The organism is Sporosarcina cascadiensis (assembly GCF_009650995.1).
Taxonomy (GTDB): domain Bacteria; phylum Bacillota; class Bacilli; order Bacillales_A; family Planococcaceae; genus Sporosarcina; species Sporosarcina cascadiensis.
Genome location: NZ_WHVV01000002.1, coordinates 150,208 through 207,878 on the forward strand (window position 1 = coordinate 150,208; position 57,671 = coordinate 207,878).

At 47.5% G+C, this 57,671-nt stretch carries 53 protein-coding genes (1 of these 53 running past the window's edge); 48 read left to right on the plus strand and 5 right to left on the minus strand.

The annotated features are described in order from the left end of the window. Positions 1–418 precede the first annotated feature (418 nt). Positions 419–565: a hypothetical protein gene (locus tag GDZ68_RS03060; RefSeq protein WP_153720817.1), complete on the minus strand. Its 147-nt coding sequence runs from the start codon at positions 563–565 to the stop codon at positions 419–421. 176 nt (positions 566–741) lie between these two features. After that, positions 742–1,941 (minus strand): iron-containing alcohol dehydrogenase, encoded by a 1,200-nt coding sequence (locus GDZ68_RS03065; RefSeq protein ID WP_153720818.1) that lies wholly within the window; start codon positions 1,939–1,941, stop codon positions 742–744. A 355-nt stretch (positions 1,942–2,296) separates the two neighbouring features. Here GDZ68_RS03065 and GDZ68_RS03070 point away from each other — a divergent pair, with 355 nt between their 5' ends. The 9 genes from GDZ68_RS03070 to GDZ68_RS03110 all read left to right on the plus strand — a co-directional run bounded on the left by GDZ68_RS03070 (position 2,297) and on the right by GDZ68_RS03110 (position 16,826). Then, the gene (locus GDZ68_RS03070) at positions 2,297–4,738 is read left to right on the plus strand and encodes a (Fe-S)-binding protein (RefSeq protein WP_228550986.1); all 2,442 of its coding nucleotides are present in this window, start codon (positions 2,297–2,299) and stop codon (positions 4,736–4,738) included. A gap of 152 nt (positions 4,739–4,890) precedes the next feature. Further along, a complete protein-coding gene (locus tag GDZ68_RS03075) occupies positions 4,891–6,084 on the plus strand; it encodes an acetyl-CoA C-acetyltransferase (protein ID WP_153720819.1) in 1,194 nt (397 codons plus the stop codon). A 20-nt stretch (positions 6,085–6,104) separates the two neighbouring features. Further along, complete coding sequence (locus GDZ68_RS03080) at positions 6,105–6,953, plus strand: 3-hydroxybutyryl-CoA dehydrogenase (protein ID WP_153720820.1); 849 nt, start codon at positions 6,105–6,107, stop codon at positions 6,951–6,953. A gap of 35 nt (positions 6,954–6,988) precedes the next feature. Then, positions 6,989–8,125, plus strand: a complete 1,137-nt coding sequence (locus GDZ68_RS03085; protein WP_153720821.1) for an acyl-CoA dehydrogenase — start codon at positions 6,989–6,991, stop codon at positions 8,123–8,125. Positions 8,126–8,720: 595 nt separating this feature from the next. Next, entirely contained in the window at positions 8,721–9,860 is a 1,140-nt protein-coding gene (locus GDZ68_RS03090; RefSeq protein WP_153720822.1) for an acyl-CoA dehydrogenase, read from the plus strand. 17 nt (positions 9,861–9,877) lie between these two features. Further along, positions 9,878–10,495, plus strand: a complete 618-nt coding sequence (locus GDZ68_RS03095) for a TetR/AcrR family transcriptional regulator (RefSeq protein ID WP_153720823.1) — start codon at positions 9,878–9,880, stop codon at positions 10,493–10,495. Positions 10,496–10,561: 66 nt separating this feature from the next. Then, the gene (gene icmF, locus GDZ68_RS03100) at positions 10,562–13,819 is read left to right on the plus strand and encodes a fused isobutyryl-CoA mutase/GTPase IcmF (protein WP_153720824.1); all 3,258 of its coding nucleotides are present in this window, start codon (positions 10,562–10,564) and stop codon (positions 13,817–13,819) included. Positions 13,820–14,350: 531 nt separating this feature from the next. After that, a complete protein-coding gene (gene rpoE, locus GDZ68_RS03105; protein ID WP_194841036.1) occupies positions 14,351–14,923 on the plus strand; it encodes a DNA-directed RNA polymerase subunit delta in 573 nt (190 codons plus the stop codon). Positions 14,924–15,224: 301 nt separating this feature from the next. Next, positions 15,225–16,826, plus strand: a complete 1,602-nt coding sequence (locus GDZ68_RS03110) for a CTP synthase (protein WP_153720825.1) — start codon at positions 15,225–15,227, stop codon at positions 16,824–16,826. A gap of 45 nt (positions 16,827–16,871) precedes the next feature. Here the strand turns inward: GDZ68_RS03110 and GDZ68_RS03115 are convergent, their stop codons facing one another. Next, positions 16,872–17,399, minus strand: a complete 528-nt coding sequence (locus tag GDZ68_RS03115; protein ID WP_153720826.1) for a DUF2529 family protein — start codon at positions 17,397–17,399, stop codon at positions 16,872–16,874. A gap of 885 nt (positions 17,400–18,284) precedes the next feature. Here GDZ68_RS03115 and GDZ68_RS03120 point away from each other — a divergent pair. From GDZ68_RS03120 to rpmE, 7 genes are all read left to right on the plus strand, one after another. Next, positions 18,285–18,653, plus strand: coding sequence for a response regulator (locus GDZ68_RS03120; RefSeq protein WP_153720827.1), 369 nt, complete (start codon positions 18,285–18,287; stop codon positions 18,651–18,653). A 90-nt stretch (positions 18,654–18,743) separates the two neighbouring features. Then, complete coding sequence (locus GDZ68_RS03125) at positions 18,744–19,601, plus strand: class II fructose-bisphosphate aldolase (RefSeq protein ID WP_153720966.1); 858 nt, start codon at positions 18,744–18,746, stop codon at positions 19,599–19,601. A 730-nt stretch (positions 19,602–20,331) separates the two neighbouring features. Next, a complete protein-coding gene (gene fsa / locus GDZ68_RS03130; RefSeq protein WP_153720828.1) occupies positions 20,332–20,979 on the plus strand; it encodes a fructose-6-phosphate aldolase in 648 nt (215 codons plus the stop codon). 58 nt (positions 20,980–21,037) lie between these two features. Next, positions 21,038–22,315 (plus strand): UDP-N-acetylglucosamine 1-carboxyvinyltransferase, encoded by a 1,278-nt coding sequence (locus GDZ68_RS03135; protein ID WP_153720829.1) that lies wholly within the window; start codon positions 21,038–21,040, stop codon positions 22,313–22,315. 134 nt (positions 22,316–22,449) lie between these two features. After that, positions 22,450–23,415 (plus strand): class II fructose-bisphosphatase, encoded by a 966-nt coding sequence (gene glpX, locus GDZ68_RS03140; protein ID WP_153720830.1) that lies wholly within the window; start codon positions 22,450–22,452, stop codon positions 23,413–23,415. Between the two features lie 159 nt (positions 23,416–23,574). Then, complete coding sequence (gene rho / locus GDZ68_RS03145) at positions 23,575–24,858, plus strand: transcription termination factor Rho (RefSeq protein WP_153720831.1); 1,284 nt, start codon at positions 23,575–23,577, stop codon at positions 24,856–24,858. Positions 24,859–25,646: 788 nt separating this feature from the next. Continuing rightward, entirely contained in the window at positions 25,647–25,865 is a 219-nt protein-coding gene (gene rpmE, locus GDZ68_RS03150) for a 50S ribosomal protein L31 (RefSeq protein ID WP_153720832.1), read from the plus strand. A gap of 18 nt (positions 25,866–25,883) precedes the next feature. Here rpmE and GDZ68_RS03155 read toward each other — a convergent pair whose 3' ends face one another. Next, a complete protein-coding gene (locus GDZ68_RS03155; RefSeq protein WP_153720833.1) occupies positions 25,884–26,108 on the minus strand; it encodes a hypothetical protein in 225 nt (74 codons plus the stop codon). A 61-nt stretch (positions 26,109–26,169) separates the two neighbouring features. Here GDZ68_RS03155 and GDZ68_RS03160 point away from each other — a divergent pair, with 61 nt between their 5' ends. The 11 genes from GDZ68_RS03160 to glyA all read left to right on the plus strand — a co-directional run bounded on the left by GDZ68_RS03160 (position 26,170) and on the right by glyA (position 36,069). Beyond that, positions 26,170–26,769: a thymidine kinase gene (locus GDZ68_RS03160; RefSeq protein WP_153720834.1), complete on the plus strand. Its 600-nt coding sequence runs from the start codon at positions 26,170–26,172 to the stop codon at positions 26,767–26,769. A 90-nt stretch (positions 26,770–26,859) separates the two neighbouring features. Continuing rightward, the gene (gene prfA, locus GDZ68_RS03165; protein WP_153720835.1) at positions 26,860–27,936 is read left to right on the plus strand and encodes a peptide chain release factor 1; all 1,077 of its coding nucleotides are present in this window, start codon (positions 26,860–26,862) and stop codon (positions 27,934–27,936) included. Beyond that, entirely contained in the window at positions 27,929–28,780 is an 852-nt protein-coding gene (prmC, locus tag GDZ68_RS03170) for a peptide chain release factor N(5)-glutamine methyltransferase (RefSeq protein WP_153720836.1), read from the plus strand. The genes prfA and prmC overlap by 8 nt, the downstream gene beginning before the upstream one ends. A 47-nt stretch (positions 28,781–28,827) precedes the next feature. Continuing rightward, a complete protein-coding gene (locus GDZ68_RS03175; protein WP_153720837.1) occupies positions 28,828–29,394 on the plus strand; it encodes a stage II sporulation protein R in 567 nt (188 codons plus the stop codon). A gap of 60 nt (positions 29,395–29,454) precedes the next feature. Next, positions 29,455–30,486, plus strand: a complete 1,032-nt coding sequence (locus tag GDZ68_RS03180; RefSeq protein WP_153720838.1) for an L-threonylcarbamoyladenylate synthase — start codon at positions 29,455–29,457, stop codon at positions 30,484–30,486. A 64-nt stretch (positions 30,487–30,550) separates the two neighbouring features. Continuing rightward, positions 30,551–31,054 (plus strand): manganese efflux pump, encoded by a 504-nt coding sequence (locus GDZ68_RS03185; RefSeq protein ID WP_194841037.1) that lies wholly within the window; start codon positions 30,551–30,553, stop codon positions 31,052–31,054. A 56-nt stretch (positions 31,055–31,110) separates the two neighbouring features. After that, a complete protein-coding gene (locus GDZ68_RS03190) occupies positions 31,111–31,557 on the plus strand; it encodes a low molecular weight protein arginine phosphatase (protein ID WP_153720840.1) in 447 nt (148 codons plus the stop codon). Further along, the gene (locus tag GDZ68_RS03195; protein ID WP_153720841.1) at positions 31,554–32,852 is read left to right on the plus strand and encodes a methyl-accepting chemotaxis protein; all 1,299 of its coding nucleotides are present in this window, start codon (positions 31,554–31,556) and stop codon (positions 32,850–32,852) included. The genes GDZ68_RS03190 and GDZ68_RS03195 overlap by 4 nt, the downstream gene beginning before the upstream one ends. Before the next feature lie 904 nt (positions 32,853–33,756). Continuing rightward, a complete protein-coding gene (gene rpiB / locus GDZ68_RS03200; RefSeq protein WP_153720842.1) occupies positions 33,757–34,197 on the plus strand; it encodes a ribose 5-phosphate isomerase B in 441 nt (146 codons plus the stop codon). Between the two features lie 18 nt (positions 34,198–34,215). Next, positions 34,216–34,761: a TIGR01440 family protein gene (locus GDZ68_RS03205; protein WP_194841038.1), complete on the plus strand. Its 546-nt coding sequence runs from the start codon at positions 34,216–34,218 to the stop codon at positions 34,759–34,761. A gap of 54 nt (positions 34,762–34,815) precedes the next feature. Continuing rightward, positions 34,816–36,069 (plus strand): serine hydroxymethyltransferase, encoded by a 1,254-nt coding sequence (glyA, locus tag GDZ68_RS03210; protein WP_153720844.1) that lies wholly within the window; start codon positions 34,816–34,818, stop codon positions 36,067–36,069. Here the strand turns inward: glyA and GDZ68_RS03215 are convergent. Beyond that, on the minus strand, positions 36,060–36,272 hold the full coding sequence (locus GDZ68_RS03215; RefSeq protein ID WP_153720845.1) for a hypothetical protein: 213 nt from the start codon (positions 36,270–36,272) through the stop codon (positions 36,060–36,062). The two genes, glyA and GDZ68_RS03215, sit on opposite strands and share 10 nt — an antisense overlap. A gap of 104 nt (positions 36,273–36,376) precedes the next feature. On the opposite strand from GDZ68_RS03215, the gene upp reads away from it, so the two are divergent. The 21 genes from upp to GDZ68_RS03320 all read left to right on the plus strand — a co-directional run. Continuing rightward, the gene (gene upp / locus GDZ68_RS03220; RefSeq protein WP_153720846.1) at positions 36,377–37,006 is read left to right on the plus strand and encodes a uracil phosphoribosyltransferase; all 630 of its coding nucleotides are present in this window, start codon (positions 36,377–36,379) and stop codon (positions 37,004–37,006) included. Between the two features lie 15 nt (positions 37,007–37,021). Further along, on the plus strand, positions 37,022–38,140 hold the full coding sequence (wecB, locus tag GDZ68_RS03225) for a non-hydrolyzing UDP-N-acetylglucosamine 2-epimerase (protein WP_153720847.1): 1,119 nt from the start codon (positions 37,022–37,024) through the stop codon (positions 38,138–38,140). Between the two features lie 1,194 nt (positions 38,141–39,334). Beyond that, entirely contained in the window at positions 39,335–39,703 is a 369-nt protein-coding gene (locus tag GDZ68_RS03230; protein ID WP_153720967.1) for an ATP synthase subunit I, read from the plus strand. 32 nt (positions 39,704–39,735) lie between these two features. After that, on the plus strand, positions 39,736–40,446 hold the full coding sequence (atpB, locus tag GDZ68_RS03235) for a F0F1 ATP synthase subunit A (protein ID WP_153720848.1): 711 nt from the start codon (positions 39,736–39,738) through the stop codon (positions 40,444–40,446). A 61-nt stretch (positions 40,447–40,507) separates the two neighbouring features. Next, positions 40,508–40,720 (plus strand): F0F1 ATP synthase subunit C, encoded by a 213-nt coding sequence (gene atpE, locus GDZ68_RS03240; protein WP_009766206.1) that lies wholly within the window; start codon positions 40,508–40,510, stop codon positions 40,718–40,720. 422 nt (positions 40,721–41,142) lie between these two features. Continuing rightward, positions 41,143–41,634 (plus strand): F0F1 ATP synthase subunit B, encoded by a 492-nt coding sequence (gene atpF, locus GDZ68_RS03245; protein ID WP_153720849.1) that lies wholly within the window; start codon positions 41,143–41,145, stop codon positions 41,632–41,634. Further along, the gene (locus GDZ68_RS03250; protein ID WP_153720850.1) at positions 41,631–42,167 is read left to right on the plus strand and encodes a F0F1 ATP synthase subunit delta; all 537 of its coding nucleotides are present in this window, start codon (positions 41,631–41,633) and stop codon (positions 42,165–42,167) included. The genes atpF and GDZ68_RS03250 overlap by 4 nt, the downstream gene beginning before the upstream one ends. Before the next feature lie 24 nt (positions 42,168–42,191). After that, on the plus strand, positions 42,192–43,703 hold the full coding sequence (atpA, locus tag GDZ68_RS03255) for a F0F1 ATP synthase subunit alpha (RefSeq protein ID WP_153720851.1): 1,512 nt from the start codon (positions 42,192–42,194) through the stop codon (positions 43,701–43,703). Positions 43,704–43,907: 204 nt separating this feature from the next. Further along, positions 43,908–44,765, plus strand: coding sequence for an ATP synthase F1 subunit gamma (gene atpG, locus GDZ68_RS03260; protein ID WP_153720852.1), 858 nt, complete (start codon positions 43,908–43,910; stop codon positions 44,763–44,765). A gap of 36 nt (positions 44,766–44,801) precedes the next feature. Beyond that, positions 44,802–46,217 (plus strand): F0F1 ATP synthase subunit beta, encoded by a 1,416-nt coding sequence (gene atpD, locus GDZ68_RS03265; protein WP_153720853.1) that lies wholly within the window; start codon positions 44,802–44,804, stop codon positions 46,215–46,217. A gap of 24 nt (positions 46,218–46,241) precedes the next feature. Further along, positions 46,242–46,646: a F0F1 ATP synthase subunit epsilon gene (locus GDZ68_RS03270; protein ID WP_153720854.1), complete on the plus strand. Its 405-nt coding sequence runs from the start codon at positions 46,242–46,244 to the stop codon at positions 46,644–46,646. A gap of 263 nt (positions 46,647–46,909) precedes the next feature. Further along, complete coding sequence (locus tag GDZ68_RS03275; protein WP_153720855.1) at positions 46,910–47,140, plus strand: DUF1146 family protein; 231 nt, start codon at positions 46,910–46,912, stop codon at positions 47,138–47,140. A gap of 943 nt (positions 47,141–48,083) precedes the next feature. Then, a complete protein-coding gene (gene murA, locus GDZ68_RS03280) occupies positions 48,084–49,382 on the plus strand; it encodes a UDP-N-acetylglucosamine 1-carboxyvinyltransferase (protein ID WP_153720856.1) in 1,299 nt (432 codons plus the stop codon). 257 nt (positions 49,383–49,639) lie between these two features. Next, complete coding sequence (gene spoIID / locus GDZ68_RS03285) at positions 49,640–50,587, plus strand: stage II sporulation protein D (protein ID WP_153720857.1); 948 nt, start codon at positions 49,640–49,642, stop codon at positions 50,585–50,587. Between the two features lie 30 nt (positions 50,588–50,617). Beyond that, a complete protein-coding gene (locus GDZ68_RS03290) occupies positions 50,618–51,277 on the plus strand; it encodes a M23 family metallopeptidase (protein ID WP_309296373.1) in 660 nt (219 codons plus the stop codon). A 117-nt stretch (positions 51,278–51,394) separates the two neighbouring features. After that, entirely contained in the window at positions 51,395–51,670 is a 276-nt protein-coding gene (locus GDZ68_RS03295; RefSeq protein ID WP_153720858.1) for a sporulation transcriptional regulator SpoIIID, read from the plus strand. Positions 51,671–51,933: 263 nt separating this feature from the next. Beyond that, positions 51,934–53,577 carry a glycerol-3-phosphate dehydrogenase/oxidase gene (locus GDZ68_RS03300; RefSeq protein WP_153720859.1) on the plus strand — a complete coding sequence of 548 codons (1,644 nt, stop codon included), beginning with the start codon at positions 51,934–51,936 and terminating at the stop codon, positions 53,575–53,577. A 38-nt stretch (positions 53,578–53,615) separates the two neighbouring features. Beyond that, the gene (locus GDZ68_RS03305) at positions 53,616–54,191 is read left to right on the plus strand and encodes a glycerol-3-phosphate responsive antiterminator (RefSeq protein ID WP_153720860.1); all 576 of its coding nucleotides are present in this window, start codon (positions 53,616–53,618) and stop codon (positions 54,189–54,191) included. A 25-nt stretch (positions 54,192–54,216) separates the two neighbouring features. Continuing rightward, entirely contained in the window at positions 54,217–55,710 is a 1,494-nt protein-coding gene (glpK, locus tag GDZ68_RS03310) for a glycerol kinase GlpK (protein WP_153720861.1), read from the plus strand. A gap of 679 nt (positions 55,711–56,389) precedes the next feature. Next, a complete protein-coding gene (gene mreB, locus GDZ68_RS03315) occupies positions 56,390–57,394 on the plus strand; it encodes a rod shape-determining protein MreB (RefSeq protein WP_153720969.1) in 1,005 nt (334 codons plus the stop codon). 94 nt (positions 57,395–57,488) lie between these two features. After that, on the plus strand, positions 57,489–57,671 hold the start of the coding sequence (locus GDZ68_RS03320) for a flagellar hook-basal body protein (protein WP_153720862.1). The gene runs 642 nt beyond the window's last position; 183 of the gene's 825 nt are visible here — the first part of the coding sequence; it begins with the start codon at positions 57,489–57,491; its stop codon lies off the right edge, out of view.

Here is a 57,671-nt window from a genome sequence, read left to right on the forward strand (position 1 = left end):
GCCGTTGCTATGAGACAACTGGCGTGGTCTTTGCCAGCTGGCTCATGGCGTAAGGCAATCCCCCAGCGCCGAAGCGGATTTAAACTGTAAACACACACTTCATTCCAATCTCCTGCAAAGTCGTGCAACGAAACTACGCCAACTAAATTTGCACTTAGTAAAAAAGCAGCATGACATACATTCTCCAACAATAGCGAAGGCGCAACTGCGGGGTCGGCCGTTGCTATGAGACAACTGGCGTGGTCTTTGCCAGCTGGCTCATGGCGTAAGGCAATCCCCCAGCGCCGAAGCGGGTTTAAACTGAAAACACACACTTCATTCAAACTTCCTGCAAAGTCGTACACCGGAATCTTACTACTAAATCCACAACATACCAAAAGCTACATGTCCTGCATTCCACATACCCGCGAAGACGCAACTACGGAGCGGCTATGAGCGCGAAACCTGGTTCAATGATCATGACGGGATGCGGTATGATCATGCGGCCGAGTTGAATGATCACGTGGCCGATGTGTATGAGCGACTGAGGCTGGGCTATGAGCGCTTGAGCGGATACTATGATCATTCGCAAAGCTTCTTCTGGCAGGCAGCCGCGCTTTTCGCCGGCTGGCTCATGGCGTAAGGCAATCCCCCAGCGCCAAAGCGGGTTTAAACTGCAAACCCCCACACTTCATTCAAAATTCCTGCATAGTCGAGCGACGGAACGGACATCAACTAAATCCGAATACACGCTTAGAAACCTCACTCCTGAATCAACTCATAAAGCTCAGTAAACTGCTTCTTGTTTAAGATCTGGGGCACCGGGTACAGCGGGTTCGCTTCTGCATCCGCCCGCCCGACCATCAGCGGGATATCCTCCGGTTTAATCCTGCTCACCTTCTCGGGAATACCCATCGCACGATTCAAAGCGCGGATCTCCTCAATGAACTTCTCCGCTTTCATCTGCTTCGTATCGCCAGGCGCGGCAATCCCGATTACATCTGCAAGCTCAGACAGCGGCTCGTACACATGCTTGCCGTAATACGCCAGTACATGCGGCATAATAATGGCATTCGCGAGGCCGTGCGGCACATTGTAGAATCCGCCGAGGGTGTGCGCGATGGCATGCACATTGCCGACAAATGCCCGAGTGAACGCCTTGCCGCCCAAATAAGCGGCCTGCAGCATATTGGTCCGTGCTGCCAGGTTCTCCCCGTTGGAGTATGCTTCGTATACATTGCCGAAAACCAGCCTGACAACTTCCCGGCTCCACTGCTTCGTCTCTTTCGTATTGCTTCTGCCGATGTACGCTTCCACAGCATGCGTCAACGCATCCAACCCCGTTGCTGCCGTAATAGAAGGCGGCAGTTTCATCGTCAGCAGAGGATCCAGAACAGCGTATTGCGGAAGCAATGCCGGATCCATAATGGCGTACTTTTCATTCGTATCGGGATTCGTCACGACGGCCGCAAGTGTCGCCTCGCTGCCCGTGCCTGAAGTGGTGGGCACTGCGAATAAAGGCGGAATTGCCTTGCGCACGCGTAACGAGCCTTTCAGCTGTGCGATGCTTTTTGAGGGTCTCGCAATTCTGGCGCCGACCGCTTTTGCGCAGTCGATAGGCGAGCCGCCGCCGAACGCGATGAGCGCCTCGCAGCGATTCGCCGCATACAGTGCGCGGGCTTCTTCGATATTCGCGATTGTCGGATTCGGCACGGTGCGGTCGAAAACTAAGTATTTAATTCCCAATAAATCAAGTCCAGTGAGCAGACCATCCATCAAATGAAGCTTTGCAATGTCCTGGTCCGTGACGATCAGCACACTGCTGATTCCGAGCTTCTTTATTTTCTCCGGCAGCTGCTCTAGACTTCCCGGTCCCTGCAGCAGTTCAGGTTCACGCCATGGCAGGAAACCGAGTGCGGTCTTGAAAACTTGTTGATAAGTGCGCGCGTAGATTGGATTCATTCTGATCAGCTCCTATTCTGTGTCTAACTATTTCTTCTTATAGTATCAGAATATTTGCTATACTGTTATTATATAAATGTGCACAAATAATTTTAAAGTATAGAAAAGTATACTTATTAGTATCAAAAGCTATTGATTATCGCCTGATAACCACGCAGAATTACAGGTAATAAATGATTCCAATCTTTCGGCAGGGGTAAATATCCCCTGCTCGCATTTTATATTTGCTTAAATAAATTTTCAAAAATAGTTGACTGAATGCTCATTCATAATTTACACTGTACATATGTTAAACTACTCGTAAGCGCTTTATCGTGATTATACTGGCGTGAAAACAGAGGAAGGGGAGAATAAGATGAATGTGTTACTCATCGCAAACTGGATATTATTTCTGGCGGTTACCGTTTACGGATTCGGACTGTTTCTATATCTGCTGAAAACGCGCTATCAATTTATCCGCCTGGGGAGAAAAGAAGAGTTCGATAATAATGTCAAAGAACGTCTTCGAAAGATTTGGGTGTATGTATTTGGACAGAAGAAACTGTTAAAAGATAAAAAGAGCGGGGCAATCCACGTACTATTTTTCTACGGATTCCTGCTCGTTCAATTTGGGGCAATTGATTTAATATGGAAAGGGTTAAAACCTGGATCACATTTACCGTTAGGACCGTTGTATCCAGCGTTTACATTCTTCCAGGAAATTGTTGTATTTCTCATTCTAGTAGCAGTCGTGTGGGCATTCTACCGTCGCTACGTTGAAAAACTTGTCCGTTTGAAGCGCGGCTGGAAATCAGGATTAGTCCTTATTTTCATCGGTACGCTTATGGTATCGACACTTGTTGCAAACGGCGCAAATATGATTTGGCATAAAGAAGGAACGACTTGGACAGAACCGATGGCCTCGCTCATCGCGATGGTATTCAGCGGAGTTCCTCAAGGCGTTGCGGCTGCCATATTCTTCATTGGCTGGTGGGTGCACTTGCTGACTTTGCTGACTTTCCTGGTCTATGTACCGCAGTCCAAGCACGCGCACTTGATCGCCGGACCTGTCAATACGTATTTCCACCGACTTGATCATGCAGGCCGTTTGAAGCCTATCGATTTTGAGGCGCTTGAAGAAGTGGAAGATGAAGAAGATATGCCGCCTCTGGGTGTAGGGAAGATTACGGATTTCACGCAAGCACAAATGATCGACTTCTACGCATGTGTGGAATGCGGACGCTGTACAAATATGTGTCCGGCAACTGGCACAGGGAAAATGTTGTCACCGATGGATTTGATTACAAAATTGCGTGATCATCTGACAAATACAGGTGCCGTCATGACAAAGCAAAAGCCTTGGGTGCCTCAGCTGATGTTCAACAATACGCAGGGCAATCAGCTGGCATTTGCTGCCGGAGCGGAAGGCGTTTCGATTGATGAGCTGTATAATCCTTCATTGATTGGCGATGTCATCACAGAAGAAGAAATCTGGGCATGTACGACTTGCCGTAACTGTGAAGATCAGTGTCCGGTAATGAATGAGCACGTGGATAAGATTATTGACCTTCGCCGTTACTTAGTCATGACAGAAGGTAAAATGGATGCAGATGCTCAGCGCGCGATGACAAATATTGAACGTCAGGGTAATCCATGGGGCTTGAATCGTAAAGAGAAAGAAAACTGGAGAGATGCACGTCCAGACTTGCACATCCCGACAGTCAAAGAAGCGAAGAAAGCAAAAGAAGACTTCGAATACTTGCTGTGGGTCGGTTCGATGGGTGCATTCGACAACCGTTCGCAGAAGATCGCCCTTTCATTTGCACATCTATTGAATGAAGCCGGCGTAAGCTTCGCGATTCTCGGTAATAAAGAGAAGAACTCCGGAGATACACCGCGACGTCTAGGCAATGAATTCTTATTCCAGGAACTGGCTACTGCGAATATTGCAGAGTTTGAAAAAGCGGACGTTTCGAAAATTGTCACGATCGATCCGCACGCATATAATATTTTCAAGAATGAATATCCGGACTTTGGCTTTAAAGCGATTGTGAAACACCATACAGAATTGCTGTATGACTTGGTAATGGCAGGCAAGCTGGTACCTAAGCACGCAATCAATGAAACTATTACCTTCCATGATTCCTGTTACTTGGGCCGCTATAACGATGTCTACGATCAGCCGCGTGAAATCCTGAAAGCAATACCAGGCGTAGAGCTAGTCGAAATGAAACGTAACCGCCAGGACGGCATGTGCTGTGGAGCGGGCGGCGGTATGATGTGGATGGAGGAAGATACTGGCCAGCGCGTCAACGTAGCACGTACAGAACAGGCAATGGAAGTCAGCCCCGGAATTATTTCATCCGGCTGTCCGTACTGCTTAACGATGCTGTCTGACGGAACAAAGGCGATTGAAGTCGAAGAGCAGGTCGGCACATACGATATCGCGGAATTGCTCGAGCGTTCGATCTTCGGCGAGGAACAGCTTGCTCCGCAGCCTGAAGAAGAAATTGTTGAAGAAGCTGCAGAAATTGCAGTGGAAAAAGCTCCTGTTGAGGCTGTCATAGAAGAAGCAGTTGTAGAAGAGACTCCGGTTGAAGTGTCGGTTGTGGAAGAATCTGCAGAAGTAGTAGTTGAAGAACCGCTGGTCGAATCCTTGGAAGTGAAAATCGAGGAACCGGCAGATGAGCCGACTGAAACCTCGGCTGAGGGATCTGCCGAAACTCCGACGAAAGAACCGGTTGCCGAATCTGAATTGGCTGCAACCGAGGAAAACGCGGATGAAACACCGAATAACACGGATGGAAAGCAGAATTAAATTATTGCGAATTGTATGGTGGTAACGTACAATTAGAGTATCTAAAACGCTAACAATATGTTAAGTGGATAAATTAGAGGGTCTTTGTGCCCTCTAGTTTATTACTCATCAGTCGAGCGAGCGTTCAGTCAGTAAAAATAGGAGGGAATGGAATGACAAGAACAGTTATTTTACAAGGGGCAAGAACACCATTTGGTAAATTAGGGGGCGCATTATCCTCGCAGAAAGCCAGTGACCTGGGGGGCACGGCGATCAAGGCGGCACTCGAGCGTTCAGGCGTTCAAGGAGAGCAAGTAGATGAAGTAATCATGGGTACCGTTTTACAGGCGGGACAGGGGCAAATCCCATCAAGACAGGCAGCAACAAAAGGCGGCATCCCTTATAGTGTGAAAACAGAAACCGTCAATAAAGTATGCGCTTCCGGCATGCGCAGTATCACACTTGGCGATCAGCTGATCCGATTAGGTGAAGAGAACATCATCGTAGCAGGTGGTATGGAATCAATGTCCAATGCACCTTATTATTTACCGGGCGCACGCTCAGGATTAAAGATGGGCGACACGACACTTATCGACGGCATGATTTACGACGGCCTGACCTGTGCGTTTTCACCAAATCATGTTCACATGGGCACATATGGCAACAGCACAGCCAATGAGTTTTCATTGAGCCGTGAAACGCAGGATGAATGGGCATTACGAAGCCATGACCGTGCTCTTGCAGCAATGGATAGCGGTTTATTCGCGGAAGAAATCGTTTCTGTCAGCATTCCGCAGCGTAAAGGCGAGGCACTGGTCGTTTCTGAAGACGAAGCACCAAGACGCGGCAGTTCTTTGGAATCGCTTTCAAAATTACGTCCGGCTTTTGATAAAGACGGCACGATCACTGCCGGCAACGCGCCGGGTGTCAATGACGGAGCTTGCGCGGTTGTACTGATGAACGAAGGCGAAGCGAAGAAGCAGGGCAAAGAACCGCTTGCTGTCATCCTGGGTCACGCAGAAGTTGCGATTGAACCGGAAAGATTTCCGGAGACACCGGGACACGTCATCAAAGCATTACTTGAGAAGACAGGTAAATCACTGGATGAAATCGATTTATTTGAAATCAATGAAGCATTCGCAGTCGTGGCACTCGCCAGCTCGCAAATCGCCGGTCTTGACGAAGAAAAAGTGAACGTCAACGGCGGGGCAGTCGCACTCGGACATCCGATTGGCGCAAGCGGGGCGCGTGTAGTCCTGACACTTGCCAATGAACTGAAACGGCGCGGCGGCGGAATCGGCATCGCGGCCATTTGTTCAGGCGGCGGGCAGGGTGACGCCATTATGATTGAAGTACCTAAAAACTAATGAACGGGGAGGCAGACCAGATGGCAATTGAGCATGTATTTATCATAGGCGCAGGACAGATGGGCGGCGGGATCGCTCAAGTCTGCGCTCAGGCAGGCTACCAAGTAACGCTCCACGAAATAAAAGAAGAAGCATATAACCGCGGCTTTGCTGTCATTACGAAAAACCTGTCACGCAATGTGGAGAAGGGGCGGATGACGGAAGAAGAAAAGCAGGAAGTTCTCGGCCGGTTTACACAGTCACTCGATCTGCAAAATGCCAAACACGCGGATCTCGTCATTGAAGCGGCTGTTGAAAATATGGAAGTGAAAACATCTATTTTCGCACAGCTCGATGAAATCACACCGGAGCATACAATTTTGGCGACGAATACGTCATCACTGCCGATCACAGAAATCGGCGCCGCGACAAAACGGCCTGAAAAAGTCATCGGCATGCATTTCATGAATCCCGTTCCTGTCATGCAGCTGGTGGAAATCATCCGCGGACTTGCGACAGACGACACAGTCTATGAAGCAGTCGAAGAAATGACACGCAGGCTCGGCAAAACACCGGTCGAAGTGAATGACTATCCGGGATTTGTCGCGAACCGTGTTTTAATGCCGATGATCAATGAAGCGATTTTTACGCTGTATGAAGGCGTGGCAACAAAAGAAGCGATCGACGATGTGATGAAGATGGGGATGAATCACCCGATGGGGCCGCTGCAATTGGCTGATTTCATTGGGCTCGATACATGCCTTTATATTATGGAGACACTATATGAAGGATTCGGGGATTCAAAATACCGTCCTTGTCCGCTGCTGCGCAAGTATGTCAAAGCAGGATGGCTCGGCAAAAAGACGGACAGAGGTTTCTATACGTACTGAATAATTGAATAAGCCGAAAGCGTGAGGTGAAGAAGATGGATTACAACTTATCAGAAGAACAACAAATGATGCGCCAGATGGTCCGTGATTTCGCGAACAAGGAAATTGAACCGTGGATACCGCGGATGGAAGCAGGAGAGTTTCCGCGTGAACTGCTTGGAAGAATGGGGGAACTCGGTCTGATGGGTATCACGGCTCCTGAACAATATGGGGGCTCCGAAATGGATTTCCTGTCATATATTATCGCCATTCACGAATTATCTAAAGTAAGCGCGGTCATGGGCGTTGTGCTGTCAGTCCATACTTCAGTGGGAATGAATCCCATCCTTTACTTCGGCAGTGAAGAACAGAAAAACCGCTACTTGCCAAAAATGGCTTCCGGGGAATTTTTAGGAGCTTTCTGTCTGACGGAAGCTTCATCAGGTTCGGACGCAGGCTCATTGAAAACCCGGGCTAAGCGGGTAGATGATCATTATGTGATTAACGGCTCTAAAATATTTATCACAAACGGCGGAGAAGCCGATGTCTATATCGTGTTCGCGAATACGGCACCTGAAAAAGGCACATACGGCATCACCGCTTTCATCGTCGACCGGGATACCCCGGGTCTTTCAATCGGCAAGGATGAAAGAAAAATGGGTTTGCACGGTTCACGGACTGTAGCGCTCAGCTTCGACAACATGAAAGTGCCCGTCGAAAACCGCTTAGGCGAAGAAGGCGGCGGCTTCAAAATTGCCATGGCAAATCTCGATGTCGGCAGGATCGGCATCGCAGCCCAGGCGCTCGGAATTGCCGAAGCCTCACTCGAAGCGGCAACTGCCTATGCACAACAGCGCGAACAATTCGGCAAACCAATTGCTGCCAATCAAGGCGTGGGATTCAAACTGGCAGACATGGCAACCGCCACAGAAGCCGCACGACTGCTCGTCTATAGAGCAGCCTGGCTGAGAGCGCAAGACAAACCATGCGGCAAAGAAGCCTCCATGGCCAAACTATTCGCCTCCCAGGCAGCTGTCGACAACTCCATCGAAGCAGTCCAGATTTTCGGAGGCTATGGTTACACCGAAGACTACCCCGTAGAACGCTACTTCCGGGATGCCAAAGTATGCCAAATCTACGAAGGCACCAGTGAAATCCAGCGCGTCGTCATCGCTAAGCACCTCACCAGCTGACTTTGGATCGGCCGATTGGTTCGCTGGCAGCGTAGATTGGTTCACTGAAACACTGTTTTGGCGCGCGGTCGGCACTTATTGGTGCGGCACCACAACCGTTTGGCTCGGTTAAGAGCGAGATTGGTTCGCCCGGCCGGCCGATTGGTTCGTAACCACAAGAGATACGCACGTTCTGGGGTGAACAGCGTACTTTTGCTCACTAACTGATTACAACATAACTTTCAACAGCAATGTATCACACATACTTGTAGGGAATTGATGCGGAAGACGGGCGACTCCGGGAGGATCAGCCCGATAGGATGAGACAACTAAAGGGAGCGAAGCGAGAGAAGAATGGCAGAAGGAACCCTGTATTGCCTTAATTTCTGCAAAGAGCGCAGAAATACGGCAAAGCGAACCCTTCGCTGTTCGCTTGGCTCACCGAGGGCCCTCCGGAAAGCGTCCCGTCTGCAGCGAGAGCCGTAACGTAGAACGGCTTTTGCGAGTAAAAGCGAAGCGTTAGGAGCACATCTTTGCTCTAATTCCCAAACTGCAAGCCTATATCGGCAATACTAGATAAAAAAATTTAAACAACCACAAAGGACGGGAGAAAACTATGGACTTTAAACTATCAGAAGAGCATGAAATGATCAGAAAAATGGTACGGGACTTTGCAGAAAAGGAAGTCGCACCATCAGCAGCGCAGCGCGACGAAGATGAAACATTCGACATGAACATCTTCAACAAAATGGCGGAACTCGGCCTCACAGGCATTCCGTGGCCTGAAGAATACGGCGGCATCGGCAGCGATTACCTGGCCTACGTCATCGCAGTAGAAGAACTCTCCAGAGTCTGTGCATCTACAGGCGTCGTACTTTCCGCGCACACATCACTCGCGGGATGGCCTTTATTCAAATACGGCAACGAAGAACAAAAACAAAAATACCTGCGCCCACTTGCAGAAGGCAAGAAAGTTGGCGCATACTGTTTAACAGAAGCAAGTTCAGGATCTGACGCAGGCGGAATGAAAACTTCAGCGAAAAAAGACGGCGACGACTATGTGCTGAACGGCTCGAAAATTTTCATTACCAACGGCGGAATTGCTGATACATACATCGTATTTGCGGTAACCGATCCTGAATCAAAACACAAAGGAACGAGCGCATTCATCGTAGAAAGCACATTTGACGGTTTCTCTGTAGGGAAGAAAGAGAAGAAAATGGGGATCCGTTCTTCACCTACCACAGAAGTCGTTTTGGATAACTGCCGTGTTCCGAAAGAAAATTTGCTCGGCGAAGAGGGCGAGGGCTTCATCATCGCGATGAAGACACTGGACGGCGGACGCAATGGAATCGCAGCGCAGGCAGTCGGCATCGCACAGGGCGCTTTGGACGCAGCTGTTAATTACTCGAAAGAACGCGTGCAATTCGGCAAGCCGATCGTTGCCAATCAAGGCATCAGCTTCAAACTGGCGGATATGGCGACGTCAATCGAAGCATCCCGCCTGCTGACCTATCAGGCAGCCTGGCTCGAATCAAACGACCTGCCGTACGGTAAAGCGTCTGCCATGGCGAAACTGATGGCCGGCGATACCGCAATGAAAGTAACTACAGAAGCGGTTCAGGTATTCGGCGGCTACGGTTATACAAAAGATTATCCGGTGGAACGCTATATGCGTGACGCAAAAATTACGCAAATTTACGAAGGAACACAAGAAGTACAGCGCCTCGTTATCTCTCGTATGCTCACAAAATAACAGAGGGAGGGAACTCTATGCCAAAACATGAAGTGAAATCTACCGTGAAAGACGAAGACTTGATCCAGAAACGGCGTGAACAAATCAGCCGCGGGGCCGTGAAGCTGTTTATCGCGAAAGGGTTCCATCGGACGACAACGCGTGAAATTGCCAAGGAGGCAGGTTTCAGCATCGGCACGCTTTACGAGTATATCCGTACGAAAGAAGATGTTCTTTATCTTGTCTGCGATCATATTTATCATGAGGTAAAAGTTCGTCTTTCTGAACTGGACACCAATGATAACACGGTGGAAGGACTGCGTGTGGCGATTGCAAAGTACTACGAGGTGATTGATCATATGTCTGATGAGTTCCTGGTCATGTACCAGGAATCCAAATCGCTGCCCGGTGAAGCGCTGCGCTATGTGCTGACAAAAGAGCTGGAAATGGTCGAGCTGTTTGAAACGATCGTACGGCGCTGCATGGAAGCGGGCAATCTGCGGATCCGTCCCAATGAAGTGGCGCTTGCGGCGCATCATATTCTAGTACAGGGACAGATGTGGTCGTTCCGCAGATGGGCGTTGCGCAAAAGTTATTCATTGGAGCAGTACATTCAGATACAGACGGATCAGATTATTCAAGGTCTGGCAAAATAAACAAGTGACTTCGCCGGGGCAGTTTGCTGCGGCGTGTGTCTCTTTGTATGGAAAGGCGGAATTTAAATGGCAACTGAGGAAATTTACAAGCCGAAGCACCATATCCGTTTCGTGACGGCTTCCAGCTTATTCGACGGGCATGACGCTTCGATCAATATTATGCGCAGAATCTTACAGTCAACAGGGGCAGAGGTCATTCATCTCGGGCATAACCGCTCTGTTGAGGAAGTTGTAAACGCTGCCATTCAGGAAGACGTCCAGGGCATCGCGATCTCGTCCTATCAAGGCGGTCATGTAGAATATTTCAAATACATGTATGATCTGCTGAAAGAAAGAGGCGCTTCACATATTAAAATCTTCGGCGGTGGCGGAGGTGTCATTATCCCGAAGGAAATCAAAGAGCTGCATGAATACGGCATTCAATGGATTTTCTCTCCGGAAGACGGACGGAAAATGGGCCTGCAGGGAATGATCAACCGCATCATGGAGCTGTCCGACTTCTCCACTGCTGTCGAAAATGAAGAGGCCAATCTTGAACAGCTGACGGCCGAAACGCCGGGCGTACTGGCTAATTTGATTACCTATGTGGAAGAAAAGCATCTGAAAAAAGATCAGGCAGCTGAAGAATTGCTGGAGCACGCACGAAAACTTTCCAAGAAGACCCCGGTACTCGGCATCACGGGTACAGGCGGCGCGGGGAAAAGTTCTCTGACGGATGAATTAATTCGTCGTTTTCTGCAGGAGTTTCCTGACAAGCGCGTTGCCATCTTGTCCATCGATCCGACGAAACAAAAAACTGGCGGAGCATTGCTCGGTGACAGAATCCGGATGAATGCCATCTTCAATAACCGTGTCTATATGCGCAGTCTGGCTACACGCGGCTCCCGTTCTGAGCTGACGACTGCCATTCATGACGTCCTCGACGTTACGAAAGCCGCAGGATACGACTTGATTATTGTCGAGACGAGCGGAATCGGGCAGGGCGACGCGCAGATCACCGATATATCCGACGTTTCAATGTATGTCATGACGAGTGAATTCGGTGCGCCTACACAGCTCGAAAAAATTGATATGATCGATTTCGCAGATTTAATTGTCATCAATAAATTTGAACGCAAAGGTTCGGAAGATGCGCTCAATCAGGTCCGCAAACAGTATCAGCGCAGTCACATGCGTTTCGAAGATGAACTCGACCAGATGCCGGTTTACGGAACTATCGCCAGCCAGTTCAATGATAAAGGAACGAATACGCTGTTCGCTGCATTGATCGATCAGCTGAATACTTCATGCGGATTGGACTGGTCGACGGATTATGCTGATTCTGTTACGAAACAGGTGCAGACCGTCATCATTCCGCCTGACCGCAGTCATTATCTGCGTGAAATTGCCTCGACTGTCCGCAGCTACCACGCGAAATCGAAGCAGCAGGAAGAATTGGCGCGGCGTCTTTTCCAGCTCGAAGGAGCGATAGAAGCCGTTCGGGAAGCGGATTCTAATGAAGCATTACTAGATTCATTAACGAGTTTGAAAGAGGGCGTGGAAGAACAGTTGTCAGGTGAATCAAAACGCACACTGGAAAACTGGGAGACTTTGAAAGAATCGTATAAGCAAGATGAATATGTGGTGAAAATCCGCGACAAAGAAATCCGTACGGCACTTAACACGGTGAGTCTGTCAGGATTGAAGGTCCCGAAAGTCGTCTTGCCGCAATATAAAGATTACGGAGAAATTCTGCGCTGGGTGTACAGCGAGAATGTTCCCGGCTCATTCCCGTACACAGGCGGCGTCTTTCCGTTTAAACGTGAAGGGGAAGATCCGAAGCGCCAGTTCGCAGGAGAGGGAACGCCGGAACGCACAAACCGCAGATTCCACTATGTATCAAAAGACGACGATGCGAAACGTCTGTCCACCGCTTTCGATTCGGTCACGTTATATGGAGAAGATCCTGACGAGAGACCGGATATTTACGGTAAAGTCGGCGAGTCGGGGGTCAGCATCTGTACGCTTGAAGATATGAAAAAACTATATGCAGGCTTTGATCTTTGTGCACCGTCCACATCTGTTTCGATGACAATCAACGGCCCCGCGCCGATCATTCTGGCGATGTTCATGAATGCCGCCGTTGATCAGCAAGTCCGCAAAAAAGAAGAGGAGCTTGGCCGCACGCTTTCGGTTGAAGAGTTTACGGAAGTGCGCGAGCTGACATTCCAGACGGTCCGCGGAACGGTACAGGCAGACATTCTGAAGGAAGATCAGGGACAGAACACCTGCATTTTCTCGACAGAATTTGCGCTGCGTCTGATGGGCGATATTCAGCAGTATTTCATTGATAAAAAAGTGCGCAATTATTACTCCGTATCGATTTCAGGCTATCACATTGCGGAAGCGGGATCGAATCCGATTTCACAGCTTGCTTTCACATTGGCGAACGGCTTCACATATGTCGAGTATTACTTGAGCCGCGGAATGAATATTGACGATTTCGCACCGAATCTGTCATTCTTCTTCTCGAACGGTCTGGATCCCGAGTATACGGTGATCGGCCGTGTCGCGCGCAGAATCTGGGCGGTTGCGATGCGTGATAAATACGGCGCCAATGAACGCAGCCAGAAACTGAAGTATCATATCCAGACATCAGGCCGCAGCCTGCATGCGCAGGAAATTGACTTCAACGATATCCGCACGACACTGCAGGCACTGATGGCGCTGCAGGATAACTGTAACTCCCTGCACACGAACGCTTATGACGAAGCGATCACGACACCGACGGAAGAATCCGTGCGCCGCGCAATGGCGATCCAGATGATCATCACGAAGGAACATGGTCTGTCGAAAAATGAAAATCCGATGCAGGGGGCTTTCATTGTTGAAGAAATGACCAGCCTTGTGGAAGAGGCCGTGTTGCAGGAATTCGACCGGCTGAATGACCGCGGCGGAGTTCTCGGCTCAATGGAAACGCAGTATCAGCGCGGTAAAATTCAGGAAGAATCGATGTATTACGAAATGAAAAAGCACTCGGGCGAACTGCCGATCATCGGCGTCAATACGTATTTGAACCCGAATCCGCCGTCTGAAGAAGATATCGATAATATGGAAATTGCGCGGGCGACGAAAGAAGAGAAAGAAGTGCAAATACGGAACTTGCGCGCTTTCCAATCAAAATATGCCGATGAAGCGGAACAGGCATTGCAGAATCTTCAGCAAACAGCTGTATCAGGAGGCAATGTCTTTGCAGAACTAATGAAAACGGTACAGGTTGCGAGCCTTGGCCAGATTACAAATGCATTGTATGAAGTAGGCGGCCAGTATCGAAGAAATATGTAAAGCACTCTCAAAAGCTGCGTGAATTTGCGCAGCTTTTTTAAGATTTCATTTGCGGATGATCATGGGAGAGCGGCTGGTGATCATCGTCTGCGTTCAGGTGATCATGCGCAATGTTCAGGTGATCATAGTGCCCGCGCGGATGCTCATAGCGGCCGGCTGCGTGATCATGCGGCTTTCATTCGCGCTCATAGCACTCTGCAGGATTTTACATATGAAAAACAACAACTGCTCCATAGTGGATAAATTGCTAACTTTATCCGTATAATGTAAGGAACGAAGAGAAAGGGATGTGTTGAAGGTGAGATGGTATTATCATGCGGTTATAATTGTACTTCTGTTTCTTCTCACATTCATCTTTTACAGCAGCGGACTGGGGGTCATTCCCTTTGCCTTTGCGTCTATCTATCTGGGATGTCTGACAATTAATGAGTATAGAAACGTAAAGAGAAGCAAAAGAATGTAGCATATTGGAACCGAAACTGTATATAATGTAAACTATGCTTATGTGTTGAAGAAAGGACGTGCCATAAATTGAATATCCATGAAATGACGAAAGAACAGCTCGCAGAAGAGTCGTTCATTAATATTACCTACCAAATCCTTACAGAACGACGCGAGTCCCTGACTTTGCAGCAGTTGATGGACGAAATCCAGAAACTTACAGGCGTTTCTGATAAGGTAATGAAAGATAAACTTGTTCAATTCTACACAGACATGAACATCGATGGCCGTTTCCTTGCGATCCAAGACAATCGCTGGGGGCTGCGTGAGTGGTATCCGGTTGATCAAATCGAAGAAGAAACGGCTCCGGTCGTAAAAGTCCGCAAGAAGAAAAAGAAGAAAAAAGATTATGATGATGAAGACGAAGAAGTGGAAGACGACGACGAGGATGAAGAGATCTTCGACGAAGAATATGTCGAACTCGGCGAAGAAGATGATGATGATGCTGAAGAAGACGACGACGAGGAAGAAGTCGTTGAAATCGAAGAAGATCTGATTGATCCTGATGACGATTTAGAAGTGATTCCTGATGAAGAACTCGACCTTGATGAAGAGGATGAGGAAGAAGAAGAGGAAGACGAAGAGTACGAGGAAGAAAAATAACAAGACTTGACTTTTAGCGCCTGAAAATATAAGATTTGTATGGGCTCCTGAAAAGGACACATGAATTCGTGTATACGCGCTCCTTATTGTAGTTCACTACAACTGGGGCGCTTTTTTTATTTTTCATCTGAATCCAGCGGTGTAACATTGCTGGATTCAGATGTGGCCTCCGGCGGATGTCAGGTATTTTGAGGGGAGCTAATTTCGCAAAGCTTATCCAAAATCCCGACCAATCACGCCGAGGCGAGATTGATTTCATCAGCCTTCGAGCATGTAAATAGAACAAATGGAGGAACTACACATGACTAAATATATTTTTATCACCGGCGGCGTTGTATCGTCTTTAGGTAAGGGGATTAACGCAGCATCACTTGGCAGACTGCTCAAGAACCGCGGTTTAAAAGTAACGAATCAAAAATTTGATCCATACATTAATATTGATCCGCGCATGATGAGTCCTTACCAGCACGGCGAAGTTTTCGTGACGGAAGACGGAGCTGAAACGGATCTTGATATCGGTCACTACGAACGTTTCATTGACATTCAATGTAACCAATACTCTAACGTGACGATGGGGAAAGTGTATGATCTCGTACTCCGCAAAGAGCGCAGCGGTGAATATAAAGGAGCGACTGTTCAGGTCATTCCGCATATCACGAATGAAATCAAAGAGCTGATCAAACGTGCAGGCGAAACATTGGATGCCGACGTCGTAATTACTGAAATCGGCGGAAGTGTCGGCGATATCGAATCATTGCCGTACCTTGAAGCAATCCGCCAATTGAAGACGGATCTTGGCAAAAATGACGTGATGTACATTCACAACACCTTGATCCCTTATCTTCATGCAGCAGGCGAAATGAAGACAAAACCGACTCAGCACAGCGTAAAGGAATTAAGAAGTCTCGGAATCCAGCCGAATATGATTGTCGTGCGCAGTGAGTACCCGGTTCCTCAGGAAATGAAGGATAAGATTGCGTTATTCTGTAACATCAAGCCGGAGGAAGTCATTGAAGCACTTGATGCTGAAACACTTTATGAAGTGCCGCTTCGTCTGAATGAACAGCATATGGATCAGATTGTTGTTGATTACCTTGGACTGGAAACACCGCAGCCGGATATTTCCGATATCGAAGAACTGGTGAAAGTCGTAAAATCATTGAAAGAAAAAGTGAAAATCGCGCTTGTCGGTAAATATGTTGAACTGCAAGATGCGTATATTTCAGCGGTGGAAGCTATGCGTCATGCAGGATATGCATTCAGTACAGATATCGATATCAAATGGATTAATTCTGAAGAAGTAACTGCGGAAAACGTAGAAGAATTGCTCGGGGACGCTGATGGAATCCTGGTTCCCGGCGGTTTCGGAGATCGTGGAATTGACGGTAAAATCGAAGCGATTACGTATGCACGTGAACATAAAGTACCGTTCTTCGGCATCAGTCTGGGACTGCAATTAGCTGCTGCAGAAATCGCCCGCAATGTCGCCGGACTCGACAAGGCACATTCATTGGAGTTTGACACAGTAACTGAACACAATGTCACAACATTCCACCCTGACTGCCATACTGCTGAAGAAGCAGACAGCACATTGCGTCTTGGTTCTTATCCATGTAAATTGTCGGAGAACACGAAAGCGTATAATGCATATGGTGAAGAATTGGTTTACGAGCGTCACCGACACCGGTATGAAATCAATCTAGCGTACCGCGCGCAGCTTGAAGAAGCCGGCTTCATCGTGTCGGGAATCAGCCCGGACGGCCGTCTCATCGAAGTAATGGAGCTGCAAGAGCATCCATTCTTCATCGGCTGCCAGTTCCATCCGGAGTTCGCATCTCGCCCGACTCGGCCACAGCCGTTGTTCCGCGAATTCATCCGCGCAGCATTGGACAATCGTAAATAATCAAAACGCCCGCAAAAGTTTTTTAACACTTTTGCGGGCGTTTTTTCATTCGAAATCGTCATCATCGCCGAGCATCTCGTCGAGCGATAATTTTACTGCTTCATAGACGAACAAGGCTGCCAGGGCATGAGGTTGCACAATCCGTTCACCGTCTGGACCCGGGATCAATCCTTTTTTCAGCCCTGTCGAGATATACGTAAACGCCAGATCGGCGAGTTCATTGGTTTCGTCATGCGGGTCTGCTGTCAAGACGGCAAATGGAATGAATTTATCTGCCAGCTGCCTGGCCAGCTGAAGAGCAGACGGATGATCCGCCTTTCGAGCAAGCAGCCAAACACGGTCTGCTGCAGTGAACGACAGGTCCTCAGTATAATGGACAGCTCGCTTCAAAGGCTCAGCTCCATGCAAAGCAGTAGCTGTGATTGCGTCCATCTCTTCAAAACCGGCAATCACAATCCGTCCTTCTCCAACCAAAGCCTGAGCGAGCAGCCGGGCTGTTTCTTCTATTGACTCTTCCTGTCCATCCGCGATTCGTTCCAAAAGACCTCGAATCTGGGTCGTTAACATCTTCATATTTATCCCTCCAAATGTTCAGTATAAGAAATTAAAGCAAGAAGTGCAAAAACCAATGACTTTAAATAGAGGAATTAATGGAATTATTACGAATAATATACATTAGAATGAAATGCGGTTTGAATGGTGTGGATTTAGTGTGTGCGGGTTTCATTGCTCGATTTTGCAGGAAGTTTGAACGAAGTGAGTGTTTGCAGTTTGAACCCGCTTCGGCGCTGGCGTAAGGCCGACCCCGCAGTTGCACCTTCACTAGTGTGGAGAATGCATGATATGCTACTATCTTGCAGAATATGGATTTAGTTGGCATGGTTTCCTTTTTCGAACTTTGTAAAGCATTAACACAAGATTCTTAGCCTTTGCAGAATGATAAGTATTGCATGAAAAACTACCTATCATAAAAGGTCACACGGTATGTTCAAACTGCCACTCACATAAAAATTATTGAAAAACCAGCTAGTGTACCGGAGTGAAAGCCGTCACGAAGAACGGCTTTTGCGAATAAAAGCGTAGCGTTAGGAGCACTGGTTTTAGGCGATTCCGGGAGGATCAGCCCGATAGGATGAGACAACTAAAGGGAGCGAAGCGAAAATAACGTGTAGAAAAGACTCTGTATTGCCTTAATTTTTACAAAGAGCGCAAAAATACGGCAAAGCGAACCCTTCGCTGTTCGCTTGGCTCACCGAGGGCCCTCCCGAAAGCGTCCGCCTGGAATGCAGGGAAACGGTCTCTTCCCGCGTAACCATTTTACGTCTGGAAATAAGTACTAATTTAAAATTCATTTTAATAAAAATATTTTCATTTGAAAACGTGTTCTTTGAAACTGCTATCTTCTATATGTATTTCAAAAAAGGTTTATGGTCAAAAAAGTATTGAGGAGGAATTCATTTGAAGCAAATATTGATAGTCGATGATCAGCCGGGCATACGTATGCTGCTGGAAGAAATATTCAAACAAGCGGGTCTTAAACCAACATTAGCCTCAAACGGCAAGGACGCCTTACATATACTGAGTGAGATGAAGCCGGACTGTATACTGCTGGACATGAAAATGCCCGGCATGAACGGTGTCGAAGTACTGCGCGAAATCAGGAAGCAAATGCCTGATGCACTTGTCATGATGATGACGGCCTACAGTGAAATCGAACTGACTGACGAAGCTGGGAAACTTGGCGTCGATCACCACTTCACGAAACCTTTTGATATATTTGAAGTACGCGACACAGTCTTGAACAGGTTGGAAAGACGAGACGTCTGACAGTAGTAATAATGAATGGAATTTGATATGCTAGAGAGCAGAAAGAATAATGAAACAGACAAACCGTCGAAAGCCAAGGAGGAAATTTTCATGCCACTCGTCTCGATGAAAGATATGATGATTAAAGGTAAAAAAGAAGGATATGCCATCGGTCAATTTAATATAAATAACTTAGAATATACCCAAGCAATACTGCAGGCTGCGGAAGAAGAGAAGTCTCCCGTCATTTTAGGAGTTTCTGAAGGCGCGGCACGTTATATGGGCGGCTTCAAAACAGTTGTCATGATGGTCAAAGGTTTGATGGAGGACTACGGAACAACTGTGCCGGTTGCAATTCATTTAGATCACGGCTCCAGCTATGAAAAATGCAAAGAAGCAATTGAAGCAGGTTTCACTTCAGTTATGATTGATGCTTCGTCCAAGCCGCTTGCAGAAAATATCGAAACCACAAAAAAAGTAGTGGAATTGGCAAAACAGCATAATGTCTCTGTAGAGGCTGAACTTGGGGTTGTCGGCGGACAGGAAGACGATATTATCGCAGAAGGCGTAATTTATGCAGATCCTGCAGAATGCCGGGAACTTGTAGAAAAGACAGGTATTGACTGCCTGGCTCCCGCGCTTGGTTCCGTGCACGGTCCGTATAAAGGGGAACCGAACCTGGGCTTTAAAGAAATGGAAGAAATCTCGAATCAAGGGGATATTCCTCTCGTGCTTCATGGCGGAACAGGAATCCCTACTGAAGATATCCAGCGTGCGATTTCATTGGGCACGTCTAAAATCAATGTCAATACAGAAAACCAAATTCAAGGAACACAGGCGGTCCGTGACACACTGAATGCAGATTCAGATGTTTATGATCCGCGTAAATTCCTTACACCGATGCGTGAAGCGATCAAAAAAACTGTCATCGGCAAAATGCGCGAATTCGGCAGTTCCCAGCAAGCGTAATCCAGAAATACCCGCAACAAAGGAGGAGCGCAATATGTCTCCTTCTTTTGTGTTTTTTGTCTAGATTAAAATCTTTTCTTGATAACTTGTCTGGTATGTATTAAGAGAACTATGTTGTAATTTGGCAATGCTTCGGCGCTGGGGGATTGCCTTACGCTTTGAGCCAGCTGGCGAAGAACGTGTATCACTGCCTTAATTTCTACAAAGAATGCAGAAATACGTCAAAGCGAACCCGACGCTGTTTGCTTAGCACCGCCCCGCAGTTGCGCCTACGCTGGTGTGGGTAAGTAATAACGTGCTGACTTTTTGCAGAGTGTAAGTTGAGTTGGCGTGGTTTCGTTTCTTCACTTTGTAAACGCGATAATCACAAGAACCTAAGCCTTTGCAGAATGCTAAGTATTGCATGAAACGCTAAACCTATCATAATAAGCCTAAATAGTATGCTCATACTGCCACTCATATAAAAAGTATTGAAATACCAGCCAGTGTACCGGAGTGGAAGGCGGCGACTCGGGGAGGATTAGCCCGATAGGATGAGACAACTAAAGGGAGCGAAGCGACCAGTTGGCTCACCGAGGGCCCTCCCGAACGCGTCCGCCTGGAACGCAGGGAAACGGTCTTCTTCCACTTACTAACCCATACTACGTAAACTATCATAAAGTAAACTGTGAAGCGTGCTTTTTTATAAAGAGCCTGTATTTTAACAGTAAAAACTAGGAGGCAACATGACATGAAATTTTTCATAGATACTGCAAACTTTGATGAAATAAAAGAAGCACACAGCTGGGGGATTATCTCAGGCGTAACAACCAATCCTTCATTGGTGGCAAAAGAAGATATTTCATTCCATGACCGTTTGAAAGAAATTACTGCACTTGTTCCCGGATCAGTCAGCGCAGAAGTAATTTCACTGGATGCAGAAGGAATGATTAAAGAAGGACGCGAACTGGCTGCCCTTGCGGAAAATATTACCGTCAAGCTGCCGATGACGCCTGAAGGTCTGAAAGCCTGTTCAGTATTTGCTGCAGAGGGCATCAAAACAAATGTCACGCTGATCTTCAGTGCGAACCAGGCACTGCTGGCCGCTCGTGCCGGCGCAACTTATGTGTCACCTTTTATTGGCCGTTTAGACGATATCGGACAAAATGGAACTGAACTAATTGAAACTATTTCAGATATTTTCACGATTCATGATCTGGACACGCAAATTATTGCGGCTTCGATCAGACATCCTCAACATATTACGGCTGCCGCTTTAGCAGGGGCGCATATTGCAACGACACCATTTAATGTATTGAAAAGTTTATTCGCCCATCCGCTGACAGCAAAAGGCATCGATCAGTTTTTACAAGACTGGGAAACCAGAACGAATAAGTGACGGAATCAATCATGCTCCGGCGTGATGGTATCTGGATTCAAAACAAAAGGAGATCGAAATGGACGTTTACAAAATTAGAGGTGGAAAACAGCTGCAAGGGACTGTGAGAGTAAGCGGCGCAAAGAATAGTGCAGTAGCTTTGATTCCTGCAGCTATTCTCGCTGATTCGCCGGTAACGATTGCAGGTCTTCCGGAAATTTCTGATGTAGAGACACTGCAGCTGCTGGTGGAAGAAATCGGCGGCAAAGTGCAAGTGGAAGACGGCAAAATGACGATTGATCCTTCAGAAATTGTATCTATGCCGCTGCCGAACGGCAATGTCAAGAAACTTCGGGCATCCTCCTACATGATGGGTGCATTGCTCGGCAAGTTTAAGCACGCGGTTATCGGACTGCCCGGCGGCTGCCATTTAGGACCGCGGCCAATCGATCAGCATATTAAAGGATTCGAAGCACTCGGCGCAAAAGTGACCAATGAACACGGTGCGATTTATCTGCGTGCAGATGAACTGCGCGGTGCCAAAATTTATTTAGACGTTGTTAGTGTGGGAGCGACCATTAATATCATGCTCGCTGCTGTCATGGCAAAAGGAAAAACAGTGATTGAAAATGCAGCAAAAGAACCGGAAATCATTGATGTGGCAACACTATTGTCCAATATGGGCGCGAACATCAAAGGAGCCGGAACAAACGTCATTCGAATCGAAGGGGTAGAAAGTTTACACGGTACGAAACATACGATCATCCCCGATCGAATTGAGACGGGAACCTATATGATAATGGCGGCGGCAGTCGGCGATGGTATTACGATTGATAATGTCATTCCACTGCACGTCGAAGCAATTACGGCCAAACTTCGTGAAATGGGCGTCAAAATCGAAGTGGGCGAAGAACAGATTTTTATTCCGAAAACGGAGAAGCTGGAAGCAGTGGATGTGAAAACACTGGTTTATCCGGGATTCCCGACGGATCTTCAGCAACCGTTCTGCGTGCTGTCGACCCAGGCGCAGGGCTCCTCGATTTTAACGGATACGATCTATCCCGCGCGTTTTAAGCAAATCGACGAACTTCGCCGAATGAATGCCGACGGGCGTGTGGAAGGGCGTTCTGCAATTATTTCAGGACCTACTCAATTGCAGGCGGCAACAGTGCGCGCATCTGATCTGCGTGCCGGTGCGGCGCTGATGATTGCCGGTTTGATTGCAAGCGGAGAAACAGAAATTCAGGATATCGAACATATTGAACGCGGCTATAGCCGGATCATCTCCAAGCTGCAAAATCTTGGTGCCGATATTCAAAAAGTAGAAGGTCTGACCGCAGCTTCAATTTCCGAGTGACAGTAATTTGTAATTTCGTGTATAATAGACCATAACGACACATCCAGACAGCGTGCAATCATGGGTGCGGACGTAGGCAAATGAAAGGTAAAACGCGACAAGCGCCTTACCGCAAACAGGAGGAACAAAACAGTATGGAACGTAGTTTATCGATGGAATTAGTGCGTGTAACAGAGGCGGCAGCAGTTTCAGCAGCCCGCTGGATGGGACGCGGTTTGAAGAATGAAGCAGATGATGCAGCTACAGAAGCCATGAGAACAGTATTTGATACAATTCCAATGGAAGGCGTAGTCGTAATCGGTGAAGGCGAAATGGACGAGGCTCCGATGCTATATATCGGTGAAAAACTCGGGACAGGCCACGGACCGGCAGTTGATGTTGCGGTTGATCCGCTCGAAGGCACGAATATCGTAGCGTCAGGCGGATGGAATGCGCTTGCTGTACTTGCAGTTGCAGACAAAGGTAATTTGCTGAATGCTCCTGATATGTATATGGACAAAATCGCAGTCGGACCTGAAGCGGTCGGCAAGATTGATATAGATGCATCAGTTACAGACAACCTGAAAGCTGTAGCGAAAGCGAAAAACAAATCGGTTAATGATCTGGTAGCCTCTGTATTGAACCGTGAGCGTCATAAAGAAATTATCGAAGAGATCCGTGCAGCAGGCGCGCGTATCAAGTTAATTGAAGACGGCGACGTAGCTGCCGCATTGAATACAGCATTCGATGACACAGGCGTGGATATTTTATTCGGCATGGGCGGTGCTCCTGAAGGCGTAATCGCGGCAGTTGGATTGAAATGTCTGGGCGGAGAGATCCAAGGGCGTCTCGTTCCTTCTAATGATGAAGAAAGAGAACGCTGCATCAAAATGGGCATCGATGTCGATAAAGTATTGAAAATGGATGACCTGGTAAAAGGCGATGACTGTATTTTTGCTGCAACCGGTGTAACAGACGGTGAATTAATGGACGGCGTGCAATTCAAAGGTTCATATTGCCGGACACAGTCACTTGTCATGCGTTCTAAATCAGGCACAATCCGTTTTGTAGAAGGTCGCCACAGCATGAAGAAAAAACCACTTCTCGTTATGCAAGACTAACTCCCTCACCACCCGGTTCAGCCGGGTTTCTATTTCCTGAAACTATCAACGATCCATAATGCAGGCTATTGCGGAAAGGAAGGACATCAAGTGTCCTCCTTTCTGTTTAATAGCGTCAAATAATCCTAATACTATAAATGAAGAGTGGTGTGCGTATAAATGACGATGATTACCCTTGCAGACCTAGAGAATATGACGCTCAAGGAACTGTACGCGCTTGCGAAAAAGTACAAGATTACGAACTACAGCAAGCTGACTAAGAAAGAATTAATATTTGCGATTTTGAAATCACGTGCAGAAGAAGAAGGCTTTTTCTTCATGGAAGGTGTGCTGGAGATCATCCAGTCGGAAGGCTATGGTTTCTTGCGTCCGATCAACTATTCCTCGAGCTCCGAAGATATTTACATATCGGCATCCCAAATCCGCCGCTTCGATCTGCGTAACGGCGATAAAGTTACCGGAAAAGTCCGTCCGCCAAAAGAAAATGAGCGGTACTACGGGCTGCTTCAGGTAGAAGCAGTAAACGGCCAAAACCCGGAAGTAGCACGCGAGCGTGTACATTTCCCGGCACTTACTCCTTTATATCCAGACCGGCAGATCCGATTAGAAACGACAAAAAGTAATGTTTCGACACGAATTATGGATCTCGTCTCACCTGTTGGATTTGGTCAGCGCGGATTAATCGTTGCTCCACCAAAAGCAGGAAAGACGATGCTTCTGAAAGAAATTGCTAATTCTATCACAACGAACCATCCGGAAGCGGAATTAATCGTTTTGCTAATTGATGAAAGACCGGAAGAGGTAACGGATATCGAACGCTCTGTAAACGCCGATGTGGTCAGTTCTACATTCGATGAAGAACCACAGAATCATGTCAAAGTGGCAGAACTGGTACTTGAACGGGCAATGCGCCTGGTAGAGAGTAAACGCGATGTCATCATCCTGATGGACTCCATTACTCGTCTGGCACGTGCGTTTAACTTGGTCATCCCTCCAAGCGGACGAACATTATCCGGGGGTATTGACCCGGCTGCTTTCCACCGGCCGAAACGATTCTTCGGTGCCGCACGTAACATCGAAGAGGGCGGCAGCTTAACCATTCTGGCAACAGCTCTGATTGAAACCGGCTCCCGTATGGACGAAGTCATTTATGAAGAATTTAAAGGAACCGGCAACATGGAACTGCATCTCGACCGCAGCCTTGCCGAACGCAGAATCTTCCCGGCACTCGACATCCGCCGCTCAGGAACACGTAAAGAAGAACTGCTTATTCCGCCGGAAAAACTCGAAAAACTCTGGGCCATCAGAAAAACCTTCTCTGATTCCAACGACTTCACCGAGCGCTTCATGAAAAAACTCCGCCAGTCCGACAACAACGAAGAGTTTTTTGAAAAGCTGAATGAAGAAATGAAAGCGCATCGTAAGGGCAAGGGATTGATTTAAGGATTTTAAATAAAAAAATTTTGTGCATTAGTTTAGTGCTAGAGGATTTTCACTACAGACGGGACGCTTTCCGCGGGCATGGCTTGAGTCTCCTCGTCGCTTTGCTCCTGCGGGGTCTCAAGGCTCATGCTCATAACGCTACGCTTTTACTCGCAAAAGTAATTGCTATTCCCGCAGGAGTCGCCCGTCTTCCGTTTCAATCCTTACTTTGCTAATACAAACACAGAGCAAGAGCACTGAAGTTTTCTAAAATCTGAGAAGTTTTGATGATCACATAGTATATAAAATTTCATGTCTCATTGATCATTGCTAAGTTCAAAGCAGTTGAAACAATTTTGAAATTTTATTTTAGATTCAGAGTACATCAGCTAGTAAGATTCAACGAGCAATACTTAGTATTTTGTGATACATAGTAGGGATTGGAGCGTCGGGTGGCGACTCCCGGAGGATCAGCCCGACAGATGAGACGACTTTGGGGAGCTTGCGACCAAGTCGGCTCACCGCGGGCCCTCGGGAAAGCGTCCACCCAGAGCGCAAATCCCCTACTGCATACAAAGTAGCTCTAAACTTCATTAAGATCTAACCCAATAAAAACCCAAACCAAACTGTTGCACAGCCTGTCCGATTTTGATATACTATTCAAGTACGGTATTTCCGTACAACTGCATATACAGCTGACAAATACGGGCTGTGTACGGCATCGATCCGTTTTATTGGCATCTGCCGATAGAACGCCTTATAAATTTATACTCTGTTCCAGATGGTTCAGGGCGAGAGGAGAGAGACCGATGAAAGCAGGAATTCATCCGGATTACAAACTTGCAAAAGTAACTTGCTCATGTGGCAATACATTCGAAACAGGTTCTGTAAAAGAGGATATTCGAGTGGAAGTATGCTCAGAATGTCACCCATTCTACACTGGACGCCAAAAGTTTGCTGCAGCGGACGGCCGTGTCGACCGTTTCAACAAAAAATACGGCATCAAGTCAGAACAAGAACAAGAGTAATCAAATGCCAGATACCCGTCAGGTGCAGTCGTGCCAGACGGGTATTTTTATAGTCAGACGTGTGAAATCTGAGGCTGAATGATCATAGAACCCGCACGAACGCTCATATTGCGCGGCATCGTGATCATTAAAACCGCCTGAACGCTCATACGATCCCCGCGCGTGATCATAAACCGTCCGCAAGGGCTCATACTGACGTTCCGGATGCTCATAAGGTTTATCGCCGGCTGAAAGAAACTTCAAAAGCAACACCCGCAGCAAGATTCCAACCATACATAAGCAACAAGCTGAAAGGAGATTGACCATGTACGTTTCAATGCAAGGCGGCTGGATGGAAGTCATCTGCGGCAGTATGTTTTCAGGAAAATCGGAGGAGTTAATTCGCCGGATTCGCCGTGCCGAATTTGCCAAACAGAAAATCGCGGTATTCAAGCCGGAAATCGATGATCGCTACAGCGAAGAAGCGGTTGTCAGCCATGATGGCACGTCGATGATCGCCAATCCGATTTCCAAAGCGAGAGAAATACCGAACCTCGTGACAGATGATTTCGATGTGGTCGCCATTGATGAAGCACAGTTTTTTGATGAAGAAATTGTAGAAGTGGCGATAGGCCTGGCCAATCGCGGATTTCGTGTCATCATCGCAGGTCTCGATCAAGACTTCAGAGGAGAACCGTTCGGACCAATGCCGCGCTTGATGGCAGTTGCCGAATTGGTCACGAAACTGCAGGCAGTCTGCACGGTCTGCGGATCTCCTTCGAGCCGCACCCAGCGGTTGATTGACGGACGTCCGGCAAGCTCTGATGATCCGATTGTGCTGGTCGGCGCTTCTGAAGCTTACGAGCCGCGCTGCCGCCAGCATCATGAAGTACCGGCAGGCATCCGTGCAGAACAGGCAAAATAAAAAACATTCACCGTCTATCCAGAAGCTCGAACGGATAGGCGGTTCTGCTATACAGAAATAACCCAATACTCCAGAAGAGGTGAAATCATTATGTTCGACAGACTGCAGGCAGTGGAAGACCGTTACGATCGGCTCAATGAATTATTGAGTGATCCGGAAATCGTCAATGACCTGGATAAATTGCGTACGTATTCGAAGGAACAATCCGATTTGCAGGAAACCGTTGAAGTATACCGGGAATACAAAGAAGTGCAGGCTCAATACAAAAACGCAAAAGAAATGCTCGATGAACCGCTGGATGACGACATGAAAGAACTTGTGAAGATGGAGATCGATGAATTGGAAGAACGTATCGGGCCGCTTGAAGAACATCTGAAAATACTGCTTGTTCCAAAAGATCCGAATGACAATAAAAGTGTCATCATGGAAATCCGCGGTGCGGCAGGCGGCGACGAGGCCGCTTTATTCGCAGGCAGTCTATACCGTATGTACACGCGTTTCGCCGAAATGAATCATTGGAAAGTGGAAGTGATCGATTCGTCACCGACTGAACTTGGCGGTTTCAAGGAAATCATCTTCATGATTGACGGCAATGGAGCGTACTCCAAATTAAAATACGAAAACGGAGCGCACCGCGTACAGCGTGTACCGGAGACAGAGTCCGGCGGGCGGATTCATACGTCGACTGCCACGGTCGCTTGTCTGCCGGAAGCCGAAGAAGTGGAGATTGAAATTCATGATAAAGACATTCGTACAGATACATTTGCCTCATCCGGACCGGGCGGCCAATCCGTCAACACGACAATGTCTGCTGTTCGTCTGACACATTTGCCGACTGGCATCACGGTATCGATACAAGATGAAAAATCTCAAATCAAAAATAAAGAAAAAGCGATGAAAGTACTGCGTGCACGTGTGTACGATAAGTTCATGCAGGAAGTCCAGGCAGAATATGATCAAAAGCGGAAATCCGCAGTCGGTTCGGGAGATCGTTCAGAACGGATTCGAACTTATAATTTTCCGCAAAACCGCATTACTGACCATCGCATCGGCCTGACAATACAGAAACTGGACCAAGTAATTGAAGGGAAACTGGACGAAGTGATCGACGCGCTCATCATTGAAGAGCAGGCGCACCGTCTGGAAAGTCTGGATCAAAATGACTGAATCGATTTGGGAATCTGTTAAACGCGCCCAGGATTTGCTGGATGCCCGCGGGCTTGATGCAAATACGGCGGAATTAGCGATGCGGGCAGTCACGGGAAAAAGCCGGTCAGACTATCTGGCGAGCCTGCGTGAAGAGCTGCCGCATGAACTCCGCTCGCAATTTTCAGGCTATATAACAGAACTACTGACAGGCAAACCGATCCAATATATTCTCGGTGAAGAGTCTTTTTACGGTTATTCATTTGAAGTAAATGAACATGTACTGATACCGCGTCCGGAAACAGAGGAATTGGTTTATCATGCGCTCGAACGTGCGAATAAATTATTCGGAAACCGTCCGATTGAAATGGCAGATATCGGCACAGGAAGCGGTGCGATTGCAGTAGCTTTCAAAAAAGAACGTCCCTCCGCAAATGTGACGGCTACTGATTTCAGCGAAGAAGCGCTAAAAGTTGCCGCTCGCAATGCGGAGCGTAATGATGCCGTCATTACATTTTTGCAGGGAGATATGGAAGAACCGCTCACACCGCAAAAGTGGGATATCATCCTTTCCAATCCTCCATATATAGCCGAACAGGAAAAGAAAGAAATGTCTGCAACGGTATATGGTTTTGAGCCGGCGTCCGCTTTATTCGCCGAAGAAGAAGGACTGTATTTTTATCGGAGACTTGCAGCACGTCTTTCTCCTATGCTGAATAAACAGGCTTTCATTGGCTTTGAAATTGGTTATTTACAAGGAGAGAAAGTGCAGCAATTCCTGCAGGAAGCCTTCCCGCAGGCGAAAGTGGAGATCGTTCAGGATATCAATAAAAAAGACCGAATGATATTTTGTGAGATTACATGAATAAAATCTCTTTCTGCGGCTCATGATAGAGTGCAGGAGGGGATGACATGTTACAAGATTACACAATTGAAAAACCACAAACGAAAACTTCTAAGGTTCTTGCTATTATAGAATTTATACTGGTGCTGCTTGCAATTCAAGGAGTTCTGATCCTATTCTATCAGCCGGCGGAAACTAGTGAAATGCCGCAGTTTCGCATATTGGCAAATTCCAATACGGTTGAAGACCAGCAGATGAAGCAGCAGATTCAACAAGAAATTGCCCCGCTGCTCGCTTCGGCAGTCAATGAATCGGGAACGCCGGAGCAGATGCAGCGCCGAATGGAAGCAGCAAGCGCGGAGATTACACAGCTGGCAGCTCATCAGGCAAACGGACTTTCCGTGACATTCGAACACCAGGCGGCACTCATTCCGCCGAAACGCATCGGTTTTGCGATTCAAAAACAAGACGTGTATGACAGCTATATTTTGAAAATTGGCAAAGGCAAAGGGGATAATTGGTGGTGTGGATTGTTTCCGAATGTTTGCTATCCCGAAGAAACTGCAGCGGTTGAAACAGACGAAGAACCTGTTACATTCTTCATTTGGGAGTGGATAAAGTCGATCTTCTCGTAAAACTATTCACAATTTTTGTGGATAAAATAAGTAAAATGTGTATAAGAAGGGGTTGGACAGATGGAAACGCAAATGAAATCAGTGGATAACCTCGTGGATAATGAAAAGACATATGAACAAGCTGTGGATATCTTGAAATCGGGCGGCCTTGTCGCATTTCCGACTGAAACAGTATACGGACTCGGAGCAATTGCCACAGATGAGCAGGCAGTGCAGCAGATTTTTGAAGCAAAAGGAAGACCTGCGGATAATCCGCTCATCGTACATATCGGAAACAAATCGGATGCAGCAAAGTATGCGGCAGAAGTGCCAGAAGTGGCAGAGAGGCTAATGGAAGCTTTCTGGCCGGGGCCTTTGACGCTCGTCATGGAAATGAAACCGGGCGTTATCGCGAAAACAGTCACGGCTGGCATGTATACTTTGGCGATCCGCATGCCTGATCACCCTGTAGCCTTGGCACTGCTGCAGAAACTTCAGCTGCCTGTTGCAGCACCCAGTGCGAACCGCAGCGGAAAGCCGAGTCCGACAGAAGCGGAGCACGTCTATCATGATTTATTCGGAAAGATTCCGCTCATTTTAGACGGCGGCGCAACAGGAATCGGCGTGGAATCTACGGTACTGGATGTCACGGTTACTCCGCCCGTTATTCTGCGTCCCGGCGGTATCTCCAAAGAGCAGATAGAAGAACTGATCGGCACCGTTCATTTGGCGGCCAAGCCGGAAGATCAGACAACAACTCCGCGAGCGCCCGGCATGAAATATACGCATTACGCACCGGAAGCTCCTTTGTTCGTCATCGAACCGGACGCCGCCAGATTGGAAACTGCGCTGAATAGTATTCATCGTCAGGGAAAACGGGTTGCTGTGATTGGTCCCGATGAATTGCATACAGCGAATGCAGACTGGTACTTTTCGACAGGAGCAATAAGCAGCCATGAAGCGATGGCGGCGAATCTTTATAAAGCGATCCGGCAGAGTGATGCCACGGAAGCCGATGTGATCCTCGCAGTAGAAACAGATCTCTCGGGTATCGGTGCCGCCGTCATGAACCGGCTTGAAAAAGCTTCAGACGGCAAACGTTTTTCGGAATAAACGAATAGCCCCCTTCAGCAGACGCATAGGATAGATGCATGTGAACTGCGAGGGGGCTTACTTTTTGATTGAAATTATAGCAGCAATTGTTACGACAGTTGATATCCTCATTGTCTATACCGTTTTGCAACTGCGGCGCGGAAGATTGATGATCGCGCTGTGGACAACATTATTAAATATGCTATTGCCGCTCGTTGGTTTCTATATGGGCGAATGGACCGTCCACCTTTTTGCGGGCTGGAGTCAGGTGCTTTCCGGTGTTATGCTCGGATTAATCGGCTTGCATATCTTACTGGATGACGGAGAACAGCCGTCGATGATTCACAAGATGTCACCGATCTTCCTGGCACTGATGGTTAGTCTGGATGCGTTCACCGTCAGCGTAACATTCGGCATGATGCAGCTCAATAAATGGCTGTTCATTTTTGTTTCAGGCTTTTTCTCATTTTTCTTTTCTATCATTGCATTGTTATCCACAGGTCGGATACCTTTCATCAATGGCACATTTATTCGACGTATAACCGGCGTGATTTTCATAATAATAGGTGTAATGTCCTTCATATTTTAACAATTACTGTTTCTTTTTTCTCATATATCCGTTATTCTGTATAGTAGGTGAAGAAAATGAAAATTTATTTTATTTGTACAGGCAACACATGCAGAAGTCCGTTAGCGGAAGCGCTGCTGAAAAATGAAAACTTGCCTGGTGTGGAAGTAAGATCTGCAGGAATATATGCGATGGATGGACAGCCGATTTCAGCGAATTCCGCTCGGCTGCTGACAGAAGCCGGTATTTCATTCGATGGATTCTCAAATGAACTTACACCAGCCGATATGCAATGGGCCCAACTGGTTTTAACAATGACAGCGGGCCACCGGGATACGCTGCACCGCAGTTTTCCTGGTATGAAAGACAAGATTTTTACATTAAAAGAGTATGCAGGTGCAAGCGGAGGACTTGATGTCCATGATCCATACGGCGGCGACTTGGCGACATACCGCGAGACGTACATGGAACTGACGGAACTCATTCAAACCATCGCCCGGCAGCTTTCGGAGGGAAAACAATGAACGAAACTAGAACGAAAAAAGTGGGGCTGCGCAAAAAGCTGGTCTTATTTGTCGTAATTCTTGCAGTCATCACGTATTCAACGAGTGCAGTATTTATTAATTGGGTGCAGCCGACATTCTTCCCGAATACCCGGCCATTCGTATTTCAGTTGCTGACGTACGCAATGGGGGTTATGTGGTCGGGGATTTTAGCGGCACTGTTCAGTATCATTTTGACCAGGCCTCTGCAGCGTTTGGAAACTGCTGCAATGAAAGTGGCGGACGGGAAAATTGGCGTGGATATTCAATTACCGAATTCATCTGATGAAATTCATTCGGTATCTAAAGCGTTCCAGCAAGTAGTGTTGAATTTGCGCAGTATCATCGAGCAGATCGAATCGAACTTCCAGGCAACAGTCCAGTCAGTTGACGCATTGACGAAAGAAACAAGCGCGGCATCCGGACAGTCTGATGCGATTGCCCGTACAATCGGTGAAATATCAAACGGTGCAGAGACGACTGCGGCTGCCATTCAGGATACAGTCCATGCCATTGAAGATGTTCGTCAGCTTGCGCAGGAAGTAAACAGCCGCGCAGGCCAGTCATCCGAGCATTCGAAAGCGATGCTGAAAGAGCTGCATACGACAACGGATGTATTCCAGTCTGTGCTGTCCGGCATTCATCAAATGACCGAGCAAAGTGAGCAATCATTGGAAACGATTCAAGTGCTGGATGAAAACGCCCATAAAATCGGCGAAATCGTTGAAGTGGTAGGCAGCATCGCCGGACAGACGAACCTATTGGCGCTGAATGCTTCTATTGAAGCCGCGCGCGCTGGTGAACATGGCAAAGGTTTCGCCGTTGTTGCGGAAGAAGTACGCAACCTCGCTGATGAGAGTGCCAACGCCGTCCAAATGATTTCGGCACTTGTCCAAAGCATCCAGTCAGACGTCAAAAAAGTCGTCTCTGATATGAAACGGCAAGTCGACACGGCAGCCTCAGAAGCCGAACGAGCAACGAAAACCAATGAAAACGTCCAGTCCATGACCGAGACGATTCACACTATGGCCGCATCGGTAGACGAAATCACCGAGATCGTCAGCCGCCAGATGCAGACAATCGAACGCACTGCAAGACAGTCGATGGAAGTTGCTTCCATTGCAGAAGAAACGTCAGCAGGCGCAGAAGAAGTCCGGGCGGCAACCGAAGAGCAAGTAGCCTCTATTGAACAAACAGATGCCAAAGCACTCGAACTCAAGGTGCAGTCCGAAGAGCTTTATAAAGTGATCCGGAAGTTTGACCGAACTCCAGAATAGTTATAAACCTCCCGCTAAACGTCAGAGTATTGATGGACAAGCGGGAGGTTTTTTATGTCGTGCTGGCTTGGTAGTTTGCAGGAAGTTTGAAATAAGTGTGTGTTTGCAGTTTAAATTCGCTTCGGCGCTGGGGGATTGCCTTACGTGATAAGCTTACTGGCAAAGAACGCGGCTAGCTGCCAAAGAAGCTTCGCGGATGATCATAGTACCAGCTCAAGCGCTCATAGCTCAGCCTCAGCCGCTCATAGATACCGGCCACGTGATCATTCGGCTCGGCTGAGTGATCATCCAGCATCCCGCCGTGATCATTGAACCAGACTTCGCGCTCATAGCCGCTCCGCAGTTGCGCCTTCGCTGGTGTTAGGATGTAAGTTATGTTGCTTTTTTGTAGTGTATAAATTTAATTCGTATAGATTTCGTAACTCGACTTTGTAAACGCATTGGTTACAAGAATTTTAGCCTTTGCAGGATATTAATTATTGCATGAAATACCTAACCTATTATAATCATTCTAATATTATGCTCATACTGCCTACGCACACACAAAGTATTGAAAAACCAGCCAGTGTACCGGAGTGGAAGGCGGCGACTCCGGGAGGATCAGCCCGACAGGTAAGACAACTTGCGGGAGCGAAGCGACCAAGTTGGCTTACCGCGGGCCCTCCGGAACGCGTCCGCCTGGAACGCAGGGAAACGGTAGCCTGCCACTTACCCGTCTTTCAAACCGAATTAAACAAACTAACACGTACAATAACTATGTTCTATCACCACAACGTTCGCCTTTATTGGCATTCCATACAATATAAAAATCAAAAAAACCAAAACATTGCAGTAAAACCGATGATTTTTTTATCTAACAATGGTAGAATAAGCGATAAGTAAAAATTAGAAATGAGGGTGCGCAGTGAAAATTGCAATTTCTTCGGACCATGGAGGCAACAACCTCCGTCACGAAATCATCAACCTGCTGACTGAAATGAACATTGAGTACACCGACTACGGCCCGGACTCCGACGCTTCCGTCGACTATCCCGACTACGCCGTCCCGGTAGCAAACGCCGTCGCAGCAGGCGAAGCAGACCGCGGAATTCTAATCTGCGGCACAGGCATCGGTATGTCGATCGCCGCCAATAAAGTCAAAGGCATCCGCTGCGCGCTCGTTCACGACACATTCAGCGCAAAAGCAACACGAGAGCACAATGACTCCAATGTTCTTGCGATGGGTGAACGCGTCATCGGCCCCGGTCTTGCACGTGAAATCGTCAGTACATGGCTTGGAACGGAATTCGAAGGCGGCCGTCATGAGCGCCGTATAGATAAAATGATGGATCTCGAAAAGCAATAAAGAAAGCAGGTGAACGATGTGGATGCCATTCAATTATGGAAACTGCAGCTGGAACAGGCACTGACGGAGTTTGCGGAACAGGCGCCGCTTGCAGCCGATACGATTTTTATCGTCGGCTGCTCCACGTCTGAAGTGGCGGGTTCGCGCATCGGGACGAACGGCGCGCTGGAAATCGGCGAAGCACTGTTTGAACCGCTGCAGACATTCGCTGATAAACATCAGATTCATTTAGCATTTCAAGGCTGCGAGCACATCAACCGCGCAGTAACGCTGGAACGCAAGACAGCCAGGCAATTTAATTTAGAGCCTGTATCGGTCGTGCCGGTTGTGAAAGCGGGAGGCTCGATGTCCGCCTATGTATATCAGCAATTTAGCGATCCGGTAGTAGTGGAGGCCGTTCAGGCGAATGCCGGAATCGATATTGGACAGACCTTGATCGGCATGCAATTAAAGCCGGTAGTCGTGCCAATCCGCACTTCTATAAAGCAAGTCGGCGAAGCAAATATCACATTAGCGACCACTCGTCCAAAATTGATTGGCGGAAGCCGTGCGCAGTACGAATGAAACGTGTACAATAAACAAAGATAGAAATTATCAGAAAAAAGGGGATAGTAACCAATGGACTTAAGCAATGTACAGCGTGATGACGCAGCAATTTTTGAAGCAATCATGGCAGAAAAGAACCGCCAGAACTCCAACATCGAATTAATCGCATCAGAAAACTTTGTAACGGAAGCAGTAATGGAAGCTCAAGGATCGTATTTGACGAATAAATATGCTGAAGGCTATCCGGGTCGCCGTTACTACGGTGGCTGCGAACATGTTGACGTTGTGGAAAATATTGCACGCGACCGAGTAAAAGAATTATTCGGTGCAGCGTATGCCAACGTTCAGCCTCACTCCGGTGCACAAGCGAATATGGCAGTCTACTTCACAGCACTCGAGCCGGGCGATACAGTTCTCGGTATGAATCTATCCCACGGCGGTCACTTGACGCACGGATCTCCGGTCAACTTCTCCGGAATTTTGTATAATTTTGTCGAGTACGGTGTCACAAAAGACGAAGAGGTCATTGATTATGAAGATGTCCGTCAAAAAGCGCTCGAACATAAACCGAAAATGATCGTAGCCGGTGCAAGTGCATATCCGCGCGAAATCGACTTCGCGAAATTCCGTGAAATCGCGGATGAAGTCGGTGCATATTTGATGGTGGATATGGCGCACATCGCAGGCTTAGTTGCGACAGGCGAGCACCCGAATCCAGTGCAGCACGCACATTTCGTGACATCAACTACACATAAAACATTGCGCGGACCACGCGGCGGAATCATTTTATTGAATGAAGAAACTGCTGAAGAATTCGGCCGTAAAATTGATAAAACAGTATTCCCGGGTGTCCAGGGCGGTCCATTGATGCATGTAATCGCAGCCAAAGCGGTGGCATTCAAAGAAGCTTTGGAGCCTGAGTTCAAAACGTATGCACAGCAAGTGAAGAAAAATGCAAAAGCACTGGCTGCCAAACTGAATGAAGAAGGAATTGATGTGGTTTCTGGCGGTACAGATAACCATATCGTCCTAGTAAAACTTCAGTCACTCGGCCTGACTGGTAAAACGGCAGAACATGTTCTGGATGAAATCGGTATTACCGTAAACAAAAATACCGTACCTTTCGATCAGGAAGGACCATTTGTCACTTCCGGTATCCGTATAGGTACACCGGCTGTTACAACACGCGGTTTCAAAGAAGACGATATGAAGGAAGTCGGCCGCATTATCGCGGAACTTTTGAAAAACCATGAAGATAAAAATGCAAAAGAAGAAGCGCGTAAAGCAGTAACAGCTTTGACAGATCAGCATCCTCTTTATTCATAAGTCATTAAGCGTCCGGCCAATGTGCCGGGCGCTTTTTCTAGAGGGGAAGACTGTCTATGAGCACGGCGCTGCAGTTTATGATCACTTGGCCGCTGTGTATGATCAGCCGGCGGAAAGGTATGATCACCGACAGGGAATATATGATCACCTGCAGGTTCTGCATGAGCGCGGCTGAATGATGTATGATCATACGCGGTGTTCATTCGCCGGGCGGCAATAATCTGAATCTAAAAACAAAGGACTTCCCTCCGCCTGCCGTGTGATTTCTGTTATAATGTACAAGATATTCCGAAAAGGAGCGATACTAATGGCAAAAGTACACGTATTTGATCATCCATTAATTCAGCACAAACTGACGTATATAAGAAAGTCTGACACGGGAACGAAAGAATTCCGCGAACTTGTGAATGAACTGGCCACTCTGATGGCTTTTGAAATCACAAGAGACCTGCCGACAAAAGAAATTACGATTCAAACACCGGTCTGCGAAGCGAAATCCCGCATACTTGAAGGTAAAAAACTGGGTATCGTTCCCATCCTGCGCGCAGGAATCGGCATGGTGGACGGCATTATTAAATTAATTCCCGCGGCAAAAGTAGGGCATGTGGGATTATTCCGCGATCCGGAAACGCTGAAACCGGTTGAATACTATGTAAAATTGCCTTCTGACGTAGCTGAACGCGAATTCATCGTAGTGGATCCGATGCTTGCAACAGGCGGAACTGCAGTCGAAGCCATCAATTCAATGAAAAAGCGCGGAGCAGTCAACATCAAATTCATGTGTCTGGTTGCTGCACCTGAAGGCGTCGAAGTATTGACGGAAGCGCATCCTGACGTTGATGTGTATATTGCCGCGTTAGATGAAAAGTTGAACGAACACGGGTATATCGTGCCTGGCCTCGGTGACGCAGGTGACCGTTTATTTGGCACGAAATAATGGAGGGACCATTCATTGACTAAAAAGTGGAAAGTGATGACGATTTTCGGGACAAGACCGGAAGCCATTAAAATGGCGCCGCTTGTGCTCGAACTCGAAAAGCATCCAGAGCAAATCGAATCGATTGTGACCGTTACAGCGCAGCACCGCGAAATGCTCGATCAGGTGCTCGAAACGTTCAAGATCAAACCTGATTTTGATTTGAATATCATGAAGGAACGACAGACGCTGATCGATGTGGCAACACGCGGTTTAGAAGGTCTCGATAAAATCATGAAAGAAGCGAGGCCTGACATCGTGCTCGTACACGGCGACACGGCGACAACTTTCATTGGCAGTCTTGCCGCATTTTACAATCAAATCGCTGTCGGTCATGTCGAAGCGGGATTGCGTACATGGAATAAGTATTCACCGTATCCCGAAGAGATGAACCGCCAGCTGACAGGCGTTATCGCGGATCTGCATTTTTCGCCGACTGAAAAATCAGCGCAGAATCTGCTGAATGAAGGAAAAAATGAAGAAAGTATTTTCATTACAGGAAATACGGCGATCGATGCGCTGCAAACAACCGTGAACCCGGACTATCACCATCCGATGTTGGATCAATTGGGTGACGACCGTCTGATTTTGCTGACAGCACACCGCCGGGAAAATCTAGGTGAGCCGATGCGCAATATGTTCCGCGCGATCAACCGCCTGCTCGATAAATATGATGACATCCAGGTGATTTACCCGGTGCATATGAATCCGGCCGTGCGTGAAGTGGCGGATGAACTGCTCGGCAACAATGACCGCGTTCATTTAATTGAGCCGCTGGAAGTTCTGGATTTCCATAACTTCGCAGCGCGTTCGCATATTATCCTGACAGACTCGGGCGGCGTCCAGGAAGAAGCGCCTTCTTTAGGGAAACCCGTTATTGTCCTGCGAGACACGACCGAGCGCCCGGAAGGTATCGAAGCTGGAACACTGCGGCTTGCGGGAACAGATGAGGACACGATCTTCAACCTGACCGACACGCTGCTGTCCGATGATGATGAATACGAAAGAATGTCCAAAGCCCATAATCCATACGGCGACGGACACGCTTCCGAACGCATCGTCGAGTCATTATTGAAATACTTATCTTCTATATAATAAGCAAACAGCAGACTGCCGATTACTAAGGTGGTCTGCTGTTTTAAATTAGTTAGTTAAAGAAGACTTTGCGTGAAGTTTGGGATTTTCGCTTCAGAAGGGGACGCTTTCCGGAGGGCGTGGCTGAAGCCTCCTCATCACTGCGTTCCTGCGGGGTCTCCAGGCGCACGCTGATCCTCTCGGAGTCGCCCCTTCTTCCGCTTCAATCCTACTTAGTTTGTATAAATAAGGGGTAAGTTCCTTATACTATTCTAAAATCTAAGAAGTGTGCAGGTTCACATAGTATATAAAATTGCATGCCACATTATCTAATCTTTAGTGAGTAAATAATAGTGCTTCTAAACCTTGAACTCTTTCCGAACGAAGTATAGTAATCAATCGACTTGTGAAGTTATATGAATAACACTTAGTATTATATTATCCTTAGCAGGAGTTTAAGCAGTTGAACAAAGTAAATCAGGCAGTAGTGTTGTACAATACACTTGAAGAATTAAGAGCAAATACATATTGAGATAATAATTTCAGTGAACAAGCACTGTTTTTCTGCTTACCGTATAGGATTTGTGCGGAAGACGGGGCGACTCCGGGAGGATCAGCGTGAGTCTGAGACCCTGGTCTGAGCAAAGCGAGGGAAGCGGCTCAGGCCACGCCCTCCGGAAAGAGTCCCCGGCTGGAGCACAAATCCCAAACTGCATACTATATCAACATACTAATTTTACGCCATCAGCACTTTCTGCCAGAAAGATCACCAAAAACACACCGGGGTAAACCACAAAAAAACGCAACCCAAAAAGCACGAAACAAATATGTCGAATGTTTGACAAAGAGAACACATTGTGAATAATTTCCCTTGAATCAATTGACATAAAAAACCCCCTATTGTATGCTAGCAAAGGGTAAGATTGATAAGAGACACATACATATCTTGAATACAGAAATGATGTTTTCACGCTTTCAATTCTTACTGATATGAACGCCTGTTAGCCTCTTTGTCTGCTTTACACAAAGCAACGCTACCTGGTGAACAATAAAAGGCGCTTCACTTACAATTTCCAGATTCCTACCCGGGAGTCTATGTCGTTCAAAATGATGGAAACGACAAAGTCTCAATTCTTTCGACACACGTCGGGGGAGCTGCTCAACTCTTCAACATCGCTGCTGGAATCCAAATACGAAATAGGAGAATCACCGACAATGCAAAGTATGCAGGAAATTTTTACAAGGCAGAAGAAGAGCTTCTTTTTTTTGCTTGCATTGTTTGGACTCGGTTGGTTCTTTTTGGACTACCGGACAATCTTCGCGGGACTCATCTTAGGTTCACTTTTCGGCATGTACAACTTTTGGATTTTAGTTCGACGGATGGAACGGTTTGACCGGGCCATTACGGAGGAAAAGCGTGCGAAGTCATTAGGCATGGGCTTACGTTTTGCATCGGGTGTAGCGGCGGCAGCCATTGCACTGTCTCTGCCGGAAGAGTTCAATCTGATCAGCACAGTAATCGGGTTAATGGTGCCTTATGTATTGCTGTTCACTGATCGACTGCTGTTCTATAGAGAGCATTAACACTTTACTAGCAAGGGGAGGTGAACAAAAACGTGAATCATGAAAATCCACATTTTGTTTTATTCGGAATCGGGTTCAACCCTTCGAATATATTGATGTTGTTTGTGACGTGTCTGATCGTCTTCCTGATTGCAGTTGCATCCACTCGCCGGCTTCAAATGAAACCAACGGGCATGCAGAACTTCATGGAATGGATTATGGACTTCGTCAAAGGCATCATTAAAAATAACATGGACTGGAAAACGGGCGGACGCTTCCACGTGCTCGGAATTACCTTGATCATGTTTGTCTTCGTGGCAAATATGCTCGGACTTCCATTCTCTATCAGTTGGGACCACGAACTTTGGTGGAAATCTCCAACAGCCGATCCAGTTATCACGTTAACCCTCGCTTCTACAGTTGTGGCGTTAACGCATTTCTATGGTATTAAACAACTTGGACTTGGCGGTTATTTCAAACAATACTTCCAGCCGATACCTTTCCTGGCACCATTGAAAGTTATTGAGGAATTCGCAAACACGCTGACACTCGGTCTTCGTCTTTACGGAAACATTTTCGCAGGTGAAATCTTGATTGGTTTGCTTGCAACACTTGGTGCATCCAGCGTCTTCGGTTTAGTCGGGGCTGTGATCCCAGCACTTGCATGGCTAGGTTTCTCCGTGTTCATTGGAGCGATCCAAGCATTTATCTTTGTTATGTTAACGATGGTCTATATGGCTCACAAAGTCAGCACAGACCACTAAACATAGAAATACCCTATTTTAGGGAAACCAAAACTACACAAATATTAGGAGGAAATACACTATGGGTTTATTAGCAGCAGCACTAGCAGTTGGTCTAGGTGCACTTGGCGCAGGTATCGGTAACGGTTTGATCGTTTCTAAGACAGTTGAAGGGATCGCTCGTCAGCCAGAGGCACGCGGCGTTCTACAAACAACTATGTTCATCGGTGTTGCATTGGTTGAGGCACTTCCAATCATCGCAACAGTTATTGCGTTTATCGTAATGAACAAATAATTTTGCAACATATGGCGAAGCACGTAGTATGGGTCTTCGCCATTGCTTTATGTGGATAAACAAATGAAATTACTTATCTGCACAAGAAATAATGCATTATAAATACTGCTTAGTTGATTGTAGTGCAAGGCGGCGACTCTGGGAGGATCAGCCCGACAGGTGAGACAACTTAGGGGAGCAAAGCGACCAAGTTGGCTCACCGCGGGCCCGCAAGACAAGCGTCCGCCTGGAACGGAAATCAACGGAATCAGGTTACTTCTATAATGCAAAAGTGAAAACTTGCAGAAAAACATAGAACACTTCTGCCAAACACGCGGAAGACAGAAACGAAAGAGTCATGAGCTCTTGAAGGGAGTGAAACAATCGTGTTGGATACCTTCGTCCTCTTATCAGCAAACGCTGACGCAGGATTTTTAGCTAGTTTGAACCAGCGACTCAACTTAGGTGACATCATCGTCACTGTCGTATTTTTCACGATCCTCATGGTACTTCTTAAGAAGTTTGCATGGGGTCCGTTAATGGGTGTAATGGATCAACGGGCGCAGTTAATCGCCACGGAGATCGAGCAGGCCGAAAAAAGCCGACAAGAATCTGCAAAGCTTCTTGAAGAGCAGCGTTCTTTATTGAAAGAAGCACGCGACAACGCACAAGCTATCATCGAAAACGCAAAAAAATCCGGTGACACTCAACGTGAAGAGCTGATTACGGCTGCACGCGCTGAAGTAAACCGTATGAAAGAAGCAGCAACTCTCGAAATCGCAACAGAAAAAGAGAAAGCTGTGGCAGCGGTTCGTGAAGAATTCGTATCTCTATCCATCTTGGCTGCGTCTAAGGTTCTTGGAAAAGAAATTTCTGAGGAAGATAACCGCGCATTGATCGAAGAAACGATTGTGAAGGCAGGGGAAGGACAATGAGCCAATCGGTAGTCGCAAGACGTTATGCCGTTGCATTGTTTGAAGCTGCACAGGAAAAGCAGCAGGCTCTGGCTGTACAGACAGACTTGAAAGAGCTGCAAAAGGTATTTAAAGAGGAAAAAGGATTAAGTGAGATGCTCAGCACTCCTAAATTCTCTATCCAAAAGAAAAAAGAATTAATTGGGCAATTTTTCAACGGTGCGAATCCGCTTGTACTGAACACACTATATGTGCTGATCGATGCTGGCCGTATCGGAGAAACACTTAGCGTTATCGAAGACTTCCAGGAAATTGCGAATGCGGCTTCCGGAATCGCCGAGGCGAAAGTGTTCTCTACACGTCCGTTGACAGTTGAAGAGAGCAATGCCATCTCTACTGCGTTCGCGCATAAAGTAGGGAAGCGGGCACTGCATATCGAAAACTTGATTGACCCAAGCCTGATCGGCGGCATTCGCTTACAGATCGGCAACCAGATTATCGACAGCAGCATCAGCGCAAAATTAGCGCGTCTTGAGCGTCAATTAATCAATTAATTTGAATTAAGAGGGGTGACATACATGGGCATCAAAGCTGAGGAAATTAGCGGTCTGATTAAACAGCAGATCGAAAATTATCAGTCTGAAATGGAAGTAAGTGAAGTAGGTACTGTAATCCGTGTAGGTGACGGTATCGCACTTGCTCATGGCCTCGACAATGTCATGGCGGGGGAACTTCTTGAGTTCTCTACCGGCGTAATGGGTCTGGCACAAAACTTGGAAGCGAACAACGTAGGTATCGTTATCCTTGGGCCATACACAGACATTAAAGAAGGCGATGAAGTTCGTCGTACAGGTCGTATTATGGAAGTACCAGTCGGAGAAGAATTGATCGGCCGTGTCGTCAATTCACTTGGACAACCAGTTGACGGATTAGGTCCGATCAACACAACAAAAACACGCCCTATTGAAAGTCCTGCACAAGGGGTTATGGCGCGTAAATCAGTTCACGAACCATTGCAAACAGGAATCAAAGCGATTGACGCTCTTGTTCCGATCGGCCGCGGACAGCGTGAACTAATCATCGGTGACCGTCAAACAGGTAAGACTACTGTTGCGATCGATGCGATTCTAAACCAGGCAGACCAGAACATGATCTGTATCTATGTAGCAATTGGACAAAAAGAATCCACGGTGCGCGGAGTTGTTGAAACTCTTCGCCGCAATGGTGCTCTTGATTACACAATTGTTGTTACAGCATCTGCGTCAAGCCCGTCTCCAATGCTTTACCTGGCGCCATACACAGGTATTTCAATGGCAGAAGAATTCATGTTCGACGGCAAGCACGTACTGATTGTTTATGATGATCTATCTAAACAAGCTGCAGCTTACCGTGAACTTTCCCTTCTACTTCGTCGTCCTCCGGGCCGTGAAGCATATCCAGGGGATGTCTTCTACTTGCACAGCCGTTTACTTGAGCGTGCTGCAAAATTGAATGATTCATTAGGAGCAGGTTCTATTACTGCACTTCCATTCGTTGAAACACAAGCAGGAGATATTTCCGCTTATATTCCAACGAACGTAATCTCTATCACAGACGGACAGATCTTCCTTCAGTCCGACCTATTCTTCTCAGGCGTACGTCCTGCTATCAACGCAGGTCTTTCGGTTTCCCGAGTTGGTGGATCGGCGCAAATTAAAGCGATGAAGAAAGTTGCCGGTACACTTCGTCTGGATCTTGCTGCATTCCGTGAACTAGAGGCATTCTCACAATTCGGTTCATCTCTAGATCCATCTACCAGAGCGAAACTTGACCGCGGTCAGCGGACAGTTGAACTTTTGAAGCAGGATTTGAATAAGCCGTTGAAAGTCGAATACCAAGTTGTCAGCCTTTATGCACTGACACGCGGTTACCTCGACGATATTCCAGTAAAAGACGTATTGCGTTTTGAAGCTGAAATCACTAGCTGGTTAGAATCAAACCACACGGAAGTTTATGATCATATCCGTACAACAAAAGATCTTCCAGCGGATGACGTAATGAGCGCAGCGTTCAACGAATTCAAGAAAAACTTCGTGACTTCTGAAGCATAAGTTTTATCTGATTCTCAGATAAAGCCTCCGGCGGATGTCAGGGATTTTGTAAAGAGTTAAAGAGGATGGCTGTCTAAGAACGCCGCATCCTGCGGCAACGACTGCATGACCTGCATCGTGCAGGCCTCAATTCAAAATCCAGACGCAATCACGCCGAGGCGAGATTGATTCAACTGATCTTAAAATAAAGGTGGTGAATAGCCAGTGGCGTCCTTACGCGAGATAGAAAGCCGTATTGCTTCAACAAAAAAGACGAGCCAGATCACGAAAGCGATGCAAATGGTCTCTGCTTCTAAACTGAACCGTGCTGAGATTAACGCGAAGAAATTCGTGCCTTACATGGATAAAGTAGAAGAAGTGGTCAGTGCCATAGCAGCCGTAACGAAAGATTCAGGACATCCATTGCTTACTGCGCGTCCCGTCAAGAAAACTGCGTATATCGTAGTCACTTCTGACCGTGGACTCGTAGGCGGATACAACGCGCACATTTTTCGTGCCGTCAGCCGAGCAATCGAACAACGCCATAAGTCGAAAGATGAAGTGGTCATTATTCCAATCGGCCGAAAAGGATTTGAATACTTTAGCCGCCTGGAATATCGGATTGAAGAAAGTCTAATCGGGCTTTCGGATCACCCTCGTTTTGAAGAAGTAAAAGATATCGCGAATCGGGCTGTTGGCATGTTCACAGAAGGCGTGTACGATGAAGTGTACTTGTATTACAACCACTTCATCTCCGCCATCTCTAACGAAGCAACTGAACGTAAATTGCTTCCGCTCACAGATATTTCATCCGTATCTGCCTCTTCGTCCTATGAGTTCGAGCCTTCTGCGGAAGCGATTCTCGAAACACTTCTCCCTCAATATACGGAGAGTCTCATTTACGGAGCAGTGCTGGATGGAAAGGCGAGCGAACATGCTTCCAGTATGACAGCGATGAAGACGGCGACAGACAATGCGTCTGAACTAATCGATTCGTTAACATTACAATTTAACCGTGCACGTCAAGCAGCGATCACTCAGGAAATCACCGAAATCGTAGCCGGCGTTGCAGCACTCGAATAAATCATTTTTTAGGTAAGTAAGACAGGAGGGAAAAGCATGAGTAATGGACATATTCTTCAGGTTATGGGTCCGGTTGTCGACGTTAAATTCCAAGACGGACAACTCCCTGCGATCTATAACGCATTGAAGGTTAATATCGACCGCGGCAATGACGCAGTTGAAGTGTTGACTCTTGAGGTGGCACTTCACCTTGGAGACGATGCGGTTCGTACGATTGCGATGTCCTCGACAGATGGTCTGAAACGCGGAACGCCAGTATTAGATACAGGTGCACCTATTTCTGTTCCAGTCGGTGACATTACACTCGGACGTGTATTTAACGTACTAGGCGAGGAAATCGACCTAGCTGAACCAGTTCCGGCTGATTCACAGCGTGACCCGATTCACCGTGCAGCACCAACGTTTGAATTCCTTTCCACAGAAGTTGAAATTCTGGAAACTGGAATTAAAGTAGTTGACTTGCTAGCACCATACATCAAGGGTGGTAAAATCGGACTCTTCGGTGGTGCCGGTGTAGGTAAAACAGTTCTAATCCAGGAATTGATCAACAACATTGCTCAAGAGCACGGCGGTATTTCGGTATTCGCTGGTGTTGGTGAGCGTACGCGTGAAGGAAATGACTTGTTCTTTGAAATGACGGACTCTGGCGTTATCAAGAAAACGGCAATGGTCTTCGGTCAAATGAACGAGCCGCCTGGCGCACGTATGCGTGTTGCACTTTCCGGATTGACAATGGCTGAGCACTTCCGTGATGAGCAGGGACAAGACGTTTTATTGTTCATCGATAATATTTTCCGCTTTACACAAGCAGGTTCTGAAGTTTCTGCACTTCTTGGACGTATGCCGTCTGCGGTTGGTTACCAGCCGACATTGGCTACAGAAATGGGTCAGTTACAAGAACGAATCACTTCTACAAATAAAGGTTCCGTTACATCGATCCAAGCGATCTATGTACCAGCGGATGACTATACGGATCCAGCTCCGGCAACAACGTTTGCTCACTTGGATGCGACAACGAACTTGGAGCGTAAGCTTTCTGAGATGGGTATCTACCCAGCAGTAGATCCGCTTGCTTCTTCTTCACGCGCATTAAGTGCTGAAATTGTCGGACCTGAACACTACCGTGTAGCACGTGAAGTACAGACTACGCTTCAGCGATACCGTGAATTGCAGGATATCATCGCGATTCTGGGTATGGATGAGTTGGATGAAGATGACAAGCAGATTGTTGACCGTGCTCGCCGTATTCAGTTCTTCTTATCACAGAACTTCCACGTAGCTGAACAGTTTACAGGACAAAAAGGTTCTTATGTTCCAGTTGCTGAAACGATTAAAGGCTTCGCTGAAATTCTGGAAGGTAAGTACGACCACCTTCCTGAAGATGCATTCCGTTTAGTCGGACGCATTGAAGAAGTTATCGAAAAAGCAAAAGGCATGGGTGTCGAAGTCTAAGAATAGGGACCAGGAGGGAAAAAAATGAGTAAAATCAAAGTGAATATCGTCACTCCCGACGGCCCTGTTTGTGAAATGGATGCGAACATGGTGATTGCAGTTACTGAAGCTGGTGAGATCGGGGTACTTCCCGGCCACATCGCAATGGTAGCACCGCTTCAAATTGGAGCACTTCGCCTGAAAACAGACGGCAAGACAGAAACTGTCGCAGTCCACGGAGGTTTCATCGAGGTTCGTCCTGAAGTGGTTACTGTATTGGCGCAGAGTGCTGAAATGGCTGAGTCCATTGACATTGCACGCGCAAAGAAAGCAGCAGAGAAAGCAGAATCCGACTTGAAAACAAAAACCGACAGTCTAGACCTGCGTTTAGCTGAGCTTGATTTGAAACGTGCCATCAACCGTATACAAGTGTATGAGCAGCGTGTATAAATAGCAGTATGAGGGCGGACAGACTTTGCTTCTGTCCGCCCGTTTTTAGTATCTCGATATCGCAGGCAGCCGGCGAATCGGTCTGAAACTGTACGAGCGCGCCAAAAGTTTACCGGAACGCGCGAAAAACGTTTTTGAACGAACCAAAACAGAAGCCGCGCGCACCAAAGTGAGATTCAGCCGAACCAAAGTCTGTATCAAACGCACCAAAAGAGGACTGAAGCGCACCAAAACGTATAAATTTCTTGAAAGGAGCCTGGAAAATGAGTTCACTCGGCAGTAATCCATTGCTCGCGATTGTATCGCATATTTTTTTCATTGGGATTAGTTTTTATGCATTGCAGGCGATCTTGACTCAGGCAATCATCCGTAAAAACCGCGTCTTCCAAACACAGCTTTTGTTTATTTTGCTAAGTATTGCAATTGGTTCGACCGTATCAAATTTCTTTTTAGACATATCCTATTGGTCAGGAAGATGGGCGACCTGGTTTTGACTTCCTTCAGCTGAAGTGCTCTGGGATTGCAGCCGGAGTTCAAACTCCGGCTGAAAGAAGTTAAAACCTTAGCGTTACTTATGTATTTTGCGTTGCAGTTAAGATACCGTTGATCTAGGCTTCAGGCGGACGCTTTCCGAGGGGCGTGGCTTGAGCCTCCTCGTCGCTGACGCTCCTGCGGGGTCTCAAGGCGCACGCTGATCCCTCAGGAGTCGCCGCCTTCCGCTCTACGATCAACTGTCATGGCCCTCAAGCTGTGTAAGTGGGTAAGTAACTTTCTGCACTATGTTTTCGTGATTTGTCAAAGCATTTTGCATATAAAAAGAGTATTGTCTTTTTTCTCAAGAGCGTAACTTATTTTGATTCCAAAGGTATTTTAATTAACTATACTAAGTTCTTTACCAGGATAATATTAGTTTTGCATTTGTTTAAGTACAATACAGGGTTTGGATTGGAGCGGAGGACGGTCGACTCCGGGAGGATCAGCCCGACAGGTGAGACAACTTTGGGGAGCTTGCGACCAAGTTGGCTCACCGCGGGCCCTCCGGAAAGCGTACCGTCTGCAGCGCAAATCCCAACTGCAAAACCATTTACAACTAACTCTTAACACGCCACACAATATACAAACTACACGCCGTGCGTAAATTAATTTGTCGAAAAGTGTGTACTGTCTTTTAAACTAGGGTATTACGATAAATATGTCCAATATTACATCGCTTGTAATATACACATTGTGTCAAAAAGCCACATATACTAGGTTACGTATGAAATACTCAAAAACTGCGCCTGAAGTTACTTGTCTAGTAAAGTTTTACGGGGTACAATAGAATGTGTTTTATGTGTGAATTTACTGAATGGATATGTGCTGAATATAACAACAGAAATGTTTATTGATGATAATAAGTTGTGGGCGAAGGATAAACTTGACTCGGAGGGGCTAGTGGTGGAAAAAATTATTATTAACGGCGGACGGACTTTACAAGGGAACGTGCGTGTAGAAGGTGCGAAGAATGCGGTACTGCCGATCTTAGCAGCTGCTTTATTGGCATCTGAAGGGGTAAACGTGATTCGTGATGTGCCAAACTTGTCTGATGTTCGGACAATCAATGAGGTACTTAAAAGCTTAAACGCGAAAATTACGCATAACCCGGAGAACAATGAAGTGATCATCGACTCTCAAGGAAAACTGGCGGATGAAGCGCAATTTGAGTTTGTACGTAAAATGAGAGCATCCATCTTAGTAATGGGGCCTTTATTGGCGCGTAACGGATTTGCCCGAGTTGCATTGCCTGGCGGCTGTGCGATTGGTTCAAGACCGATTGACCAGCACTTGAAAGGTTTCGAAGCGATGGGGGCTGAAATCACTTTTGGACATGGTCATGTAGAAGCAAAAGTTGACGGACGTTTGAAGGGCGCAAAGATTTACTTGGATTTCCCAAGCGTCGGCGCGACGGAAAATATCATGACGGCTGCTGCATTGGCTGAAGGTACCACTGTGATCGAGAACGCTGCAAAAGAACCGGAGATCGTGGACTTGGCGAACTTCATTAATGAAATGGGCGGTAAAGTAGTCGGCGCCGGTACAGACAATATCCGTATCGAAGGTGTCTCTACACTTTATGCTTCTGTCCACCACATTATTCCGGACCGTATTGAAGCAGGAACATTCATGGTGGCAGCCGCGATCACTGGCGGAGATATCGTCATTGAAAACGCAGTGCCTGAACACTCCACTGCTTTGATTTCCAAGATGACGGAAATGGGCGTAGTGGTAACGGAATTGGATGAAGGAGTTCGAGTTACAGCGAAACATCCATTAAAGGCAGTCGATTTGAAGACGATGCCGCATCCAGGATTCCCTACTGATATGCAGTCACAAATGATGGCATTGATGCTGACGGCAACAGGTACAGGTGTATTGACGGAAACCGTATTTGAAAACCGCTTCATGCATGTGGAGGAATTCCGCCGTATGAATGCTGACGTAAAGATTGAAGGACGCTCTGTAATCGTATCCGGACCATCCAAGATTCAGGGAGCTGAAGTCGCAGCAACTGATTTACGTGCCGCTGCATCATTAATCTTAGCCGGCCTCGTTGCAGAAGGGGTCACTCGTGTTACTGAACTCATTCATCTAGACCGCGGCTATGTTGACTTCGACAAAAAGCTCAAAGCACTGGGTGCCGATATTACACGCGTCTCATCTGAACAGGAAGTTACCGAAGCAACACAACTGGTTTAATGAAATCAACACCATGGACAGCCATAAACTGTTCATGGTTTTTTAACTTAATTCAGCAAAATTCAGTGAAAGTGCCAAACTCCGGCTGAATTAAGTTAAAGCCTCCGGCGGATGTCACAGATTTTTCAAGGGAGCTTTTCGAGCGAGCTCGAAAAAAATCTGGACCAATTACGCCGAGGCGTAATTGATTGCTTTGCGATCTTGAATCCCTCTTCCATTCCACGAATGAAAATCTCCACAGCTGCATATAGTCCAGTATGTACAAAAAACTACTCCTTTTATTCATCATTCTAACTTTATTTTTTATTCCAATCCTGCTAAAACAAGCGCCAGAGCTGAAGCTGGCAGAACAGCGAAAGGAGAAGACGTGCGATATTATGATTACGGTCACCGGGGTGGACGAGCCGCTTTCATTGGAAGAGTATGTGGTGGGAGTTGTGGCTGGCGAGATGCCGGCTGATTTCCATGAGGAAGCGCTGAAGGCCCAGGTGATTGCCGCGCGTACCTATGCGGCGCGCAATACGGATAAAGGAAAGAAGCCGATTGCGAAGGATGTGTCGGCGCAAGTGTACCGGACAGAAGCTGAGCGCAAGGAACGCTGGGGGAAGTCGTTTAAGCAGAATGAGAAAAAGATCCGGGCAGCTGCCGAATCGACGAGGGGGGACATTGTTGTTCACGGCGAGGAAATCATCTCCGCGATGTTCTTCTCTACATCTAACGGCCAGACGGAAGCTGCGCAGAACTTCAGCGGCAATCCTGTAGAGTACTTGCAAAGCGTAGAAAGTCCGGGGGAGGAGGACGTGGCGCCTGAAGTCGAGCGTAAATTGCAGATGACGCTGACGGAATGGAACCGCAAGCTCCAATTGAACTGGGATGCCAATGAATTCCGGGAGCTGCAGCTCGTCAGGAATCCAACAGGCCGGGTTCAGAAAATTATTGCCGGCCAGTATGAAGCGAGCGGGCGGCAGATCAGAGAGAAACTTAATTTGGCGTCGACGGATTTTAATATTGCCTATGACGTGAATAATCAAATTGTTCATATTACAACGCTTGGCTACGGGCATGGCGTCGGGATGAGCCAGTACGGTGCGGAAGCATTTGCGCAGAAAGGCTGGACCGCAGAACAGATAATTTCCCACTATTATACAGGGACACGCATACAAAAAATAAATTTATCAGGAGAAGAATGTTTAAAATCCCCGTAACTTGCAAAGAATGCAAGTGAGGTGATGACAATGAGAGAAGAAAAACCAAAGATCCCTTCTCAGGATAGCAAAAAAGCAAAAAACGGCTGGTTCTGGCCTGCCATTTATACGGGAGTCGCGCTTTTATTTGTCGGCATGGTATGGGGATACTCCGCTATGACAGGCAAAGATGAAGTTGCTACATCCGATGTGGCGAAGATCGATCAGCCGAATAAAGATGTCACGGTGGAAACGAACGCGGACAAAGAAACACTGAAGTATCCATTCCATGAAGACCAGCTGGACCAAGTCGCTATTTTACAAGAGTTTTATGATCCTTCAGCAGATGAAGCTACACGCGAAAAAGCATTGCTCGTTTTTAAACAAACGTATGTCACCAGCAATGGCCTGGCCATTTCAATGGACGGACAGCCGTTCGAAGCAGTTGCAGCCATGAGCGGAACGGTTGAGGAAGTCATTGTGGATTCGTTCAAAGGCACGGAAGTCAAGATCAAGCACGCAGACGGCATGACGACAGTCTACGGTTCATTGACAGGCGTTCTCGTTAAAGAGGGCGATGAAGTCCAGCAAGGACAAGTACTCGCAGTGACAACGCAGAATGAATGGAATCCGGAAGCGGGCGTTCATTTGCAATTCGAGGTCCATCAAGAAGGCAAAGCAGTCAATCCGCACAGCTACCTAGCATTTTAATACTGAATTTCCTGAGCCATTCCAGCCCCCCGGAATGGCTTTTTCATATGTTCGGAAGAGAACGCATACAATACAGTACCTAAAGGAGTGAAGAGTGAAGAGAGAAAGGAAGAGGGCGTGCACGAGCAAATTAGAAGGCGTTGCGTACGTCTCGGAAAGCTGCTGATCGAAACGAAACTGACCGTGCGCGCGCTGGCCAGTGCCACCGGCTACTCAAAAAGCACGGTGCATAAAGATTTGACCGAGCGGCTGCCGAACGTCGATCCGGGACTGTCGGAGCAAGTCGCAGAAATCCTTGCTTACCATAAATCAATCCGCCACCTGCGCGGAGGAGAGGCGACCCGTCAAAAATGGAAAAATGAAATCCCCGCGCAGAAGGCGGATGCCAAGTGAAGAGTCCCATTACTTGTAATCTATTCGCCGGCTTGATACAATACAGACAAGTTAATATTTCTGGTTTGAGTTATTGAGAGACCTCAAAGAGTGATTGTCGAGTGCAATCGTTCTTTTGAGGTCTCTTTTTTATCTGTAAACAGATAAAAAAGCCTCCGGCGGATGTCATGGATTTTGAATCGTGCAAGCACGATTCAAAATCCAGACGCCATCACTCCGAGGCGTGATTGATTAAAAGAATACATTTTAAAGGAGAGAGCAGCATGACTACATTTTCAGCAATGAAGCGCCAAGAAGTAATGGATCGGTTGGATTCGGAGTTATTTGACGTAGTGGTAATCGGGGGCGGTATTACAGGGGCAGGGATTGCACTGGATGCCGTTACGCGCGGTTTGAAGACGGCGCTGATTGAGATGCAGGATTTCGCTTCCGGCACGTCCAGCCGCTCGACAAAGCTTGTGCACGGGGGATTGCGCTATCTGAAGCAGTTTGAAATTAAGGAAGTGGCGGAACTCGGCAAAGAACGGGCCATCGTCTATGAAAACGGACCGCATGTCACGACACCTGAACGCATGCTGCTGCCGTTCCATAAAGGCGGGACGTTCGGCAGTTTCTCGACAGCGATCGGCCTGCAGGTCTATGATTTCCTGGCAGGGGTAAAAAAGTCCGAGCGCAGAACGATGCTGAACGTCGGACAGACAATCAAGCAGGCACCGTTAGTGAAAAAAGATGGACTGCAGGGCAGCGGGATGTACGTAGAGTACCGGACGGATGATGCACGGCTGACGATTGAAGTGATGAAAGCGGCGGCGGAAAAAGGCGCGGTCATCTTGAATTATGCGAAGGCGGCGGGCTTCACCTATGATGACGGGCAGAAAATCGACGGCGTGCACGTACAGGACATGACTTCGAATAAAAAGCTGACGATCCAGGCGAAAAAAGTCATCAATGCGACGGGCCCGTGGGTGGATGAAGTGAAGGATCTGGATGGCACAACATCGGGTAAGCACTTGATTTTATCAAAAGGCATCCATCTCGTATTCGATCAGTCCGTGTTCCCGCTGAAACAGGCGATATACTTCGACACGCCGGACAAGCGGATGATTTTTGCCATACCACGTGAAGGGAAGACCTATGTCGGCACGACCGATACATTTTATGAAGGCGATCCGAATGAAATGCAAATTACAGAAGCAGACCGTGCGTACATTCTCCATGCAATCCGTTATATGTTCCCAAAAGTAGACATCACGGCAATGGACGTCGAGTCCAGCTGGGCAGGTGTGCGCCCGCTCGTTCATGAGGATGGCAAGAGCCCTTCGGAAATCTCCCGTAAAGACGAAATCTGGGAATCGGAAAAAGGGCTTATTACGATTGCTGGCGGAAAACTGACCGGATATCGTAAAATGGCAGAGACCGTCGTCAACAAAGTCGTACGTCAGCTGTCCAATGAAACGGGACGTAAATTCCCGCGCAGCATCACGAAGCATTTCCCGATTTCCGGCGGTGACATCGGCGGATCATCCAACTACCAGCGTTTCATTCGCCAGGCGGTCGAACGCGGACAGGCGGCAGGTTTCACAGAACGTGAAAGCCGTCATCTGGCGGCGCTCTACGGCTCGAATGTGGATCAAGTATTTGCGATTCCGTATGAGCCGGCGACAGACATGCCCCGCATTCTGTACGTGAAACTGCGCTATGCGATCGAACAGGAAATGACCGTGAAACCGACGGACTTTTTCGTGCGCCGGACGGGCGATCTGTATTTCCATATCGCTAATGTGCGGGCAGGGAAGATGGATGTGCTCAATGAAATGGCTGCTATTTTGAAATGGTCCGGGGACCAGCGCACACAGTACGAAGAGGAATTGAATGAGGAAATCAGGAAAGCTACGACTGTGGTTTGACAGTATAGAAAAAAGCAGTGAGAGGAGAGCGCAAAAACATGCCTTTTCACAACCAGAAAATCCTGCCGGCAGCACGTACGGCAAAACAGTTTGAAAGGCTGCTGGCAAGCCCGTTTGAATACATCGTTCTGCTGGAAGTGCATATCAGCAATGTAAAGACGTTGAAGCACGAGGCGGACAAGCGATGTAAGAAACTGATCATTCACGCGGATTTGATTCAGGGCTTGAAGACGGATAACTTTGCTGCAGACTTCCTTTGCAATGATATTCGGCCTGCCGGCATCATCTCTACACGCTCGAATATGATCGCAAAAGCCAAGGCGAAGGGAATTATTGCGATCCAGCGCATGTTCTTGCTTGATACAATTGCGCTCGAAAAAAGCTATTCATTGATCAAGCAGACAGCGCCTGATTTCATTGAAATGCTGCCGGGGGTTATTCCTGAACTTATCGAAGAAGTGCAGGAACAAACAGGCATTCCGATTATTAACGGCGGCTTGATCCGCACGAAGAAACATATCGACGATGCGCTCAGTGCAGGCGCGGTGGCGGTGACTACTTCCGACCACGAATTGTGGGAATCGTTCACAGACGGCATTGATTCGAGTAAGTAAAACGAGTCTATTGGAGGAATGCAGGATGGCAGAAAAGTATATTTTGGCACTTGATCAGGGAACGACAAGCTCCCGTGCGATTTTATTTAATTCGAAAGGAGAAATCCATCACACGGCGCAGCAGGAATTCACGCAATATTTTCCGAAACCTGGCTGGGTGGAGCACAATGCGGATGAAATCATGAGTTCGATTTTATCTGTCATTGCGGCTGTGCTGTCAGAGAAAAATATCGCTGCTTCGCAAATTGAAGCAATCGGCATTACCAATCAGCGAGAAACCGCTGTGGTGTGGGACAAGCATACCGGAGATCCGATCTATCACGCGGTTGTCTGGCAGTCACGTCAGACGGCAGGAATTTGCGAAGAACTGAAAGCAGCAGGACACAGCGAATTATTCCGCAGCAAAACGGGACTGTTGATCGATTCGTATTTCTCAGGCACCAAGGTTAAATGGATTCTTGATCATGTAGAGGGAGCGAGGGAACGTGCAGAAGACGGCGATTTGCTGTTTGGTACAATGGACACGTGGATCATCTGGAAACTGTCGGGCGGTAAAGCGCATGTGACGGACTATTCTAATGCATCTAGAACGCTCATGTACAATATTCACGAATTGAAATGGGACGAGGAGCTGCTCGGAATTCTGGATATACCGGCGTCCATGCTGCCGAAAGTCTGCCAGTCGTCTGAGATTTATACAACTACCGATACAGCGCATTTCTTTGGCCATGAAGCACAGATCGCAGGGATCGCAGGAGACCAGCAAGCAGCTTTATTCGGCCAAGCATGTTTTGAAAGCGGCATGGTGAAAAATACGTACGGCACAGGCTGCTTCATGCTGATGAATACAGGCGAGAAAGCCGTAACTTCCGACCACGGTCTATTGACAACGATTGCCTGGGGGATTGACGGCAAAGTAGAGTATGCACTCGAAGGCAGTATTTTCGTGGCGGGATCTGCAATTCAATGGCTGCGCGACGGGATGCGGATGTTCCGTAACGCTTCTGAAAGTGAGCTCTATGCAAACCGCGTGGATTCAACGGACGGAGTCTATGTAGTCCCGGCATTTGTCGGACTCGGAACGCCATACTGGGACAGTGACGTCAAAGGCGCAGTCTTCGGATTAAGCCGCGGGACAACGAAAGATCATTTCGTGCGGGCGACATTGGAATCGCTGGCCTATCAAACGAAAGACGTGCTCGACGCAATGGAAGCGGATTCAGGAATTTCATTAAAAACATTGCGTGTGGATGGCGGGGCCGTTGACAATAACTTCTTGATGCAGTTTCAGGCCGATCTGCTGGATGTACCAGTGGAACGTTCGACGATTAATGAAACGACAGCACTTGGAGCTGCGTATCTTGCGGGGCTGGCTGTAGGATTCTGGGAGAACTGTGACGAGATAGCGTCCCATTGGCGTCTGGACCGGACATTCGAGCCAAACATGGAAGAGGAAAAAAGGGAAGAATTGTATGCCGGCTGGAAGAAAGCGATCGTTGCGACGACGGCTTTTAAATGAATGTGGAGAGAGGCTGAACGAGAAATCAGATGGGATGATTTCTTGTGCAGTCTCTTTTTTTTGTGCATTTCATTTGGACGACGCGCCTGGCTGGGCGGCAGACATTATTTCGAATGAAGCTTCTGCCGCCATGATCATGGATACGGCTCAAGCGCTCATACTCCCGCGCCAGCCGCTCATACTGCCCCGATGCGTGATCATACCAGGCTGCCACGTGATCATAACGCACGCCGAAGTGATCATTGGGACTGCTTCCGCGCTCATAGCGGGATTATTTTCATTGGGAACAGCGGGAATGGTGCGCGCGACTGCATTTTTGGTTCGCGGCCGGACCCTTTTAGCGCGGTTCAGCGGCATATTGGGGCGCCTGACTGGGCTGCTGACATTAATTCGAATGAATTCTGCCGCCGTGATCATTGAAATGGCTCAAGCGCTCATACTCTTGCGCCAGCCGCTCATACCGCCTGGATCCATGATCATACCAGGCTTTCGCGTGATCATAACGCACGCCGCCGTGATCATACAGCCCCCGCAAACGCTCATAGGCCCGGCCGGATTCCAGCATTTTCCGACAGTAAATATAAATATCCTAACGAACTATGACATTCGAATAGGAAATATGATACAATTCATAGTTAGAATACTACATATAAACAGGGTGGAAGGGGAAGCGACAGCGATGTTTTCGAAAGATATAGGGATTGACCTGGGAACAGCCAACTTATTGATTCATGTGAAGGGGAAGGGCATTGTCATCAACGAGCCCGCGGTTGTGGCAATTGAAAAAAACTCAAAAAAAGTACTGGCTGTCGGGGATGAGGCGTACCAGATGGTCGGGCGGACGCCGGGGAACATCGTCGTTGTGCGTCCAATGAAAGATGGCGTCATTGCAGATTTTGATGTGACGGAAGCTATGCTCAGTCACTTTATTAATAAATTAAATGTCAAAGGTTTCTTATCCAAGCCTAGAATTTTAATTTGCTGTCCGACAAATATCACAAGCGTCGAGCAGAAAGCGATTCGCCAGGCAGCTGAAAAGTCCGGCGGCAAGCAAGTATTTCTGGAAGAAGAACCGAAAGTCGCAGCGATCGGCGCGGGTATGGATATTTTCCAGCCGACCGGTAATATGGTCATTGATATCGGCGGCGGCACGACGGATGTAGCCGTTTTATCGATGGGCGACATCGTATCGTCGGAATCCATTAACACCGCAGGCGATCAGTTCGATCACGACATCATCCAGCATATTAAAAAACAGCATAAATTATTGATCGGTGACCGCACTGCCGAGCAGATTAAAAAGGAAGTCGGCACGGTGTTCATTGAAAAAGCCAAGCCGAGTAAAATTGATATCCGAGGACGTGATATGGTTTCCGGACTTCCGAAGACCGTGACCATCACTTCTGAAGAAATCAATAAAGCGCTGCAAGAATCGGTGAACTTAATCGTCCAGGCTGCAAAAAACGTACTCGAAAAGACACCGCCTGAACTGTCTGCGGACATCATCGACCTCGGTGTGTTCCTGACAGGCGGCGGTGCGATGATTCATGGAATCGATATGCTGTTGTCCGAAGAATTAAAAGTGCCGGTGTTCATTTCGGAAAATCCGCTGAACTGTGTGGCTATCGGGACAGGCGTCCTGCTGGAGACGGTGGGGAAATCTGCTGCACGTTCACGCAGATAACGACATTTTACCGGAAATTAGTGTATAATAAGAAGTATCATTCTTTCGCATCTAGCGAATGAAGTCGAGAACGGAATAAAAGGAGTGAAATGGAATGTTTCGTGGTTTTTACACGGTAGGATCGGGCATGATCGCACAGCAGCGCCGAACGGAGATGCTTGCGAACAATATGGCCAACGTCAATACACCTGGTTTTAAAGCGGAGCAGTCGACAATCAGGGCTTTTCCTGAGATGTTCATGTCTCGTCTCGATGCAGCGCGCGTGCCGACGGAAAAA

What these genes read in the sequence shown, in the direction of transcription:
- GDZ68_RS03060 (WP_153720817.1), bottom strand. Translation starts at nt 565, where the DNA reads ATGATCATAGTATCCGCTCAAGCGCTCATAGCCCAGCCTCAGTCGCTC.
- GDZ68_RS03065 (WP_153720818.1), bottom strand. Translation starts at nt 1,941, where the DNA reads ATGAATCCAATCTACGCGCGCACTTATCAACAAGTTTTCAAGACCGCA.
- GDZ68_RS03070 (WP_228550986.1), top strand. Translation starts at nt 2,297, where the DNA reads ATGAATGTGTTACTCATCGCAAACTGGATATTATTTCTGGCGGTTACC.
- GDZ68_RS03075 (WP_153720819.1), top strand. Translation starts at nt 4,891, where the DNA reads ATGACAAGAACAGTTATTTTACAAGGGGCAAGAACACCATTTGGTAAA.
- GDZ68_RS03080 (WP_153720820.1), top strand. Translation starts at nt 6,105, where the DNA reads ATGGCAATTGAGCATGTATTTATCATAGGCGCAGGACAGATGGGCGGC.
- GDZ68_RS03085 (WP_153720821.1), top strand. Translation starts at nt 6,989, where the DNA reads ATGGATTACAACTTATCAGAAGAACAACAAATGATGCGCCAGATGGTC.
- GDZ68_RS03090 (WP_153720822.1), top strand. Translation starts at nt 8,721, where the DNA reads ATGGACTTTAAACTATCAGAAGAGCATGAAATGATCAGAAAAATGGTA.
- GDZ68_RS03095 (WP_153720823.1), top strand. Translation starts at nt 9,878, where the DNA reads ATGCCAAAACATGAAGTGAAATCTACCGTGAAAGACGAAGACTTGATC.
- icmF (WP_153720824.1), top strand. Translation starts at nt 10,562, where the DNA reads ATGGCAACTGAGGAAATTTACAAGCCGAAGCACCATATCCGTTTCGTG.
- GDZ68_RS03110 (WP_153720825.1), top strand. Translation starts at nt 15,225, where the DNA reads ATGACTAAATATATTTTTATCACCGGCGGCGTTGTATCGTCTTTAGGT.
- GDZ68_RS03115 (WP_153720826.1), bottom strand. Translation starts at nt 17,399, where the DNA reads ATGAAGATGTTAACGACCCAGATTCGAGGTCTTTTGGAACGAATCGCG.
- GDZ68_RS03125 (WP_153720966.1), top strand. Translation starts at nt 18,744, where the DNA reads ATGCCACTCGTCTCGATGAAAGATATGATGATTAAAGGTAAAAAAGAA.
- fsa (WP_153720828.1), top strand. Translation starts at nt 20,332, where the DNA reads ATGAAATTTTTCATAGATACTGCAAACTTTGATGAAATAAAAGAAGCA.
- GDZ68_RS03135 (WP_153720829.1), top strand. Translation starts at nt 21,038, where the DNA reads ATGGACGTTTACAAAATTAGAGGTGGAAAACAGCTGCAAGGGACTGTG.
- glpX (WP_153720830.1), top strand. Translation starts at nt 22,450, where the DNA reads ATGGAACGTAGTTTATCGATGGAATTAGTGCGTGTAACAGAGGCGGCA.
- rho (WP_153720831.1), top strand. Translation starts at nt 23,575, where the DNA reads ATGACGATGATTACCCTTGCAGACCTAGAGAATATGACGCTCAAGGAA.
- rpmE (WP_153720832.1), top strand. Translation starts at nt 25,647, where the DNA reads ATGAAAGCAGGAATTCATCCGGATTACAAACTTGCAAAAGTAACTTGC.
- GDZ68_RS03160 (WP_153720834.1), top strand. Translation starts at nt 26,170, where the DNA reads ATGTACGTTTCAATGCAAGGCGGCTGGATGGAAGTCATCTGCGGCAGT.
- prfA (WP_153720835.1), top strand. Translation starts at nt 26,860, where the DNA reads ATGTTCGACAGACTGCAGGCAGTGGAAGACCGTTACGATCGGCTCAAT.
- prmC (WP_153720836.1), top strand. Translation starts at nt 27,929, where the DNA reads ATGACTGAATCGATTTGGGAATCTGTTAAACGCGCCCAGGATTTGCTG.
- GDZ68_RS03175 (WP_153720837.1), top strand. Translation starts at nt 28,828, where the DNA reads ATGTTACAAGATTACACAATTGAAAAACCACAAACGAAAACTTCTAAG.
- GDZ68_RS03180 (WP_153720838.1), top strand. Translation starts at nt 29,455, where the DNA reads ATGGAAACGCAAATGAAATCAGTGGATAACCTCGTGGATAATGAAAAG.
- GDZ68_RS03190 (WP_153720840.1), top strand. Translation starts at nt 31,111, where the DNA reads ATGAAAATTTATTTTATTTGTACAGGCAACACATGCAGAAGTCCGTTA.
- GDZ68_RS03195 (WP_153720841.1), top strand. Translation starts at nt 31,554, where the DNA reads ATGAACGAAACTAGAACGAAAAAAGTGGGGCTGCGCAAAAAGCTGGTC.
- glyA (WP_153720844.1), top strand. Translation starts at nt 34,816, where the DNA reads ATGGACTTAAGCAATGTACAGCGTGATGACGCAGCAATTTTTGAAGCA.
- GDZ68_RS03215 (WP_153720845.1), bottom strand. Translation starts at nt 36,272, where the DNA reads ATGAACACCGCGTATGATCATACATCATTCAGCCGCGCTCATGCAGAA.
- upp (WP_153720846.1), top strand. Translation starts at nt 36,377, where the DNA reads ATGGCAAAAGTACACGTATTTGATCATCCATTAATTCAGCACAAACTG.
- GDZ68_RS03230 (WP_153720967.1), top strand. Translation starts at nt 39,335, where the DNA reads ATGCAAAGTATGCAGGAAATTTTTACAAGGCAGAAGAAGAGCTTCTTT.
- atpE (WP_009766206.1), top strand. Translation starts at nt 40,508, where the DNA reads ATGGGTTTATTAGCAGCAGCACTAGCAGTTGGTCTAGGTGCACTTGGC.
- GDZ68_RS03250 (WP_153720850.1), top strand. Translation starts at nt 41,631, where the DNA reads ATGAGCCAATCGGTAGTCGCAAGACGTTATGCCGTTGCATTGTTTGAA.
- atpA (WP_153720851.1), top strand. Translation starts at nt 42,192, where the DNA reads ATGGGCATCAAAGCTGAGGAAATTAGCGGTCTGATTAAACAGCAGATC.
- atpD (WP_153720853.1), top strand. Translation starts at nt 44,802, where the DNA reads ATGAGTAATGGACATATTCTTCAGGTTATGGGTCCGGTTGTCGACGTT.
- GDZ68_RS03270 (WP_153720854.1), top strand. Translation starts at nt 46,242, where the DNA reads ATGAGTAAAATCAAAGTGAATATCGTCACTCCCGACGGCCCTGTTTGT.
- GDZ68_RS03275 (WP_153720855.1), top strand. Translation starts at nt 46,910, where the DNA reads ATGAGTTCACTCGGCAGTAATCCATTGCTCGCGATTGTATCGCATATT.
- spoIID (WP_153720857.1), top strand. Translation starts at nt 49,640, where the DNA reads ATGTACAAAAAACTACTCCTTTTATTCATCATTCTAACTTTATTTTTT.
- GDZ68_RS03290 (WP_309296373.1), top strand. Translation starts at nt 50,618, where the DNA reads ATGAGAGAAGAAAAACCAAAGATCCCTTCTCAGGATAGCAAAAAAGCA.
- GDZ68_RS03300 (WP_153720859.1), top strand. Translation starts at nt 51,934, where the DNA reads ATGACTACATTTTCAGCAATGAAGCGCCAAGAAGTAATGGATCGGTTG.
- GDZ68_RS03305 (WP_153720860.1), top strand. Translation starts at nt 53,616, where the DNA reads ATGCCTTTTCACAACCAGAAAATCCTGCCGGCAGCACGTACGGCAAAA.
- glpK (WP_153720861.1), top strand. Translation starts at nt 54,217, where the DNA reads ATGGCAGAAAAGTATATTTTGGCACTTGATCAGGGAACGACAAGCTCC.
- mreB (WP_153720969.1), top strand. Translation starts at nt 56,390, where the DNA reads ATGTTTTCGAAAGATATAGGGATTGACCTGGGAACAGCCAACTTATTG.